This is a genomic window from Marinobacter sp. es.048, assembly GCF_900188435.1.
GTDB lineage: Bacteria > Pseudomonadota > Gammaproteobacteria > Pseudomonadales > Oleiphilaceae > Marinobacter.
Map to the genome: position 1 here is coordinate 1,552,633 of NZ_FYFA01000002.1, position 57,671 is coordinate 1,610,303.

Annotated in this window: 54 protein-coding genes (1 of these 54 running past the window's edge); 34 read left to right on the forward strand and 20 right to left on the reverse strand. The window is 57.2% G+C overall.

What is annotated here, in order from left to right; genetic code table 11:
• From istA to CFT65_RS18330, 10 genes are all read left to right on the forward strand, one after another.
• A protein-coding gene (gene istA / locus CFT65_RS18285) for an IS21 family transposase (RefSeq protein WP_088829440.1) crosses the window boundary here: on the forward strand, positions 1-473 show its end. 1,069 nt of this gene lie to the left of the window's left edge; the window shows 473 of its 1,542 coding nt (coding positions 1,070-1,542); its start codon lies beyond the left edge, outside the window; its stop codon occupies positions 471-473.
• A gap of 9 nt (positions 474-482) precedes the next feature.
• A complete protein-coding gene (gene istB / locus CFT65_RS18290; RefSeq protein WP_088829441.1) occupies positions 483-1,223 on the forward strand; it encodes an IS21-like element helper ATPase IstB in 741 nt (246 codons plus the stop codon).
• 527 nt (positions 1,224-1,750) lie between these two features.
• Complete coding sequence (locus CFT65_RS18295) at positions 1,751-2,041, forward strand: type II toxin-antitoxin system Phd/YefM family antitoxin (protein ID WP_088829442.1); 291 nt, start codon at positions 1,751-1,753, stop codon at positions 2,039-2,041.
• Complete coding sequence (locus tag CFT65_RS18300) at positions 1,986-2,249, forward strand: type II toxin-antitoxin system RelE family toxin (protein WP_088829443.1); 264 nt, start codon at positions 1,986-1,988, stop codon at positions 2,247-2,249. The genes CFT65_RS18295 and CFT65_RS18300 overlap by 56 nt, the downstream gene beginning before the upstream one ends.
• A 24-nt stretch (positions 2,250-2,273) precedes the next feature.
• Entirely contained in the window at positions 2,274-2,546 is a 273-nt protein-coding gene (locus CFT65_RS18305) for a hypothetical protein (protein WP_088829444.1), read from the forward strand.
• 445 nt (positions 2,547-2,991) lie between these two features.
• Positions 2,992-3,549: a PEP-CTERM sorting domain-containing protein gene (locus tag CFT65_RS18310; protein ID WP_088829445.1), complete on the forward strand. Its 558-nt coding sequence runs from the start codon at positions 2,992-2,994 to the stop codon at positions 3,547-3,549.
• A gap of 443 nt (positions 3,550-3,992) precedes the next feature.
• Positions 3,993-5,330 (forward strand): alkane uptake protein AupA, encoded by a 1,338-nt coding sequence (aupA, locus tag CFT65_RS18315; RefSeq protein WP_088829446.1) that lies wholly within the window; start codon positions 3,993-3,995, stop codon positions 5,328-5,330.
• A gap of 12 nt (positions 5,331-5,342) precedes the next feature.
• Positions 5,343-8,615 carry an Ig-like domain-containing protein gene (locus tag CFT65_RS18320; RefSeq protein ID WP_088829447.1) on the forward strand — a complete coding sequence of 1,091 codons (3,273 nt, stop codon included), beginning with the start codon at positions 5,343-5,345 and terminating at the stop codon, positions 8,613-8,615.
• Positions 8,616-8,772: 157 nt separating this feature from the next.
• Positions 8,773-11,067 carry a molybdopterin-dependent oxidoreductase gene (locus CFT65_RS18325; RefSeq protein WP_088829448.1) on the forward strand — a complete coding sequence of 765 codons (2,295 nt, stop codon included), beginning with the start codon at positions 8,773-8,775 and terminating at the stop codon, positions 11,065-11,067.
• Between the two features lie 19 nt (positions 11,068-11,086).
• Positions 11,087-11,542 (forward strand): DUF2489 domain-containing protein, encoded by a 456-nt coding sequence (locus CFT65_RS18330; RefSeq protein ID WP_088829449.1) that lies wholly within the window; start codon positions 11,087-11,089, stop codon positions 11,540-11,542.
• A 348-nt stretch (positions 11,543-11,890) separates the two neighbouring features.
• On the opposite strand, the gene CFT65_RS18335 is transcribed toward CFT65_RS18330, so the two are convergent.
• From CFT65_RS18335 to CFT65_RS18345, 3 genes are all read right to left on the reverse strand, one after another.
• Positions 11,891-13,255: an aminoacyl-tRNA deacylase and HDOD domain-containing protein gene (locus tag CFT65_RS18335; protein WP_088829450.1), complete on the reverse strand. Its 1,365-nt coding sequence runs from the start codon at positions 13,253-13,255 to the stop codon at positions 11,891-11,893.
• A 151-nt stretch (positions 13,256-13,406) separates the two neighbouring features.
• Positions 13,407-15,482 (reverse strand): ATP-dependent DNA helicase RecG, encoded by a 2,076-nt coding sequence (recG, locus tag CFT65_RS18340; protein WP_088829451.1) that lies wholly within the window; start codon positions 15,480-15,482, stop codon positions 13,407-13,409.
• 8 nt (positions 15,483-15,490) lie between these two features.
• Complete coding sequence (locus CFT65_RS18345) at positions 15,491-16,450, reverse strand: hydrogen peroxide-inducible genes activator (protein WP_088829452.1); 960 nt, start codon at positions 16,448-16,450, stop codon at positions 15,491-15,493.
• A gap of 76 nt (positions 16,451-16,526) precedes the next feature.
• Between CFT65_RS18345 and CFT65_RS18350 the strand changes: the two genes are divergently transcribed.
• Positions 16,527-17,387 carry an NAD-dependent epimerase/dehydratase family protein gene (locus tag CFT65_RS18350; RefSeq protein WP_088829453.1) on the forward strand — a complete coding sequence of 287 codons (861 nt, stop codon included), beginning with the start codon at positions 16,527-16,529 and terminating at the stop codon, positions 17,385-17,387.
• Positions 17,388-17,454: 67 nt separating this feature from the next.
• Here CFT65_RS18350 and CFT65_RS18355 read toward each other — a convergent pair whose 3' ends face one another.
• The 4 genes from CFT65_RS18355 to gmk all read right to left on the reverse strand — a co-directional run bounded on the left by CFT65_RS18355 (position 17,455) and on the right by gmk (position 21,174).
• Positions 17,455-17,841 (reverse strand): RidA family protein, encoded by a 387-nt coding sequence (locus CFT65_RS18355; protein WP_064228391.1) that lies wholly within the window; start codon positions 17,839-17,841, stop codon positions 17,455-17,457.
• Between the two features lie 78 nt (positions 17,842-17,919).
• On the reverse strand, positions 17,920-20,061 hold the full coding sequence (locus CFT65_RS18360; RefSeq protein WP_088829454.1) for a RelA/SpoT family protein: 2,142 nt from the start codon (positions 20,059-20,061) through the stop codon (positions 17,920-17,922).
• 181 nt (positions 20,062-20,242) lie between these two features.
• The gene (rpoZ, locus tag CFT65_RS18365) at positions 20,243-20,455 is read right to left on the reverse strand and encodes a DNA-directed RNA polymerase subunit omega (protein ID WP_008169593.1); all 213 of its coding nucleotides are present in this window, start codon (positions 20,453-20,455) and stop codon (positions 20,243-20,245) included.
• 86 nt (positions 20,456-20,541) lie between these two features.
• Positions 20,542-21,174 (reverse strand): guanylate kinase, encoded by a 633-nt coding sequence (gene gmk, locus CFT65_RS18370; protein WP_088829455.1) that lies wholly within the window; start codon positions 21,172-21,174, stop codon positions 20,542-20,544.
• Positions 21,175-21,323: 149 nt separating this feature from the next.
• Between gmk and CFT65_RS18375 the strand changes: the two genes are divergently transcribed.
• Entirely contained in the window at positions 21,324-22,145 is an 822-nt protein-coding gene (locus tag CFT65_RS18375; RefSeq protein WP_088829456.1) for an RluA family pseudouridine synthase, read from the forward strand.
• Positions 22,146-22,166: 21 nt separating this feature from the next.
• Here CFT65_RS18375 and CFT65_RS18380 read toward each other — a convergent pair whose 3' ends face one another.
• Positions 22,167-23,033, reverse strand: a complete 867-nt coding sequence (locus CFT65_RS18380) for a YicC/YloC family endoribonuclease (protein WP_088829457.1) — start codon at positions 23,031-23,033, stop codon at positions 22,167-22,169.
• A 168-nt stretch (positions 23,034-23,201) separates the two neighbouring features.
• Here CFT65_RS18380 and rph point away from each other — a divergent pair, with 168 nt between their 5' ends.
• Positions 23,202-23,918 carry a ribonuclease PH gene (gene rph / locus CFT65_RS18385; protein WP_088829458.1) on the forward strand — a complete coding sequence of 239 codons (717 nt, stop codon included), beginning with the start codon at positions 23,202-23,204 and terminating at the stop codon, positions 23,916-23,918.
• A gap of 150 nt (positions 23,919-24,068) precedes the next feature.
• Here the strand turns inward: rph and CFT65_RS18390 are convergent, their stop codons facing one another.
• Positions 24,069-24,875, reverse strand: a complete 807-nt coding sequence (locus tag CFT65_RS18390; RefSeq protein ID WP_088829459.1) for an exodeoxyribonuclease III — start codon at positions 24,873-24,875, stop codon at positions 24,069-24,071.
• 81 nt (positions 24,876-24,956) lie between these two features.
• Here CFT65_RS18390 and pyrE point away from each other — a divergent pair, with 81 nt between their 5' ends.
• Together pyrE and CFT65_RS18400 are read left to right on the forward strand one after the other, a co-directional pair.
• The gene (pyrE, locus tag CFT65_RS18395; RefSeq protein WP_088829460.1) at positions 24,957-25,595 is read left to right on the forward strand and encodes an orotate phosphoribosyltransferase; all 639 of its coding nucleotides are present in this window, start codon (positions 24,957-24,959) and stop codon (positions 25,593-25,595) included.
• 3 nt (positions 25,596-25,598) lie between these two features.
• Entirely contained in the window at positions 25,599-26,252 is a 654-nt protein-coding gene (locus tag CFT65_RS18400; RefSeq protein ID WP_088829461.1) for a DUF4124 domain-containing protein, read from the forward strand.
• 94 nt (positions 26,253-26,346) lie between these two features.
• Here CFT65_RS18400 and CFT65_RS18405 read toward each other — a convergent pair whose 3' ends face one another.
• Positions 26,347-26,769 (reverse strand): hypothetical protein, encoded by a 423-nt coding sequence (locus CFT65_RS18405; protein WP_088829462.1) that lies wholly within the window; start codon positions 26,767-26,769, stop codon positions 26,347-26,349.
• Positions 26,770-27,048: 279 nt separating this feature from the next.
• On the opposite strand from CFT65_RS18405, the gene CFT65_RS18410 reads away from it, so the two are divergent.
• A complete protein-coding gene (locus tag CFT65_RS18410) occupies positions 27,049-27,432 on the forward strand; it encodes a fibronectin type III domain-containing protein (RefSeq protein ID WP_088829619.1) in 384 nt (127 codons plus the stop codon).
• Between the two features lie 7 nt (positions 27,433-27,439).
• Here the strand turns inward: CFT65_RS18410 and CFT65_RS18415 are convergent, their stop codons facing one another.
• Complete coding sequence (locus CFT65_RS18415; RefSeq protein ID WP_088829620.1) at positions 27,440-27,778, reverse strand: DUF2782 domain-containing protein; 339 nt, start codon at positions 27,776-27,778, stop codon at positions 27,440-27,442.
• An 87-nt stretch (positions 27,779-27,865) separates the two neighbouring features.
• Between CFT65_RS18415 and polA the strand changes: the two genes are divergently transcribed.
• Together polA and CFT65_RS18425 are read left to right on the forward strand one after the other, a co-directional pair.
• Positions 27,866-30,598, forward strand: a complete 2,733-nt coding sequence (polA, locus tag CFT65_RS18420) for a DNA polymerase I (RefSeq protein ID WP_088829463.1) — start codon at positions 27,866-27,868, stop codon at positions 30,596-30,598.
• Between the two features lie 232 nt (positions 30,599-30,830).
• Positions 30,831-31,205 (forward strand): hypothetical protein, encoded by a 375-nt coding sequence (locus CFT65_RS18425; RefSeq protein ID WP_088829464.1) that lies wholly within the window; start codon positions 30,831-30,833, stop codon positions 31,203-31,205.
• A 36-nt stretch (positions 31,206-31,241) separates the two neighbouring features.
• Here the strand turns inward: CFT65_RS18425 and CFT65_RS18430 are convergent, their stop codons facing one another.
• The 3 genes from CFT65_RS18430 to CFT65_RS18440 form a co-directional block, all read right to left on the reverse strand.
• Positions 31,242-32,738, reverse strand: coding sequence for an OmpP1/FadL family transporter (locus CFT65_RS18430; protein ID WP_088829465.1), 1,497 nt, complete (start codon positions 32,736-32,738; stop codon positions 31,242-31,244).
• Between the two features lie 120 nt (positions 32,739-32,858).
• On the reverse strand, positions 32,859-33,980 hold the full coding sequence (locus tag CFT65_RS18435) for a PilT/PilU family type 4a pilus ATPase (protein WP_088829466.1): 1,122 nt from the start codon (positions 33,978-33,980) through the stop codon (positions 32,859-32,861).
• 218 nt (positions 33,981-34,198) lie between these two features.
• Positions 34,199-35,233, reverse strand: a complete 1,035-nt coding sequence (locus CFT65_RS18440; RefSeq protein ID WP_008174189.1) for a type IV pilus twitching motility protein PilT — start codon at positions 35,231-35,233, stop codon at positions 34,199-34,201.
• Between the two features lie 140 nt (positions 35,234-35,373).
• On the opposite strand from CFT65_RS18440, the gene CFT65_RS18445 reads away from it, so the two are divergent.
• The 10 genes from CFT65_RS18445 to CFT65_RS18490 all read left to right on the forward strand — a co-directional run bounded on the left by CFT65_RS18445 (position 35,374) and on the right by CFT65_RS18490 (position 44,429).
• Positions 35,374-36,078, forward strand: a complete 705-nt coding sequence (locus CFT65_RS18445) for a YggS family pyridoxal phosphate-dependent enzyme (RefSeq protein ID WP_088829467.1) — start codon at positions 35,374-35,376, stop codon at positions 36,076-36,078.
• Between the two features lie 61 nt (positions 36,079-36,139).
• Positions 36,140-36,973 (forward strand): pyrroline-5-carboxylate reductase, encoded by an 834-nt coding sequence (gene proC / locus CFT65_RS18450; RefSeq protein WP_014575886.1) that lies wholly within the window; start codon positions 36,140-36,142, stop codon positions 36,971-36,973.
• 22 nt (positions 36,974-36,995) lie between these two features.
• Complete coding sequence (locus CFT65_RS18455; RefSeq protein WP_088829468.1) at positions 36,996-37,580, forward strand: YggT family protein; 585 nt, start codon at positions 36,996-36,998, stop codon at positions 37,578-37,580.
• Between the two features lie 243 nt (positions 37,581-37,823).
• Complete coding sequence (locus CFT65_RS18460; protein WP_088829469.1) at positions 37,824-39,788, forward strand: dynamin family protein; 1,965 nt, start codon at positions 37,824-37,826, stop codon at positions 39,786-39,788.
• 127 nt (positions 39,789-39,915) lie between these two features.
• Entirely contained in the window at positions 39,916-41,064 is a 1,149-nt protein-coding gene (gene metX / locus CFT65_RS18465) for a homoserine O-succinyltransferase MetX (protein ID WP_088829470.1), read from the forward strand.
• Positions 41,061-41,660: a methionine biosynthesis protein MetW gene (gene metW / locus CFT65_RS18470; RefSeq protein ID WP_088829471.1), complete on the forward strand. Its 600-nt coding sequence runs from the start codon at positions 41,061-41,063 to the stop codon at positions 41,658-41,660. The genes metX and metW overlap by 4 nt, the downstream gene beginning before the upstream one ends.
• Before the next feature lie 2 nt (positions 41,661-41,662).
• Positions 41,663-42,118 carry a DUF4426 domain-containing protein gene (locus CFT65_RS18475; RefSeq protein ID WP_088829472.1) on the forward strand — a complete coding sequence of 152 codons (456 nt, stop codon included), beginning with the start codon at positions 41,663-41,665 and terminating at the stop codon, positions 42,116-42,118.
• 6 nt (positions 42,119-42,124) lie between these two features.
• On the forward strand, positions 42,125-42,724 hold the full coding sequence (rdgB, locus tag CFT65_RS18480) for an RdgB/HAM1 family non-canonical purine NTP pyrophosphatase (RefSeq protein ID WP_088829473.1): 600 nt from the start codon (positions 42,125-42,127) through the stop codon (positions 42,722-42,724).
• Between the two features lie 5 nt (positions 42,725-42,729).
• Positions 42,730-43,896, forward strand: a complete 1,167-nt coding sequence (gene hemW, locus CFT65_RS18485) for a radical SAM family heme chaperone HemW (RefSeq protein ID WP_088829474.1) — start codon at positions 42,730-42,732, stop codon at positions 43,894-43,896.
• Between the two features lie 17 nt (positions 43,897-43,913).
• A complete protein-coding gene (locus CFT65_RS18490) occupies positions 43,914-44,429 on the forward strand; it encodes a hypothetical protein (protein WP_228705890.1) in 516 nt (171 codons plus the stop codon).
• Between the two features lie 17 nt (positions 44,430-44,446).
• On the opposite strand, the gene trmB is transcribed toward CFT65_RS18490, so the two are convergent.
• The 3 genes from trmB to CFT65_RS18505 form a co-directional block, all read right to left on the reverse strand.
• Entirely contained in the window at positions 44,447-45,178 is a 732-nt protein-coding gene (gene trmB / locus CFT65_RS18495) for a tRNA (guanosine(46)-N7)-methyltransferase TrmB (RefSeq protein ID WP_088829476.1), read from the reverse strand.
• A gap of 72 nt (positions 45,179-45,250) precedes the next feature.
• Complete coding sequence (locus tag CFT65_RS18500; RefSeq protein ID WP_088829621.1) at positions 45,251-46,783, reverse strand: YifB family Mg chelatase-like AAA ATPase; 1,533 nt, start codon at positions 46,781-46,783, stop codon at positions 45,251-45,253.
• Positions 46,784-46,846: 63 nt separating this feature from the next.
• Entirely contained in the window at positions 46,847-47,101 is a 255-nt protein-coding gene (locus tag CFT65_RS18505) for an accessory factor UbiK family protein (RefSeq protein WP_014575880.1), read from the reverse strand.
• A gap of 381 nt (positions 47,102-47,482) precedes the next feature.
• Between CFT65_RS18505 and glnK the strand changes: the two genes are divergently transcribed.
• Together glnK and CFT65_RS18515 are read left to right on the forward strand one after the other, a co-directional pair.
• Complete coding sequence (glnK, locus tag CFT65_RS18510) at positions 47,483-47,821, forward strand: P-II family nitrogen regulator (protein WP_008173268.1); 339 nt, start codon at positions 47,483-47,485, stop codon at positions 47,819-47,821.
• A gap of 73 nt (positions 47,822-47,894) precedes the next feature.
• Positions 47,895-49,178, forward strand: coding sequence for an ammonium transporter (locus CFT65_RS18515; RefSeq protein WP_088829477.1), 1,284 nt, complete (start codon positions 47,895-47,897; stop codon positions 49,176-49,178).
• Positions 49,179-49,244: 66 nt separating this feature from the next.
• On the opposite strand, the gene speE is transcribed toward CFT65_RS18515, so the two are convergent.
• Positions 49,245-50,126: a polyamine aminopropyltransferase gene (gene speE / locus CFT65_RS18520; protein WP_088829478.1), complete on the reverse strand. Its 882-nt coding sequence runs from the start codon at positions 50,124-50,126 to the stop codon at positions 49,245-49,247.
• A 177-nt stretch (positions 50,127-50,303) separates the two neighbouring features.
• On the opposite strand from speE, the gene speA reads away from it, so the two are divergent.
• On the forward strand, positions 50,304-52,214 hold the full coding sequence (speA, locus tag CFT65_RS18525) for a biosynthetic arginine decarboxylase (protein ID WP_088829479.1): 1,911 nt from the start codon (positions 50,304-50,306) through the stop codon (positions 52,212-52,214).
• A 6-nt stretch (positions 52,215-52,220) separates the two neighbouring features.
• Here speA and CFT65_RS18530 read toward each other — a convergent pair whose 3' ends face one another.
• The gene (locus CFT65_RS18530) at positions 52,221-53,258 is read right to left on the reverse strand and encodes an AraC family transcriptional regulator (RefSeq protein ID WP_088829480.1); all 1,038 of its coding nucleotides are present in this window, start codon (positions 53,256-53,258) and stop codon (positions 52,221-52,223) included.
• Positions 53,259-53,498: 240 nt separating this feature from the next.
• Here CFT65_RS18530 and CFT65_RS18535 point away from each other — a divergent pair, with 240 nt between their 5' ends.
• Positions 53,499-54,098: a sigma-70 family RNA polymerase sigma factor gene (locus CFT65_RS18535; protein WP_088829481.1), complete on the forward strand. Its 600-nt coding sequence runs from the start codon at positions 53,499-53,501 to the stop codon at positions 54,096-54,098.
• Positions 54,095-54,733: a ChrR family anti-sigma-E factor gene (locus CFT65_RS18540; protein WP_088829482.1), complete on the forward strand. Its 639-nt coding sequence runs from the start codon at positions 54,095-54,097 to the stop codon at positions 54,731-54,733. Before CFT65_RS18535 ends, CFT65_RS18540 begins: the two co-directional genes overlap by 4 nt.
• 81 nt (positions 54,734-54,814) lie before the next feature.
• On the opposite strand, the gene CFT65_RS18545 is transcribed toward CFT65_RS18540, so the two are convergent.
• The gene (locus CFT65_RS18545; RefSeq protein WP_088829483.1) at positions 54,815-55,558 is read right to left on the reverse strand and encodes an SDR family oxidoreductase; all 744 of its coding nucleotides are present in this window, start codon (positions 55,556-55,558) and stop codon (positions 54,815-54,817) included.
• A 169-nt stretch (positions 55,559-55,727) separates the two neighbouring features.
• Between CFT65_RS18545 and CFT65_RS18550 the strand changes: the two genes are divergently transcribed.
• Positions 55,728-57,503 (forward strand): acyl-CoA dehydrogenase C-terminal domain-containing protein, encoded by a 1,776-nt coding sequence (locus CFT65_RS18550; protein ID WP_088829484.1) that lies wholly within the window; start codon positions 55,728-55,730, stop codon positions 57,501-57,503.
• Positions 57,504-57,671 lie beyond the last annotated feature (168 nt).

A 57,671-nucleotide genomic window follows, 5' to 3' on the forward strand; every position in this document is an offset into this window, starting at 1 on the left:
ACGTTGGAGAGCAAGTGGACATCCACGCCAGTGAGCGACTGGTACAGATCTACTTCCGGCAGCGACAGATCGCCAGCCACCCACGCAGCCATCAGTACGGCATCACTACCGAATCAGGACACATGCCCACCCGCCATCAAAAACAACAACAGTGGTCGCCCGGACGGCTTAAGAACTGGGCCCGGGACATCGGGCCAGACACCCTCGTCTGGGTCCGTGATCGGCTGGAGGAGCGGGAGCATCCGGAACAGGCTTACCGGGTCTGTCTCGGGTTGCTCAACCTGAGCAAGGAGTACCCCAGTGAGCGCCTGAATGCCAGTTGCCGTATTGCCAACCGCGAAGGCCTGGACCGACTGAAACACATCAAGGCCATTCTCCGGAGCAACCGCGACAAGCTGCCAGAACAACTGCCCTTGCACACAGAACTGCCCCAGCACCACGAGAACATCCGTGGCCCGAAGAGCTTCCACTAGGACACCACTATGAGCACCATCCAGACCCTGACGCGACTGAGAGACCTGAAGCTGGGCGGCATGGCCGCCGCCCTTGAACATCAACAAAACCAGCCGGGCACCTATGACGAGCTGTCGTTCACCGAACGCCTGGAATTATTACTCGAAAGAGAGTTCCAGACCCGGGAACACCGGAAACAGGATCGCCTGGTTCGCCAGGCCCGCTTCAAACTCCGGGCCTCGGTCCAGGACATCGACTACCAGCACCCGCGCAACCTCAAGAAAGCGCAGGTGGCCCAGTTGGTTCAGACAGACTGGCTGGAACGTGGCCAGAACCTGCTGATCACCGGCCCCTGTGGCAGTGGCAAAACTTACCTGGGCTGTGCAGTGGGGCACCAAGCCTGTCTGAACGGCTTCAGTGCCCGGTATTACCGGATCTCCCGATTACTGCTGGAACTGACCCAGGCCAAGGCCGATGGCACCTACCAGAAAAACCTCAGCCAACTAGCCAAAGTAAAGCTGCTGATCCTGGACGACTGGGGGCTGGAAGCTCTGAAACCTGCACACCGGAACGACCTGATGGAGATCATGGATGACCGTCACGGCACTCACTCGACCATGATCATCAGCCAGCTACCCACCGATCAGTGGTACGCCGCCATCGGCGATAACACTCTGGCGGACGCCATTCTGGATCGGCTGATGCACAACGCTCACCGCTGGACTCTGAAAGGGGAATCGATGAGAAAGCGACTTCAGGAAATTGACTGAACGTGAACACCCGGGGTACAAACTCCGGTGGGTGATGCGTTAAGAAAAAAGGTGTTCACGTTCAGCCGGAATGGGCGTTCACGTTCGCCGGAATACGCACAACGATTCTGGCAACAGGAAGAGCCCACGCGTAACGAGGGTTGAGAGCTTTAGGACCAGAGAACAGAGGAAATCTTGAATTCGTGTAACTATTACGAAAAAAAGATGTCACTACGATGCCAACAGAGATAACCCCTATAGAGTTGAGCGCTTTAATAATTATAACTAACTGTTTTTAAAGGACTTTTAAATTAATTGAGGTTATATATTTAACCTCAATGCCCTCAATCAATACTCGCAAAAGCTAGCTTGCAGACACAAAACCCCTTATTAGATCTATTTTTAGGTCTTTATTTAGATCTTATTTCAGGTTATAGTTTGAGAGCTGTTTACCTATGTGTTGAAGAGCCGCCAAGAACGGCCAGAAAGCGCCCCTTTCAAAAGAGGGACCTTCAAACAGCCACCTTAACGCCCTGAAGGACAATATGATGAAAAGCCTTTTCGCGAGGCTTGCGGCCACCATTTCGGAGCTGAAAGCTAATCCGAACGAGGTGCTCAACCAGGCTAACGGCGAACCGATTGTGATACTGAGTCACAACAAGCCCAGAGCCTACATGGTGCCTGTCGAGACATTCGAACAGATGCAAGAGCAACTCGAGGATTACCGGCTTCTGCAGGAGGCTCGCAAGCGTATGGATGACGAATCAGTACCGGTGAGCATCAATGAGCTACGAGCTGCAATTCAAGAAAAAAGCTCTGAAGGAATGGAACAAGCTTAGCCCGTCTATCCGGGCGGAGTTCCTGGCCATCCTGGAGCGACGCCTGGAAAACCCCAGAATCCCGAAGCACAGCCTTCGCGGCGATCCCGACCTATACAAGATAAAGCTTAGATCCGCTGGTTACCGGCTGGTATATCACGTCGATGATGGCGTGGTTGTGGTAACAGTGATTGCTGTTGGTCGTAGAGATACGATATACAAGGCTTAGCTGGGGTAGGAAAGGAGTTAGTCGATGGACGATTTCAAGGAAAGAACGATTATTGAGCAAGGCAGGATGTCATTCCACGAAAACGATGGGAAGCTCATTAATCCATTCGAGCCAAACACCAAAGAATATAACTGGTTTGAGAGAGGATGGACCCAGGCGTTAAAGCGCCACAGAGGGCCGATGCCGGGAGAGCCAGGTAGTCAGCCATTTACCAGTTCCGGCACCTCGTTTCATGGTAGCAGCATGGCGGAAAAGTATAAGAACATGCGTGACTGGTCACGATCTGACGACGACTGATCGGTGTCAACCAACTGACAACAGGGCAGCGGTTTTATGTGGTGCGCTGCGGTTTTGAATTTCTGTAACTCGCTGTTTTTCCGTTTATTGTGGTTTTCTGTGGTGCTACGAAAACCCGCCACAAGGCCCTCATAATCCCTTGGTCGCTGGTTCGAGTCCAGCTGGGCCCACCAATTCATTGCAAAACGCGAAGCACAGCAAACAATCAACGAACTCTGTATCCTTTCGCGCAACCCCTCCCAATACATGTCCAATATTTTTACATTATTTTTTTCAACTAAAAAATATCTGCTATTTTTCAACAATTTGGAGTTGTGGCCCTTTATTTGCCTATATGGTGTAGTAGCCGTAAGAACTAACGACTCGAAGTTGAATGGATCGGTAATGGAGCGCGCATTACTTGGAGTTATCGCCAGCAATACCTGGCTCTAAGGAGCAAGTTGACATGAGAATCAGCCACCTAATACTACCAGCCTTATTTGTTTTCGGAGTCAGCGGGCACGCCAATGCTTACCTCATAGACGATGGTTCAAGTCCCGACCTAATTGATGTCGGCGGTCTTGACACTTTTGTAGGACAAACAACGACGCTGAGCAACTCTGGCCAAGGAACGGAAACCACTTGGGCATCCATGATTACCAATACAACACTAACATTTGCTGATAAGACCGAAGACGCAGCATTTTTCATCGCAGAGGGTGCCGGTAATGAGAGCATCGTTGCATTTAAACTCAATACCTCGCCCTCTTATTTTCTTGTAAAAGATGGAAACGCCGGTGATGGGAAGCATGTGCTATTTAAAAACGAACTCAACATGGACTGGGGTGTTTTCAATTTGTTAGATTACTTCGATGAAAGCAAACTGAACGAATTGACACTTAGCCACTTGACCGAATTCGAAGGTGACTCGGTCAAAGTTCCAGAACCAGGCAGTCTTGGCCTATTTAGCTTGGGAATTCTCGGTCTGATCGCAGCTCGTAAAAAACTGATCCATCGCACCTGACTGTCAGTCTTTTTTACATAGCTCCGAAGCTCCCCACTAGGGGAGCTTCTATTTTATGGCTACAACTCTAAAATCGTTCCATCCAAGAATTAGGTAGGACGTCTAAACTGCCGCCATCCGTTAAAATTACTATGGATAAAAGCGTCCTGAAGCCATCGAGCAGGTCTGAACTCCACTCAGCGCCATCACCTCCGGCTAAGAATTCAAGAATCTTATCAATGCACCTTCCAGTAAAAAAGCGGCCAGACCCTCTCCGAAGAATCTCCTCCTCAGTTTTTTCTTTTATTCACTCCAAATGTGGTTCTCCCGCCCTTAATTTTTGTCAAAAAAGCCAACGCTCCTAAAAGACAAGCCGAATACACTACCTCCTGAACAAAAATACCAGCCGTACTCACCACCCGTGCGGGCCGAGTATAAAAACAACGAAGTAATGGAGTGTATCAATGGCTTTTTCCTCCCGTTCCCGGTCAAGGGCACTGTCTCTTGCCATCGCCACCGCCTCGGTCGGTTTCTCTGTTTCGGTCAGTGCCAGCATGGGCAACCTGGGCACCACCTATGGCGTTATGCCGGTGGACGTGGCGACCGCCCAGTCCCTGTCCATGTTCAATGACCAGGTGTCAGCCACCTATTACAACCCTGCCTATCTCACCAAGGATGAGCGCGGGGAACTTACGGCGGGCATTCTGCACGCCGAGCAGGAGTTGCGTTCTGCCAACCCGAATGCCAACGGCGACATCCTCGCCAACTCGCCGAGCCAGCATGTGCTGATTGGCATGAAAACCAATCTGGGTTCGCTGACTCGCTTCAAGCATCCGATTTATCTGGGCTTTATTGCTGGTGTCGAGAAATACGGCAAGGAAATGCTGGCGTTCGATTCGCAGACCACGGAGAACGGCCAGTTCCTGCAGTACGGGAAGGAGCCCCTGTTCCTGAACATCGGTGGCGCTACTCCGATCTGGCGCGGCATTTCCGCCGGTGCGTCGGTGCGCGTCACCCTGGATGCCCAGGCAAACCTCGATGCGGTCTCTACCCTGGGTGGCGAGACCAGCCGCGAGCGCCTTTCGGTCAATGCTGAGCCCTCCCTTAAAACCATTCTGGGCACCACCATTGATCTGGGCAGTACGTTCTGCCCAGACAGCAGCTGCTTCCTGAACGACTGGGAAACCGCGTTCACCTATCGCACCAAATCAGCAGCCTCCACATCGGTGGACTCGAACATCATTGTCACCCAGACCATTCCGGACCCCGGCCTGAGCCTGGCGGTATCAACCATTGATTCCTTCCAGCCGGAAACCTTCGGCTTTGGTGCTCAATACAAGGGCGAAAACTGGCGGATTGGTGGCAGCGTGGAGCAGCAGAACTGGTCAGAGCTGGAGAACGAATTTTCCTCCGACACCATCAAGGATCAGCAATCCGTGGCGCCCGGCAGCCGGATTCAGTTCGACGACGTGCTGATTCCACGGATCGGCGCCGAGTATGCCCTGAACAAGAACTTTTCTGTGCGTGGCGGCGTTGCCTATGAAGAGTCACCGCTCAAGTCTACCCGCAATCCGGAGATCAATTATCTCGATACTGACAAGTTTGTCGTCGGCCTGGGCCTGAGCGCTACCTACGACCGTACCCGTCTGCTGGCCTATCCCGTCCGTCTGGACATTGGTTATCAATACCAGCAACTGCAGGATCGGGATTTCATACTGGTGGATTTTGACGACAACGAAACGCCCGTTACCGCAGACGGCGACGTTCACGTTGTCAGCGGCTCCATCACCCTGAAGTTTTAAGGAGGGCACGCCATGAAATACAATAAAACACTGGCACTGATACCTGCCCTGTTACTGGCCGCCTGTGGCGGCGACGAACAGACCATGAATGAAAAAGTCTCCCCCGGCTCGGTGGTCTATTCCTACCCGGCCGACGGCCAGGCCGGTGTCAGCCCGAAAGCCGATATCATTCTGCGCTTCAGCCATGCTGTGACCGATGAGGATGCAGATCTGCAAAACAAGATCCAGGTGCAATCACAGGGCCAGCCCCTGCCCTTCTCAATCAGGCGGGTAGACGGAGGCCAGAGCCTGACACTTTCACCCTCCTCGGAACTGAAGAAACTCGGTTCCTACACGCTGAGGTTCAGTGAGCCACTGATTGCCGAAGGCGGTCGGCAGATAAACACGCCCAACGCGGTAGGTGACGCCGGGATTCAGTTCGAGACCCGGGGCAGTATCTCCGGGCCAGCGAGCACAACCAACTCGACCGAGGCTTTTGGTGTTGCGTGGCAGGTGCCGGCAAACAACAGTCCCTTCGAGGCTATGAACTTTTCCACCTTCCGGCTGGCCATGACCCATCCCGTCCACCCCGATTGGAAGGCCCTTGGCGGGTCGATCCAGCTTCTGGATGGCAACGGCGAATCAGTCCCTGCGACGGTTCTGATAAAAGGCAACCGGATAACCGTGGACCCCTGTATGGTCGAGGATACAAGGGAATGTGGCAGCAAGGACGACGTTCTGGACACCAGCCAGACTTACACGCTTCGACTTGAAAACCTGGCCAGTCTGACCTCCCCACAAGCCAGCCGATTCAGCGAGGATATTGCGTTTACGCCCCGCGAAACAGGACCCACGGTTGTCCTTCAGCAGTCCGCTGTTGATTCTGGTCTGGCTGCTGGAACTTCGCAAGAAGAGGTAACCCGATCGGTTCTGAACGGCCAGATCATTAATGGCGTCACGCTCAACTCGGTGCTCCAGGGAGAAGCAGGCCCCTCTCAACAGACTGGCGATCTGTTTGCCGAGTTGGCCTATGCGCCCGCATTCGACGCTGATGAAGCACTTCCGTTGCGCATAGCCCGGGGCAGCGTGCTGAACAGCACCAGCCTGGATGTTCTGGTGGGTGGCGAAGTTCCCGTACTGGATGCCGCCACCGGCCAACTCCAGACCACCGGCAACATCAAGGTCACCATGTTGTCAGACGCCTCCGGCTATCTGAGCCCCAACCCCTACACCGACGACCTCAATGCGCCCAGGCATATCACTCTGTTTATGGATGTCTCCATGAACACCGAAAATGCCCAGCCCAATGCGGCGCTCTCGCAGGATCTGATGGGGGTAGAGTTGCGTGGCATCGCCCTGGTGCAGGATGGCGTACTGACCATCGACGCCATAGGTATGGTGGAGCCGAACCTACTGGGCCAGGAATACACTAGCTCCACGATAGCCTTCCATCTTCAGGCGGCTACCGATGCCGATTCGGCACTGGATGCCGAACTGCTCCGCGAGCTGGACAGCACTGCGCCCAGCCTGGTCAGCTGGATGCCCGGCCCGGACAACGCCATTCCGGATACGCGCCAATCGATGCAGCGGCCCGGGGATCCGGTCATTCTGTTCTTCGATGAGCCTCTGGCCCCGGATTCCGTGAATGGAGGCATCACCCTCTTTGCGGACAATCAGGAGGTGGCCGATATTCGCACGCAGTTAGACGGCACCACTTTGGCGGTTCAACCTGATGGCGGCCTGAAGCACGGTGTTGAATATTTACTTCAGATCGACGGGCTTGCAGACATTTCGGGAAACGAAGCGATGGTTGAGTCGCTGGCCTTCTCCCTCCCAGAAATCGATGACGGTAGTGGTACAGTCCCAGAACAGTCCCCAATTGCCCTGACAACTTACCCGGGTTATCCATGCGTCACTCAGGATCTTGATCTGACCAATGATCTTCACGGCTTCTGCAAAGACGCCGCCGGGGAAAACCTTCCAAAAGACAAAGACGGCAACGCTCAAAGTCGGGACATTTTGCCGGTGACCACGTTACCTGCTGATCGTCCGATTGTGGTGGTTTTTTCGCAGTCCATGGATCTGACGTCCATTCGGCACAACGAAACATTCTTCGTAGAGAGAGTAAGCGAAACCGGCACTGTCGAATCGGTTATCAAGGGACGACTGGAAAAAAACCATCAGCGCATCCGGTTTTATCCTGACTCGCCCTGGGCGCCGGGTGAACTGTATCGCTACCGGATGATTTCCGCGGTAAATGGTAATTGCCAGGAAGTAATCTGCGGCGAAAACGGAATGGCACTTCAGACCGATTTGCTATTCGATCCTGAGGATAACGGCGGCGAGCCACTTGAAATATACTTCCGAGGACAGCAAAGCATTGCTTCTGTTTTCACACCGCTTAGAAATCTCCCGATACGAGACGCCAATTCGAATTATTATATCGATGGCTTCGAAACTTTCGAGTTCACCAATGCCACCGACGACAGTGGTCAGACTCAGGAATATTTCGAGACGCCACCCAACGCAGCACGCCTCGCGATGAATGGAAACGCAATTGTGCTCGGAAACGATGGAAATGACGAGGCGAATGCAAGGGTCGGTTGCTCTTATGAGGAACCGGAGGAATGTTGGGACAAGAAGTACATCTACCAGACCTATGGGCTGAACACCGAAGTCATCGGACCTGAAAAAGATCCGGAAACCGGTGAAGATACTGGCAATATCAGGGTCCTGCTCTATCCAACCATGCTCGTTACTACCCCGGCCAAGGTCTGGTACAACCTGCTAGGCCCTTCTGAATCAGATACCGGTCCTCAGATTCTCAGAATGAGGTACCAGGAGCCAACCGCGGGCAACCCTCAGGGTCTGATCGAAGGACGAATCGTAACGAGTGCGGATGGCGGCCCAAGATTTGAGGTCAACGCCGACCTGCTTCTTGACGCTCCCAATCTGCATCTCCCGATCGAAGGACTGCTTGCGCACAATCTCTTCAGTTACCCGTTCACGCTGGAGCTCGGGGGCGCAATCACTTTCTTCGATGATGGCCGCATGCAAATCGAACAGCGTAACGCTAACACGCCTCTGATTACTGTTGATGTGGCAGGCTCCAGTGATGCGACATCCGGCCTTCTTGGGTTTGTAAGCTGTCTGGGTAGCATTTTTACCGGAGGGGGATTCGGAGCCTGTGAGGAATTGGCCAACGGAACCGGGAAAGCCGTCCAGCTCCCCCTGAAAATTCCGCCTGAGGGCGTCTACCTCAACTTCATCTCCAATCCGGTCAAAGAGATCCCGGCCGAGCAGTAAAAGCTCTGAAGCCTCTGCAAAGGGCCAGCCTTCGGGTTGGCCCTTTTTGCAACGTGGACAACCGCTGGTTATTTCCCCCTCCAGGTCATTTACTGCTAATCTGGTTGCACATTGAAACCGCTATAGTAAAACAACAATCCTTCAGGAGAGCCCCTTCATGGAAAACGGCACCCACTATCGTACCTGTCACCTTTGCGAGGCCATGTGCGGTGTCGCAATCGAAATGAAGGACGGCCGGATTGCATCCATCAAGGGTGATGAGAATGATCCACTGAGTCGGGGACATATCTGCCCAAAGGCAGTTGCGCTGCAGGATCTGCACGAAGATCCGGACCGCCTGAAGAAGCCCGTCCGTAAAACCGAAACCGGCTGGCATGAAATGGAATGGGACGAGGCGTTTGACCTGGTCGCGGAAAAACTCCATCAGACCCGTCAGGACCACGGCCGCAACAGTATCGGCGTGTACCTCGGCAATCCGAACGTCCATAACCATGGATCTCTGGTTGCCACCATGCCACTGCTGCGGGCCATCGGTACCCAGAACCGGTTTTCAGCAACGTCCAACGATCAGTTGCCTCACATGCTCGCCAGTTTTGAGATGTTCGGGCACCAGGTTCTGTTTCCCATTCCCGATATCGATCACACGGATCTGTTTCTCTGCATCGGTGCCAATCCCATGGCTTCCAATGGCAGCCTGATGACGGTTCCGGACTTCCGCGGACGACTCAAGGCCCTGAAACAACGCGGCGGCAAGATGGTCGTGGTGGACCCGCGCCGCACCGAGACCGCGAAGCTGGCCGACGAATTCCACTTCATCCGGCCAGGCAGCGATGCCCTGCTCATGATGGCCATGCTGCATACGTTATTTGAAGAGGGTCTGGTGGATCTTGGCCCCGCCGAAAGGCTGGTGAAAGACGTAGACCTTCTGCGTCTGGCCGCCCTCAGTTTCGCCCCCGAAGCGGTCAGCGTGCACACCGGTATTTCTGCAGAGGACATTCGGGCCCTCACTCGACAGCTCGCCACCACTAGAAAGGCGGCACTCTATACCCGCATGGGCACCAGCACCCAGACGTTTGGCGGTGTTGCAACATGGCTGGCCTACTGCCTCAACATCCTGACCGGCAAACTGGACCTGCCGGGCGGCGTGCTGTTTTCGCAGCCGGCGATTGATCTGGTGGAACTGGGCGCCATGGCCGGGCAAAAAGGCCACTTCGGCAAGCGCCACAGCCGCGTGAAGGGATTACCCGAATTCGGCGGAGAATACCCGGCCAGCACCATGGCCGATGAGATGTTAACGCCTGGCGAAGGGCAGATCCGGGCGTTTGTTACCGTTGCCGGCAACCCGGTGCTCTCCAGCCCCAACGGGCGGCGCCTGGAAGAGGCTCTGGGCGGCCTCGACTTCATGGTTTCGGTGGACTACTACCTGAACGAAACCACCCGTCACGCGGATATCATTCTGCCGCCGACAGCGGCTCTGGAACGCAGCCATTACGATCTGATTTTCAGCATGTTTGCGGTGCGTAACTTTGCCAAGTACAGCGAAGCACTGTTCGATGCCGGCCCGGATACCCGCCATGACTGGCAGATCTTACTGGAACTGGCCCACCGGCTGGAAAAGATTCAGAAAGGCGGGCGACTGCCCCTGCGCGCAGAGCTCGGCTGGCGCGCCTTCAAGCAGATTGGCCCGGACCCGATCCTCGACCTGCTGTTGCGCTCCGGCCCCTATGGCGCCGATGCCGGCCGTGCGCGGGGTTTGCTGCAGCCTGCGGTCGATCTGGTGATCGACATCCTGCCGAAACGACATCCGCTTCGTGGACTGGCCAAGCTCAGCCCTTTGAATCGCCACTGGCAGGAGCTTCCGAAAGGGCTGTCACTGAGCGCTCTCCAGGATAACCCCAATGGCGTCGATCTCGGGCCGCTGCAGCCCTCATTGCCAGAGCGCCTGTTTACACGCGATGGCAAGATTAACCTTGCCCCGAGGCGCTATCTGGACGATCTTGGCAGGCTGCATGAAGCCCTGGCTGCGCCGGCCGGCGACTCCTTGCAACTGATTGGCCGGCGCCATGTCCGGAGCAATAACTCCTGGATGCACAACAGTCAGCGGCTGGTTAAGGGAAAGGATCGTTGCACACTGATGATTCATCCGAAAGATGCCAGCCGGCTGGGTTTGCAGGCCGCCGACTCCGCAGAGATAACGTCGGAATCGAGACAGATCGTTTTACCGGTAGAGATTACCGAAGATGTCATGCCTGGCGTGGTATCCATTCCCCACGGCTGGGGCCACGACCGGGACGGCACCAGCCAATCAGTCGCAGCTGCCCATGCCGGTGCCAGCATCAACGACGTGCTCAGCGACTGTCGCATTGATCCGCTCTCCGGCACTTCCGTATTGAATGGACAGCCTGTTGCTGTCAAAGTCTGGCGCCCGGAGCACCAACGCAAACGGGCCTGATTCAGAGAAGGAGCCGAAAATGCCCCAGTGGCTGCAGTGGAGTCTGATTATTGCCGGTCTTATGGCCATCATTCTGCTGGTGATGTTCATCCGGCGGCAGATGGGATTGCTTTCGGAAAATCGCAAGCGGCAGGCCAAAACCGAGGAGTTCCAGACCAACCGCAGAAAAGACATGATCCGCAGTGTTCATGTCATTGCCATGGCGGTTGAAGAGGATCAGATCGAATACTCGGAAGCCTGCCTGAGACTCAAGGGCCTGCTGGACCACATTGCTCCCGAGCTGCTTGAGCAGTCACCTTTCAGGGTATTCCAGGAGGTGCATGACCAGTTGCAGCACATGCCAACCCATCGGGCCCGGCAGGCAACGGAAACGAAGTTCGTGGATAAAATGGATAAGGAACGGTTTGAGGTGGAACAGAAGCATGCCGACGAGATTCGCCGAGCGGCAACGGCCGTCCGACACCATTCCTTTTAGACTTGGTACCGACGATTCGGTGCACAACGCAGCTGGTCAGACCTCATTTTTGTAACATTTTGTAACGGGTGTAGCAGTAAAACAGATATTTTATCTCGTCTAATCAAAAGGTTCTGTCGACGTAAAAAAACTGACACGCTGCTCATTGCTTCCCGGCTACACCTGTTGACTTTTCTTTTTCCTATCACGGTCTAAATTGAAAACAGGGGCGCACCTATCATCTGCGGAAGGTGCCACCTAACGTTGTTTTCTCCTGATAAGTTTGGACGACACTGCAATAAAGCGGGTAAGCTTGCCGGCCTCGGGGCCGGCTTTTTTTGAGGGGGATTTCCCAGGAAAGGCCGTCTGCTACTGGCTCATCATACCGGCCATGGCCATGATGCTGTCCTTGCTGTTAACCAGTTCGTCAAACTGTTCCTCAACCTGCTCCCGATTCAGCCCCAGTTCGTCGTATATAGCCTGGCTGATTTCCTCGCCGGCTCCCAGAGCCACGCCCCGGGCGGTTAACAGCTGGCGGCCCAGCCATAGCAATCGGGCATAGACGCTGTGGGCGCCATCGTATGATGGATTTTTCTGATAGCGGATGGCCAGAGTCACCTCGTCCGGCATGCCCCAATTCTCCATCAACTGGGCAGCAATCTGTTCCCGGGTAATGCCAAGCAGATAGTGCTCGGTGACCGAAGAATCGATATCCGGATTCACTTCCAGGGACCGACAAACCAGCTTGAAATGGGGTGGGAAAACCTGCGCCAGAACCAGATGACCAAAGTTGTGGAGCAGGCCGCCAAGATAAGCCAGACCGAACACCGGCCGCTCGCCCCGGGGCATCATGCTGGCAAGAATGCCCGCTGACTGGGCCTGCCAGATGGCCTGTTGCCAGTAATCGACGTAGCCGTCCGGGTGATCCTGGGGCTGCTTGAGCGCCCGCCCGAGTGAAAGCCCCATGGCCAGGTTCATGACCAGATCGAATCCGAGCACCCGGGAAACCGCGTCGTGCACAGACTTTATCTGACCGGCTGCCGCATAGAACGAGGACGAAGCCCAGCTTACAACCTGCGCTGCGAGGCTCGGGTCGCTCTCGACAATATCCACGAGGTCACCCATGACCGCGTTGGGGTTGACCCGAAGATGAATAATCCGCTGGGCGGTTTCCGGCAGCGGCGGCAACTCCAGAGTGTCTTCCAGTCGTTGCTGTATTCTCAGGCCAGTGAACTTCTTGATGGCGGTATGGAACTGGTCCCGATCCCTGCCGTGGTCGTCAAGGTTCACGTTGATAGATTCCGGAGCAACGGCAAAGGAGCGTCGATCAGCCTTGGCGGTCAGGGACCGGAAATCCTCTGCTGGCATGACCATCGCAAGGTTCTGCTCGCCCAATTCAAGTGCCACGGCGGGCAGGTCATCCACGCGCTCATCTACCACGGTTGGCCAGCCTGTCAGTGATGGCAATGCAGGGAGTGACTTGAGGCCAGCTCTTTCCCGAACGCGCAACTGTTCGCGGCGCTTCATCAGGCGCAAGTCACGGCCCAGCTGCTTGTTCAGCTGTTCCAGGTCAATCAGATCGTCGCGGCGGCAGATTACCTGAAGATTCCCTTGCTCATCACTGAGTAGAACCATTCGTAACAGTTCTTTCTGGCTCGCCTGGCCCGCATCCCTCAGGGATACGCCCGCTGCGGTCTCGCCCAGAGCCTGCTGAACTGCGACAGGTAATTCCATAAATTTCTCCCGAATATTGCTGTTTTCCGTCGGATAACCCGAATCTGAAAATCACACTGAGTTCAGTATAGGGCAAAGAAATAACCCTGACGTTGACCGAACTCTATTTCCAAAGCGCTTTCTTACGCGCTCAGAGACCGAATGGACGTCTTTACACGTCGCCATAGCGGGTTTTCTCACCAAGCCATCGTCGAACCAGCGCCCGAACAATCTCCGGATGAGCCATCAGGCCCGGCGCCATTTTTCGAAGTGGCTCAATCCAACCCTTGTCGCGCTCAAAGTCCGCCAACCGAAACTGCATCATACCGGTTTGCCGGGTGCCCAACACCTCGCCCGGGCCGCGAATCTCCAGGTCTTTCTCGGCAATAAAGAAGCCATCCTGGCTGTCCCTGAGGGCCTGCAGCCGGGCCTTGCCATTGGCAGACAGCGGCGGGTGATACATCAACACGCAAAAACTGGCCTGCTCGCCCCGCCCGACACGGCCGCGAAGCTGGTGCAACTGGGCCAGCCCCAGGCGTTCCGGGTTTTCAATAATGATCAGCGACGCGTTGGGCACATCCACCCCAACCTCAATGACCGTGGTCGCCACCAGCAGATCCAATTCGCCGACTTTGAACTGCTCCATCACCGCCGCCTTTTCCTGGGCCTTCAGCCGGCCGTGCACAAGGCCCACTTTGAGATCCGGTAATCGCTCGGCCAACTCCTCGGCGGTAACCTCTGCTGCCTGGCACTGCAGGGCCTCGGATTCCTCGATCAGGGTACAGACCCAGTAGGCCTGACGCCCCTCGCGGCAGGCGCTCCGAACCCGCTCGATCACATCTTCCCTCCGGCTGTCGGGAATTACGATGGTTTCAATCGGCTTTCTTCCCGGCGGGAGCTCATCAATAACCGAGGTGTCCAGGTCGGCATAGGCACTCATGGCCAGCGTACGGGGAATCGGCGTTGCCGTCATGATCAATTGGTGAGGTGCCAACGAGCCACCCACACCCTTTTCCCGCAAGGCGAGCCTCTGGTGAACGCCGAAACGATGCTGTTCGTCCACAATCACCAGGGCCAGGCGGTGAAACTCCACATCATCCTGGAACAACGCATGAGTGCCTATCACCACTCCGGCATCACCGGAATGGACCGCTTCCAGCGCCTCAGCCCGGGCTTTGCCTTTTACCTTCCCGGATAGCCACGCAAGGCGAATGCCCAGAGGCTCGAGCCATGTCCGGAAATTCTGAAAGTGCTGTTCGGCAAGGATTTCAGTGGGCGCCATCAGGGCTACCTGGGCGCCGGCACCAATGGCCTGCAAAGCCGCTAACGCCGCCACCACCGTCTTGCCGGAGCCGACATCGCCCTGGACAAGCCGGAGCATCGGCAACGGCTGGCTCAGATCCTGACGGATGTCGGCAAGTACATGACGCTGGGCACCCGTGAGCGCAAACGGCAGTGAATCCAGGAAACGCTCGGACAAATCCCCCGTGGGCAGGAGCGGGAGCGCTTTACGGGCCTGAATCTGCTCACGTACCTGAAGCAAACTCAGCTGGTGCGCCAACAGCTCTTCCATCACCAGGCGCTGTTGCGCGGGGTGACGCCCTTCCATCAGCAGGTTTACCGGCGCGTTGGCAGGAGGAGAATGCACCAGCTGGACAGCTTCTGTGATTCCGGGCAACTGGTATTCGGCCAACAGATTTTCGGGCAGCCAGTCACGGATCGGGAACCGCTGGAGATAGCCCAGGGCCTGCTGGCAAAGCGAGCGCACGCGAGGCTGCTGGATGCCCTCTGTCAGTGGGTAAACCGGCGTCAGGGTTGCCTCACCCTCTGCTGGCATTGGCGGCGGATTGACCTGGTACTCCGGATGATAAAACTCGTACCCGGCGCGACCGGGGCGCACCTCGCCGAAGCAGCGAACCCGGGCACCTTCGCTCAGCTGGTTTTTCTGGGCCGCGTTGAAATGAAAAAATCGCATCACCAGAAAGCCGCTGCTATCCCGGAGTGTCACCTGCAGGCTGCGTCTGCGGCCCATGATCAGATCCGCTTTCATAACGTCCCCTTCCACCACCGCCACGTCACCAATGCGAAGACTTCCCATGGGTATAACCCGGGTTCTGTCTTCGTATCGGTGAGGCAGGTGAAAGAGCAGGTCCTGCAGGGAGGTGATACCCAGCTTGGCGAGCTTTTCCGCCAGGGCGTTTCCTACGCCCTTGAGCTGGGTGACCGGTATGTCATCCAGTGACGTCATAGTCAGACTCAGGCGCTTTCGGCCACAACCGGTGTATCCGTTTTCGCCTTCTCGATTACCCGGCACTGGCTTGCTGCCAGGGAGAGCACATCAATAGCCTTGGGCCGCGGGAAAGTGACCCGCCAGGCCAGAGCCACCGTGCGGAACGGCACCGGGGCCGCAAACGGCCGAACGGCCAGGATGTCCTCATGGTACTGCATCGCCGTGGCCGCCGAGAGCGGCAATACCGTGATGCCCAGGCCCGAAGCCACCATATGTCGAATGGTTTCAAGGGAGCTGCCTTCGGTGACCAGAGCCGGTGAACCGTTATTGGCCGTGTGTGTCACCGCCTCCACCAGAGGCGGACAGGACTCCAGTACCTGATCCCGGAAACAGTGACCCGGCCCGAGCAACAGCAATTGCTCCCTGGCCAGTTCGTCAGCGGTCAACTGTTCCTTTTGGGCGAGAGGGTGTCCGGCCGGCAGCAGGACGACAAACGGCTCATCGTACAGCGGCAGGGTAACGACTTCCGGCTCCTCGAACGGCAGGGCAATAATAATGGCGTCCAGCTCGGACTGGCGGAGTTTCTGCCGCAGATTGGCGGTGTAGTTCTCTTCGATGTAAAGAGGCATCTCGGGGGCGCCACGTCTGAGTTCCGGAAGCAAATGTGGGAACAGGTAGGGGCCAATGGTGTAGATGGCACCGACCTTAAGAGGCGAGTTGAGCTGGTTCTTGCCATCCTGGGCCATATCCTTGATCAGGCCGACCTGGTCAAGCACACGCTGGGCCTGTTCGATAATGCGCAGCCCGGTTTCGGTTACGCGGATGCTGCTTTTGCTTCGCTCGAACAAAGGGATACCGAGCTCGTCTTCCAGCTTTTTAACGGCAACACTGAGCGTTGGCTGACTGACATGGCAACGCTCTGCGGCCCGGCCAAAATGCCTTTCGCGGGCCAGCGTAACGACGTATCGTAACTCGGTGAGAGTCATGGTGAGCTCCGGTCAGAAAGATGCGGGTCGAAGTTTCACGAATTTATGAGGTAAAGCATAAGGATTGAAATTGTCTATGGCAATCACTGAAAGTAGTAAGGCACCTCGAATTCTGGTGGCCGGTTGCGGAAAACTCGGTGGCGCCATTGCCAGCCGGCTGAAAGCCTCGGCCAACGTGTTCGGCCTGCGCCGGAACCCGGACCGTGTTCCCGAGGGCATTCACGGCATCGGCGCCGACCTTACTCGGCCGGAAACCCTAACCAGTGAGTTGCCGGACGGACTCGACATCGTGATCTATTGCCTCACGCCCACCAGCTACGATCATCAGGGATATCGGGATGCCTACGTGACGGGCCTGAGAAACTTGTTGGAGGCCCTCGGTGGTCAATCCCTGAAACACTTGTTCTTTATAAGCAGCAGCAGTGTCTATTCACAGGATGACGACAGCTGGGTGGATGAATCCAGCCCCACCAGGCCGGGCCGATTCAGCGGCGAACAGGTTCTGGCCGGTGAACAGACCGCACTGGACAGCGGCCATCCGGCCACGATTATTCGATACAGCGGCATTTATGGGCCTTCGCGGCGGCGCTTTCTTGAGGAGGTTCAAGAGGGGCGCATGAATCCGGCGAAGCCAGCACCATTCAGCAACCGGATTCATGAAGAGGATGCAGCAGACGCGGCAGCCCATCTGGTTAAGCTGGCACTTTCGGGAGCGACACTGGAAACCTGCTACCTTGCCAGCGACTGCGAACCGGTCAGGCTTGATGAGGTGGTGGACTGGGTGCGGCAGCAAACACCTTGTGCCGAGCCGCTGCCAGATGCCCGGAAAGGCGGTCGGGGCGGCAGTAAACGCTGCAGTAACAAGCGTCTGTTGGGCACCGGCTTCCAGTTCCGCTATCCGGATTTCCGGGCTGGCTACCGCGCCATGATTGACTAGGGCTGAGCCTTCGGCATTAAAAAAGGCGGCCAAGGCCGCCTTTTCTGAATCCTGGTGTCATCAGCTCTTAGCTGAGCACCATAACCGCTTCCATTTCAATGGGCACACCCTTGGGCAGCGCCGCGACACCTACCGCCGCTCGGGCCGGATACGGCTCCTGGAAATAGGTGGCCATGATCTCGTTGACCGTGGCGAAATTCGCCAGATCGGTCATGTAGATATTCAGCTTCACAATATCCTTCAGCTCGCCACCCGCCGCCTCGCACACCGCCTTGAGATTATCGAATACCTGCCGGGTCTTGGCAGCAAAATCGCCGGCGACCACTTCCATGGTTTCCGGTACCAGCGGAATCTGGCCAGACAGGTACACGGTATCCCCCGCCTTTACCGCCTGGGAGTATGTGCCGATCGCTTGGGGCGCATTCTCGGTCTGAATTACGGATTTGTTGGTCATGACCCTTGGTTTCCTCTCTTCCAAAACGCCAATCGTCGCTTTTGCGTAGCTCGCCTGTCAACCGGGCTTTGGTCGGGTTCAGTGCCGGACGCGGCTGATGTGGGTAATCGCACGGATATTGCGGATCCGGCGCATTACTCGGGCCAGATGCCGGCGACCATTAACGTGCACCACAAGACTGACAACACCAAAGCGAGCATTCTGCTCCTCTACGTTGATCCGCTCGATGTTGCCGTCAGCCATGGCCACGGCGTTAGCCATCTCGGCAATCACACCGCGCTGTCGCTCCAGCTCTACCCGCAACTCCACGGAAAACTCATCGGTAATGTCCTTGGCCCACTTCAGGTGAGTCAGACGCGCTCGGTCCTCGTCATCTTCGGGTAGACGGGAGCAGGTATCGGAGTGAATCACCATACCTTTGCCGGAATCCATCACCCCGACGACCGGGTCCCCCGGAATTGGCTTGCAACAGCTGGCGAACCTTACCAGAAGCCCTTCGGTGCCACGGATGGTCACCGGGCTATGATTGCCACCCTCAATATCTCTTGGTGCCTTAATGGCCTCGGTAACCTCTGAGCCGCTCGCGAGCTGTCGGGCGACCAGATAGGCCATCCTATTGCCCAGGCCGATGTCGCTGATCAGGTCATCAAAACTGTTGACCTGATTGTGGTTCACCACCGCCTGCTTCTGGGCGTCGCTGATCTCGGACAGTTTCGCACCAAAGCCCTTCAGGGATTTCTTCAACAGTGTCCGACCCAGCTCCAGCGATTCCGCACGCTTCTGGCTCTTGAGCACGTGACGGATACTGCTCCGGGCTTTTCCGGTAACCACGAAACTGAGCCAGACCGGATTGGGCCGGGCGCCTGGCGCAGTAATGATTTCCACTGTCTGGCCACTCTGCAGCGGCTGACTGAGGGACCCCAGGTTGCGGTTGATGCGGCAGGCAACGGTGGCATTGCCGATGTCCGTATGGATCGCATAAGCAAAATCTACCGGCGTTGCACCGCTGGGCAACTCCATAATGCGGCCCTTCGGCGTGAATACATATATCTCGTCCGGGAACAGGTCTACCTTCACATGCTCGATAAACTCCATGGAGTCATCTGCCCGTTCCCGCATTTCCATCAGCCCTTTCACCCAGCGGTCGACCCGGGCCTGATTGGCGCTGGTCACGCTGCTCGGTTCATTCTTGTACATCCAGTGCGCCGCAATACCGTTATTGGCGATATGCTCCATCTCCTCGGTACGGATCTGGATCTCGATGTTCACGTGCATCCCGAACAGAGTGGTGTGAATGGACTGGTAGCCATTAGCCTTGGGCATGGCAATGTAGTCCTTGAATCGGCCCGGGAGGGGTTTGTAGAGGCTGTGTACGGCGCCCAGGATACGGTAGCAGTCGTCTTCGGTGTCGGTGATGATCCGGAAGGCATACACATCCATGATTTCATGGAAGGATTTCTGCTTGAACTTCATCTTGTTGTAGATGCTGTTCAAGTGTTTCTCCCGGCCCAGGATCCGGCCCGGCAAGCCTCGCTCTTCCAGTTTCTCCTGCAATTTGCCGCGAATGTCCTCGATGATTTCCCGATGGCTGCCACGAAGCTTGTCCACCGCCTTGGAAATGTACTTGGAGCGCATCGGATACAGGGAGGTAAAGCCCAGATCTTCGAGTTCGGTACAGATGGAATGCATGCCCAGGCGGTTTGCGATGGGGGCGTAGATATCGAGAGTTTCGGTAGCAATGCGCTGGCGTTTTTCATAAGGCATGGGGCCGAGGGTGCGCATGTTATGCAGGCGGTCCGCCAGCTTCACAAGAATCACCCGGATGTCCCGCGCCATGGCCAGGGTCATTTTCTGGAAGTTTTCAGCCTGGGCTTCCGCCCTGGAGCGAAATTCAATCTGGGTCAGTTTGCTGACCCCGTCTACCAGCTCCGCGACGTCCTCACCAAACTGTTCGGCCAGCGCATCCTTGGGAATTCCGGTATCTTCGATCACATCATGGAGCATGGCCGCCATCAGGCTCTGATGGTCCAGCCGGAGGTCGGCGAGAATATGGGCAACGGCAAGGGGGTGGGTGATATACCGGTCGCCGCTTTTGCGCATCTGGCCCTCATGGGCCTGCTCGGCATAATAATAGGCCCGTCGCACCTGATTGATGCGATTGGTATCAAGATAGGAACTGAGCTCTTGAGCCAGTCCTTCAACCGTAGCCTCTGCCGACACCGCGCCTCCACAGCTTAATGAAATTCAGGGACAAAAAAACCCGAATGCACGCATCCGGGTCCTTCCAGAGTCCTTCCAGCAACGCTCTACAGCTACACTATAAAACCGCGGGGACAGATTTCAATGCTTCTCACTTGCGAACAGGTACTTATATCGTCTAGCACCCATATCCGCAGATGCTTTACTCGTCGTCTTCTTCCTTGAGCAGATCCCGAGTAATCTTGCCTTCGGCAATTTCGCGCAGGGCAATTACCGTGGGCTTATCATTTTCTTCAGCCACCATCGGCTCGGCACCCTTGGTAGCCAGCTGACGGGCACGCTTGGTAGCCAGCATTACCAGCTGGAAGCGGTTATCAACGTTTTCCAGACAATCTTCAACGGTAACTCGTGCCATAACTTCCCCGACTCGTAAAATGACTGTTTTAGCAGACCGCACAGTTTACTGTGGCCGGTTCAATTTGTATACAGGAAAACCCCGTATCAGCCCGGGCCGGACAATCCTGTCAGCAACACCCGGTGCCTTGCTTGCTGTACTTCCATACGAAGGCGCTGGGCGCGGACAATGGCAAGCAGATCAGCGAGCGCAGCACTGAAGTCATCGTTAACCACCAGGTAATCGAACTCCACCGCGTGACGGCACTCCTCCTCGGCCTCTGCCAGGCGGCGCTCCACCACCTCCGGCGCATCGGTGCCACGCCCCACCAGCCGCTCGCGCAACACTTCAGGCGAAGGCGGCACGATGAAAATGCTGACACATTCGGGAATCAGTCGGCGCACCTGCGCGGCACCCTGCCAGTCGATTTCCAGGATCACATCCTGGCCCTTTGCCTGGGTTTCCCGAACCCAGACCTGGGAAGTGCCGTAGTAATTGCCGAAGACATCGGCGTGCTCCAGGAAATCACCCCGGGCGATCATCGCCTCAAACTCGGACCGGACGACGAAATGGTAGTTAACCCCGTCCTGTTCACCCTCTCGTATGGCGCGGGTGGTATGGGAGACGGAAACACCGAGCTTCTCGTCATTACGGAGCATTTCCGCCACAAGGCTGGTCTTGCCGGCACCGGATGGGGCGGAGATAACGTACAGAGTACCCTGCTCAACTGCCTGACTCATAACTCGAGAACTCCAAACCTGAACGCGACGGCCGCATGTTCCGACCGGTAAAGCCCGGAATTATACGGACTTTGGCAAAACACCGCACCCTGGAAGGGCGCCAGCTGATACCATTTGGCTATCCATCTGTTCAGTGACTGCAAGATTCCATGCGAACCACCATCGATATCACCCTGAAGCAAGCCAGCAAAGCCATAGATGCCCTGAGCGAGGCGTCGCCGGGGCTCTCCCGCCAGAAAATCAAGGACGCCATGGCGAAGGGTGCCTGCTGGTGGACTCACAAGGGCAAGCGCCTTCGACTGCGCCGCGCAACCAAGCAACTCAAGCCGGGCGTCCGGCTGCAGCTTTTCTACGATGAGAAGGTGTTGGCGAGAAAACCGGAGAATCCGGTTCTGCTGGCGGATCTTGAACGCTATACGGTCTGGTTCAAGCCTCATGGCATGCTGGCCCAGGGCTCACAGTGGGGTGACCATTGCAGCCTGCTCCGCCTGGCGGAAGTCCGGGTCGGACGGCCGTGCCATCTGGTCCACCGGCTCGACGCCGATGCCGCCGGTCTGATGCTGATTGCCCACGACCCGAAAGCAGCCGGCGCCCTCTCCCAGCTCTTCTCGGGCCGGACGATGACCAAACACTATAAGGCTCGAGTGACCGGCTTGATGGACGCGCAGAACCAGCTTGTTGATGCGCCTGTTGAGGGTAAACCGGCTGTCAGCCGTGTCTCGACACTTGAGAAGAACGCACTGGAGCAGACCTCCCTGGTTCAGGTCAGCATCGAAACCGGCCGAAAACACCAGATCCGTCGCCACCTGGCTGCTCTGGGGCATCCGATCATCGGTGATCGTCTGTATGGCCGGGCCGCCGGAGTACCCCTGAAGCTTTTAGCCTTTCATCTCGAATTCGATTGCCCTATGAACAATCGCAAGATGGTGTTCGAGCTGCCAACGGAACTGAACACCCTGAGGCAGAACTGACCACGGTGGCAGGAGTCCGGCTTATTCCAGGTTCTGCACCTGCTCCCGCATCTGCTCAATCAGAACTTTCAGGTCCACAGCAATGCGTGTGACGCCGGCATCGATGCTCTTGTTGCTCAGGGTGTTGGCCTCTCGATTCAGCTCCTGCATGAGAAAATCCAGCCGCCGACCAATGGCATCTTCGCTTTTCAGGGTATCGGACACCTCACCGATATGGGCATCCAGCCGGTCCAGCTCCTCGGCCACATCGCTCTTCTGGGCCAGCATGACCATCTCCTGGGCCACCCGATCGGCATCCAGCTCAACTTTCGCGTTTTCGAACCGTTCCCGAAGTGTTTTTTCCTGGGCCTCGAGCAATTCCGGCATACGTTTACGAACCTCGGCGACGAGATTGCCCATGGTGCTAAGGCGATCCTCGAACAGTGGCCGCAGGCGCTCACCCTCACGCTCACGTACCGATGCGAGTTCGGCCACGGTCTGCTCGAACAGGCCGACAGCGGCGTCCTTGGCAGGACCGTAGTCCTGCTCAGGCACTGACAGCACCCCCGGCCATCGGAGGATGTCCAAAGCGTTGATGTGGGCCGGGTTGTCCAGCATCCGATTGACGTGGTTGGCCGCCTCGTTCACCGCCTGGGCCATGTCTTCGCTGATCTCGAAGCTTTGAGATCCCTTCTCGGCTGACTGCAGGCGCATGGACACATCCACCTTGCCCCGTTTCAGCTGCCTTCTCAACTCTTCCCGAAACCGGTTCTCCAGCTCCCGGAACGCGTCCGGCAGCCGGAATGAAGGCTCGAGGTACCGGTGATTCACGGTCCGGATTTCACAGGTCAGCGTTCCCCAGTCTCCCTGGACGTCCTTGCGGGCAAATGCGGTCATACTTCGGATCATGTCAGCTCCGCTTCGATAGATATGGATCACTCAAGTTTAACAGGCTCTTAACAGCGACGGCGAACCGGACAAAAGGCCAACCCCAACGTGTTATACTGACCGACCTTTTCGACAAACGTTCGACCGGGACACGCGCCCGGACATTCAATACTGACTTCAGGAAACACTATGCGTCCAAGCGGCAGAACGCCCGAGCAACCCAGAGATGTTCGAATTACCCGCAACTACACCCGTCACGCCGAAGGTTCGGTGCTGGTGGAATTCGGTGACACCAAAGTCATTTGTACTGCCTCCGTCGAAAACAAGGTCCCCCCGTTTCTGAGGGGTGAAGGCAAGGGCTGGATTACCGCCGAGTACGGCATGCTGCCCCGCTCAACCGGCAGCCGCATGGGCCGGGAAGCCGCCCGCGGCAAACAGGGTGGCCGCACCGTCGAAATCCAGCGCCTGATCGGTCGTTCCCTGCGCGCCGCCGTCGATCTGTCAGCCCTCGGGGAACACTCCATCACCATCGATTGCGACGTCATCCAGGCCGATGGCGGCACGCGAACCGCAGCCATCACCGGCGGCTGCGTGGCACTGGTTGATGCCCTGAACCACCTGGTCGCCGACAAGCGCCTGAAGAAATCACCGCTCAAGCAGATGGTCGCTGCACTGTCCGTTGGTGTTTACAAAGGCACCCCGGTAGTGGATCTGGATTACCCGGAAGATTCCGAGGCCGAGACAGACATGAACGTGATCATGACCGACCAGGGCGGCTTCATCGAAATTCAGGGAACGGCGGAAGGTGCGCCGTTTGTTCAGGGAGAACTGGACAGCATGCTGACTCTCGCCAAACAGGGTATTGAGCAGTTGTTTGAGATTCAGAAAGCGGCGCTGGCGGATTAAGACCGTCGCCCGCGGTCCCGGAGAGGTAAGCCTTTCCGGGACCCGCTTCGAGCACATCCATGTGCGCTCGGCTCCGGCCTTCCCTGGCCGGAGACGGTCCCGGAAAGGCTTACCCCTCCGCGCCCGCTACTTTTCTATTACTCCTCAGCCTTAGAAGCCGATTTCGATATCGTAATCCATGATCACCGGGGCGTGATCGGAGAACCGGGTTGCGTCGTCAATCCAGCCATCTTCGATGGTCTTGCGAATTCCCGGTGTCAGCAGCTGGTAATCCACCCGGATGCCGGCATTCTTTCGGGACCCTTCGGCCTGCTCGGGCCACCAGGTGAACTGGTTGCTTTGCTTGTTGATCTCGCGGAAACCGTCAACGCAGCCCATTTCATCGAACAGCCGATCCAGCCAGGCACGCTCGTGGGGCAGGAAACCGGAGAAGTCCAGCTTGTGATATAGAGGGCTGGCGTCGGTTACGTGATGGGCGGTCTGCAGGTTGGCGCAGAAAATGAACTGACGGCGCTTGCGCAGGGTTTTTTGCATGTGCAGACCGAAGGACTCCATGAATTCGTCCTTGTGGTCCAGAACTGTCAGGTCGTCCTCGCCAATCAGTTCTTCTTCACGACCAAGAGCACAGGGCGCCAGCACACAGGCAACGGAGACCTTGTCAAAATCGGCCTGAATGAACCGGCCTTCCCGATCCGCCTGCTCGTTGGCAAATCCGTACATGATGGCTTTCGGGAAATGGCGCGTGTAAATACCAACACCGCCGTCCTCGTTTTTCTCGCCATCAATGAAATAGGCTTCGTACCCCTCCGGAATCAGGTTGTAGTCCTCAATCTCGTAGGCCCGCATGCGGTGATCCTGGACACAGACCACGTCAGCGTCCTGCTCCGCCAGCCAGTCGAAAAAGCCTTTTTCAACGGCCTGGGCGAGGCCATTGACGCTGATTGATACTACCCGCATACGTGTTCCCTGATTCGGTTTGTGTGTATGATACCGGTTTTACGAGCTAATTAAAGATCAACACCCGCCAGAAGCCTTGTCATGCACGACTATCAGCAGAAATTTATCGAATTTGCCATCCGCCGAAATGTACTACGCTTTGGTGAGTTCACGCTCAAGTCGGGCCGAACCAGCCCCTACTTCTTTAACGCTGGCCTGTTCAATACCGGGGACGACCTGCTTCAGTTAAGCAAGGCCTATGCCGCCGCGATCGCACGCAGCGGGCTGGATTATGACATTATTTTTGGCCCTGCCTATAAGGGCATTCCGTTGGCCACCGTCACTGCAATGGCGCTGGCTACAGACGGTAACAGCAAACCCTTTGCGTTTAACCGCAAGGAAAAGAAAGATCATGGTGAGGGCGGCAACATTGTTGGCGCACCGTTGCAGGGCAAAGTACTGATTGTCGATGATGTGATTACCGCCGGTACCGCGATCCGGGAATCCATCGATATCATCCGGGCAGCCGGAGCGGAGCCGGCAGGCGTGCTTATTGCGCTGGATCGTCAGGAAAAGGGCAATGGCGAACTGTCCGCCATCCAGGAAGTGGAGAAGGAATTCGCCATCCCTGTGGTGAGTATCATTCGTCTTGAGCAGGTGCTGGACTACCTTAAAGCCAACCCGGACTTTGCCGGGCATGCTGAAAAGGTAGCCAGTTATCGGGATCGTTACGGAGTCTGATTGATGACCAATCGTCTGACCGCACTCTCTGTCAAAGCAACGGCATTTGCGCTGGCTCTGGGTTTTTCTGCCCAGGCCGCAGCGAATATGTACCGTTACACGGATGAAAACGGCCAGATCGTCATCAGCAGCACCATTCCCCAGGAGGCCACCAAACGGGGCTATGACATTCTGAACGACAACGGCCGCGTGATTGACACCATTCCACCAGCACCAACCGAAGAAGAGATTGCCGCCCGGGAAGCGGAAAAACAGCGCCAGAAGGAACTCGCTGAACAGCGCGAGAAAGACCGGGCGCTGCTTAAGCGCTTCAGCCACCCGGATCAGGCCGTGAAAGCCATGCACCGGAAAATCCGCGAGCTTGAGGGTCTTATTCAGCTTAAACGGGGCAACATATCGGTTATATCCAGCCAACTGGATAACGAACAGAGCCGTGCCGCCAACATGGAGCGAGCCGGTCGCGAAATTCCCGAGGCCACGCTGGAAAAAATCCGGCGGCTGGAATCCCAGATACGCGACATTGAGCGGGAAATCACCTCACAAACCCAGGAAATCGAAGAACTGCGCAAAGCCTTCGAGGCCGACGTAGAACGCCTGGAAGAGGTCACCGGCGAGTCGCGGACCTTACCGCTTGATCACACCGAAATGGAAAACTGATTTTTCGCCGGGTCACTGCACAATAAAAAGGCCGTCGGTTTTACCCGGCGGCCTTTTCATGTCACTCACCTATCGGTGAGGCGCTAACCGCGATTCAGGCGGAAGCGGTGCTCTTCTTGGCAGTAGAAGTGGTCTTGCGCGCAGTGGTCTTGCGTGCGGCCGGCTTCTTCGGCTCAACCGACTTCTTGGCATCCTGCGCAGCGTCAGACACGTCTTCCGCGGCTTCAGCTACTGCATCAGCACCTTCTGCTGCTTCTTTTTCCAGCTTGGCGACCAGATCACCAGCGAAGCTGCCGAAACGGCTGTTCAGGCTGCGCAGCTGCTCGAACAGGCTGTCGCTGTAACCGTTATAACGCTTACGCAGAGTCTTCACGCTGTATTCGCGTGCTTCAGACTCAAGCTTCTCGGCATAATCGAACGGCTTGGAAGCCAGCTTCTTCTGCTGCTCTTCAGCGGCGTTGATGCCCTTGTCCACAATTTCCTGGAGCTGTTCCTGATAAGATTTGAGTTTACCCATGATAAATCTCCTTGGTTTCCTGAAAGTTCCAAGACCCTGTCGGAACCAGTGCAACAAGGGCCTTTCTTTAATCTCACGGTCCAAGTTACGCCCTAAAATTAGAATGTTCATACTAAAAGCAGAAAGTGCGAACATAAGGGGTTTTACGGATTATTCACTTGAACCTGAAAACCCGACTGGCATAATGCCGGGCTTTCAAAGAAGCCCGTCTCCCCGTTTTATTCAGGCTCCATACGCTTAACCAATAAAGGCCTCGATCAGGCCCGTATGCGAGCAACCATGAGCACCAGTAAAGCCGGACATCCCTATTTATTTCTGTTTCTTCTGCCTTTGATCGCCTCTTCATTCCTCCTTGCGGCTTGTCAGGAGGATTCCCGCGAATACGGATATACAGCGACTCAGTCCAGGGAACTGAATTGGACCGCCCCGCTGACGCGTGAAGATGGCTCCTCACTGAAACCAGGAGAGATTGCGGAATTCAGGGTTTACTACCGTCTCAGACACCAGGAAAGCTTCAAGGTTATCCGCATTGAGAGCTCCTCGACCACAAGGCTATCTCTGGAAGGGATGGCACCGGGCGCTTACGAGTTCGCCATCACCACCGTAGATATCGAGGGGCTGGAGAGCCGGCGTTCAACGCCGGCCACCGTCGATCTGATCTGATTGAGGTTCACCAGCGGAAAATCACCCAGCTGGGCACCAGCATGTCGGACTCGGTTTCCCGGATCCAGCCGCCGCCATCTGCCGGCACCAGGTAATACTCCGGTCCGACCTCCGGCACTACCTTGATTTCCATGAGCTGGCCATTGACCCGGTATTCGTAGAACACTTCCTGCTCGCCAGGGCGGATAACAATCTCCGGCCCCTGACTGGCAGGCTGGTAATCCGAGATCACCACAGGCTCTTCGGGGGTTGCCACCGGCGTCTCATCCAGCGCGCCCTCTTCCTGGGCCAGAGCGGCCAGCGGCAAACAGGCGAGCAACAAAGCCGGGCAGGCGATTCGTTTCATTTTCGTGATACCCTTTCGTCCATCGATTTCAGTACAGAGTTGCATAAGCCAACCCACGCTTCAATCAGATTCCGGACCTGTTTTGACATGACCAGCAAAAACACACCACCCGTGGTTCTTGTGGACGGATCGTCCTATCTTTTCCGCGCTTATCATGCACTTCCTCCACTGACCACCAGCAAGAACCATCCTACCGGAGCCATCAAGGGCGTCATCAGTATGATCCGGCGCCTGGAGCAGGATTTTCCTGGATCAAAAATGGTGGTGATCTTCGACGCCAAGGGCAAAACCTTCCGACATGACCTGTATGAAGAGTACAAGGCTAACCGGCCGCCGATGCCTGACGACCTGGCCTGCCAGATCGAGCCGATTCACGAGATCGTGAAGGCCATGGGGCTGCCGCTGCTGACGGTGACAGGCGTTGAGGCTGACGATGTCATCGGCACCCTCGCCAACGAAGCGACCAGCAAGGGCATCGATGTGGTGGTTTCCACCGGTGACAAGGACATGACGCAGCTGGTCAGCGATCACGTCACCCTGATCAACACCATGACCGAGACCCGGATGGATCGGGACGGTGTGGTGGAAAAATTCGGTGTCACTCCGGAGCAGATCGTGGATTACCTCGCCCTGGTGGGCGACAAGGTCGACAACATCCCCGGCGTGAACAAGTGCGGCCCGAAAACCGCGGTAAAATGGCTGCAAAGCTACGAGAACCTGGACAACGTCATCGAACACGCCGATGAAATCAAAGGCAAGATCGGTGAATACCTGCGCGAGGCCACCGAGACCCTGCCCCTGAGTCGCGAACTGGCCACCATCCGCACCGACGTGGAACTGGATTTTGGCCTGGAGGACCTGAAGCTCAGGGAACAGGATGATCAGCAGCTGATTGAGCTGTTCAAGGAATATGAATTCCGCAGCTGGATTGCCGAACTGGAGGAGGGAGAAACCTCATCCTCCGGCAATGCTCAAGCCAGCGATGATAAACCCGCCCCGGAAACTGGCAAAAAAGACTACAGGGTCATCACCGACCAGAAAGAACTGGATCAGTGGCTGGAACGCCTGAAAGCTGCCGAGCTGCTTGCCTTCGATACCGAAACCACCAGCCTACGGTACATGGATGCCGAGATCGTCGGTGTTTCCTTCGCGATCAAACCGGGCGAAGCCGCCTATGTCCCCCTGGGGCACGACTATATGGGAGCACCCGAGCAGCTGGATCGTGACGAAGTCCTGGATCAGCTCAAGCCGCTGCTGGAGGATCCCGACCTGGCCAAAGTCGGACAGAACCTGAAATACGACAAGAACGTATTGGCCAATCACGGCATTAGCCTTGAGGGCATTGCCGAGGACACCATGCTGGAATCCTACGTTCTGAATTCTGTCGCTACCCGCCACGATATGGACAGCCTCGCCATGCACTACCTGGGCGAGAAGACCATCAGCTTCGAGTCCATTGCCGGTAAAGGCGCAAAACAGCTCACCTTCAACCAGATAGAACTGGAAAAAGCCGCGCCCTACGCCGCCGAGGATGCGGACATTACCCTGCGCCTGCACCAGACCCTCAGGCCAAAACTGAAAGAAACCGGGAAACTGGCGTCGGTCTATGAAGACATCGATCTGCCGCTGGTGCCGGTGCTTTCACGTATGGAGCAGCGCGGCACGCTGATCAGCGCCAGCATCCTGCGCCAGCACAGCCAGGAGCTGGCAGAACGCATGGCCGAGCTTGAGAAGGAAGCACACGAGGTCGCCGGCGAGACCTTCAACCTGGGTTCCACCAAGCAGCTACAGGCGATCTTCTACGACAAGATGGGCCTGCCGGTCATCAAGAAAACCCCCAAGGGCGCGCCATCAACGGCGGAACCGGTGCTGCAGGAGCTGGCCCACGAACACGAACTGCCGCGCCTGATTCTGGAGCACCGCAGCCTGAGCAAGCTGAAGTCAACCTACACCGACACGCTGCCGGAGCTGATTAACCACCGCACCGGCCGCGTTCACACCTCCTACCATCAGGCAGTCACCGCCACCGGCCGATTGTCGTCTTCCGAGCCAAACCTGCAGAATATCCCCATTCGCAGCGAGCAGGGGCGGCGTATACGGCAGGCCTTTATCGCGCCAGAGGGCTACAAGCTGGTGGCTGCCGACTACTCCCAGATTGAGCTGCGGATCATGGCTCACCTCTCCGGGGACAAGGGGCTGCTGAAAGCCTTTGAACAGGGCGAAGACATCCACAAGGCAACGGCATCGGAAGTCTTCGGCGTCAGCCTGGAGGAGGTGTCGTCAGACCAGAGGCGCAGTGCAAAGGCCATCAACTTCGGCCTGATCTACGGTATGTCTGCCTTTGGGCTGTCTCGGCAACTGGACGTTGAGCGCAAACTCGCCCAGGAATACATTGATCGTTATTTCGAACGCTATCCCGGTGTCCTGAAATACATGGACAACATCCGCAAACAGGCCCATGACGACGGTTTCGTAGAGACACTCTTTGGCCGGCGCCTGTACCTGCCGGAAATAAACGCCCGCAACAAGCAGCTGCAGCAGGCTGCCGAGCGAACCGCTATCAACGCCCCCATGCAGGGTACTGCCGCGGACATCATCAAGCTGGCCATGGTGGATGTGGAGAACTGGCTGCTGAAAGAACACGCCGATGAAGCCCGCATGACCATGCAGGTGCACGATGAACTGATCCTGGAAGTGAAGGAGTCAGCCCTCGACAAGATCCGGTCAGGACTGGAGAAGCGCATGTCGGCAGCAGCCGAACTGAATGTTCCCCTGCTGGTGGAAGCCGGTGCCGGTGACAACTGGGACGAAGCGCACTGATTCGACCCAGAAAAAGGCATGGAAGCTCGAAAACGCACCGAAATCGACCGCAATATCTGCCGCCGAGCCTGCTTTCAAATCCCGTGATTCAACGGCAGGCGGCAAGCCCCCTCTCTCAGAGAAACAGCACCGTCACGGCACGATATTCGCTACACAATCAGAGTCGGCGTCCTGTCCCACCACGCATTTCAGGCAGCGCCACGTTGTGACATCCATCTCTGAGGCTCATACCATGACTTCTCTGGCATCTGAACGTAGCTGGCTGCTGGACCCCAGCGTGCTGAAACTGGTTCACCAGTGCCGCCGCCTGATCCACACCGAATTCGGCGTCAAACTGCACCTCACGGAAGAGCATCTGGAACAACAACTGGCTGATTACGTGCGAAAAACCCGCTCCAGCCAGCTGACTCGTGTCTGGGAGACCCTGAAGGAACGGGTTCCACAACTCAATATCGAGCCCGAGGAAGAAGATGACGGTTTGAAGCGCAACTATCGGGGTCAGGTCATTGCGGATGCACCCACGGCATCAGCAGAGGGCCACAAGGCAGGAGAGATAGACTCGCCACGGAAGAAGAAGGTCATCTACCGTGGCCAGGTGGTTGGCTGACCAGCCTGATGGCTGGGCAATCCGACTCACAATGGGTTAGAAGGACTTGCTTACCTCAATGGACGCACTCCAGGCGCTAAGCTCGTATTGACCTTTGTAGTTTGATGCTCCAGAGGAAGGATCCTCTTCGGCAGGTGCGTCATGCAAATAGACTACCTCATCCACTCTCGGATCTTCTGTGAATAAAAGCGTTCCGATGGCGGCGTCAACTGCCCAACCACTGTCAGCGCTTTTCCACTGAGAGCCCAGTGTCAACCAATGACGGTCGCTTGATGGAATTCGTGCAGTGAGGTAGTTATCCACAGGCGACTCATCCCAGGCGTAGCCAGCCTTGAAAGCCCACTCAGGAGTAGCTTGCCAGATGCTACCGATATTGAGCTGCCAGGTATTTTTCCATTTTTCAGTGATGTGACTAATCACCTCGTCACCACTCACGCTAGATACCGGACCTGAGCCGCCCTCTCGGCTAACAATATCGAGTTCTTCAAATCGGCTCCACCTTGCGTAAGTGGCGCCGGCCAGAAGAGTGACGCTTGATGTCAGCTTGTGCCTTGCACCAACTGTGACGCTCTCAGGAATTGCAAGCGGTACCCGGACGGCTTCGCTAACACCGCTCTGGCCACCTGTCGGAAAAGCCTGCACTCCCTGACCGATCGCCGAAAGATCTATAGCTGTCGTTTCGGGGAATCTTGAAATCTCCGCATCTCCATCTAGCTGAAACTCCGTGCCGGTCTGGGCAGTAAGACCAAATTGGGTTCTATCAGATAGCTGGTAAAGAAAACCAATACGGAAATTCACCGCGATGTCATCACCTTCGATGTCTGCGTAGCCTTGTTCAAATTCCGCTGAAGGTGTTGGGACTTCCAAAGTATCGAGAGTCGAAGATCCAGCTGTCGATTCCAGATTTGCATACCCTTGCTGCCATCTACCATAGATTCCCGAATAATCCTGGAACTTAGTCAGACGTCCTTCCGCATACATGATGTTGATGCCAGCGCCCATGGACAGCCCTTGACCATTACTGACCGAGACAGCCGGAGAGAAAGAAATGACCGTCAGCTCAGTCTCATCCGCAAAATAACGACCCACGAAATCATCGCCGTAGTCAGCCGCCAGACCGTAGGGCGCATGAATCCCGAACCCCACGTCTATCGAGTCATTGATTTCGTGGGTGAGATAGATATTAGGAAGAATAGCTGGATCGGCAATATCACCGCCCGCGCTACCACTGACCGGGCGTCCCAGGGTATCTGTCGCGCTGACCGTGTCTGACTTGGCTTCGGCATCAATATCCAGAACCGCCGCACCAAAGGAAATATTCGTGCCGGACAGCTGGCTCATCCCGGCGGGATTGAACAGAACCGTGGTAGCGTTCTCGGGGTTGGCGGCAGCACCGGCGTTGGCGGTGCCCATCGCACTGGCGCTCTGCTCATTGAGGGAAAAACCGCCTGCCAGTGTACTGGCAGGTGCGGTGAGCGCCGCGAGGGTGGTAAAACGTACAGCTGGTGCAAGCAGTGAAGATCGGTGGTGCATGGTATCTCCTTATTGAATCGCGCGGAGTATACGCACCACCCCTTACTGGCCTCAAATGCCATTACTAACGGTTCAGGGGTCTACCTTTATACAACTAAAGTCTAATGCTTGCAGCTCGTATCAGTCGTCCTGGATTGAAAGCTTGTCCACAGAGGAAGACAGCTTATCCGCCCCCTGGGCGTCGGCACCAAGCTTGATCATCAGGCGCAAGTCGTTGGCAGAGTCGGCATGGGCAAGAGCATCCTCGTACGTAATGGACCCTTCTGAATACAATTGATAGAGCGCCTGGTCAAAGGTCTGCATGCCGGACTCATTGGATTTGGACATCAGTTCCTTCAGACGATGCACTTCGCCCTTCCGGATCAGGTCTGCCACCAGCGGAGTGTTGATCAGGACCTCGATAACCGCCTTGCGTCCCTTGCCATCTGGCGTTGGAATCAGCTGCTGAGCCACGATGGCCTTCAAGTTCAGGGACAGATCCATCCAGATCTGGTTGTGCTGTTCCGGCGGGAAGAACTGGATGATCCGGTCCAGCGCCTGGTTGGCGTTGTTGGCGTGCAACGTGGCCAGACACAGGTGACCGGTCTCGGCGAACTGGACCGAATATTCCATGGTCTGGCGGGTTCGCACCTCACCAATCAGTATAACGTCGGGCGCCTGACGCAGAGTGTTCTTCAGCGCCACTTCGAAACTCTCGGTGTCGATGCCCACTTCACGCTGGGTGACGATACAGCCCTGATGCTGGTGCACGAATTCGATCGGGTCTTCAATGGAAATGATATGGCCACGGCTGTTGCGGTTCCGGTGCCCCAGCATGGCCGCCAGCGATGTGGACTTACCGGTACCGGTGGCGCCCACGAACATGATCAGGCCACGCTTGGTCATGGCCAGTTCCTTGATCACCTCCGGCAACGACAGATCATCGATTTGCGGGATCTTCACTTCGATCCGACGCAGCACCATGCCGCACAGATTGCGCTGAAAGAACGCGGACACCCGGAACCGGCCAATGCCCCGGGCACTGATCGCAAAGTTACACTCGTGGGTTTCCTCAAACTCGGCGCGCTGCTTGTCGTTCATGGAGCCGTAGACAAACTCCCTCGTCTGCTCCGGCGTCAACGCGTTCTTGGTGACCGGGAGAACTTTCCCGTTCACCTTCATGCTCGGTGGTACACCCGCTGTTATGAACAGGTCCGAACCGCCTTTCTCCACCATCAGCCGTAACAGTTTTTCGAATTCCATTTTTTGTACCCAATCTTCATCGTTTGGTGCCTGGATGGGGCGGGTGCAGCTTCCCGGGACACGCTGTGAATACGTCCATGTACGCTTGACTGCAGCATCCATGCTGCAGACAGTCCCGGGTAGCTGCACCCGCCCCACCCGTCAAACCACATTCGGGGAGTCTGACTGATTCCCCTTTGCTCCCGTCGTCGATGATCGAGTTTCAGGAGCAAACTAGATTAAAAGTTATCAGGCATCTTGGCCTTCGCACGCGCAGCTTCGCGGGAAATGAGCCCTTTCTGCAGCAGCCGTTCCAGGCACTGGTCCAGGGTCTGCATGCCCAGGGAGCCACCGGTCTGGATCGACGAATACATCTGCGCGATCTTGTCTTCACGAATAAGGTTCCGGATCGCAGACGTACCGATCATGATCTCGTGTGCCGCGATTCGGCCGCCGCCCATCTTCTTCATCAGGGTCTGGGAAATAACCGCCTGCAGGGATTCCGACAGCATCGACCGAACCATGGACTTTTCTTCCGCCGGGAACACGTCGACAACCCGGTCAATGGTCTTGGCGGCGGAGGTGGTGTGCAGGGTGCCAAATACAAGGTGGCCGGTCTCAGCCGCTGTCAGTGCCAGGCGGATGGTTTCCAGGTCCCGGAGCTCACCTACCAGGATGATGTCGGGGTCTTCCCGAAGGGCTGAACGCAACGCTTCGTTAAAGCCCAGGGTGTCCCGGTGCACTTCCCGCTGGTTCACCAGACATTTCTTGGAGTCGTGTACGAATTCGATCGGATCTTCAATGGTAAGCACATGCTCGTAGCGGGTGTCGTTGATGTAATCGATCATCGCCGCCAGGGTGGTGGACTTACCGGAGCCGGTCGGGCCGGTCACCAGCACCAGTCCACGGGGCACCGAGGATACGTCCTTGAACACCTGCCCCATGCCCAGGTCTTCCATGGTCAGAACCTTGGAGGGGATTGTCCGGAACACGGCGCCTGCGCCACGGTTCTGGTTGAAGGCGTTTACACGGAAACGGGCGACACCCGGAACTTCGAAGGAGAAGTCGGTTTCCAGGAATTCCTCGTAGTCCTTACGCTGCTTGTCGTTCATGATGTCGTAGATCAGCCCGTGGACCTCTTTATGCTCCATGGGCGGCAGGTTGATGCGGCGTACATCACCATCAACACGAATCATCGGGGGCAGACCGGCAGAGAGGTGCAAGTCAGACGCACCCTGTTTCGCCGAAAAGGCAAGCAGTTCAGTAATATCCATAGGAATCCTCGGAAGGCTTTTTCTTTTATCCCGGTAGCTTCCGCCCGGCAGGGCCCCGGCGCGGTTCACTTGGCATTTCAGTGACCTGCGGGTAACGTGTCACCGTACAAGTGACAGACCGAGCGTGGCAATTTCACACTATGAGCAGCATAGCAGACAACATCGGGAGCGTAACCCGAAGCATACAAAAAGCAACATTGCAGGCGGGGCGCGAGCCAGCGGCTGTGCATCTGCTCGCCGTCAGCAAAACCCGACCGCCGGAAGATCTGCGGGAAGCCTTCGCGGCCGGTCAGCGGGCCTTCGGTGAGAACTACCTTCAGGAAGCACTCGAAAAGATCGAAGTGCTTAAAGATCTCGAGGGCGTCGAGTGGCACTTCATCGGGCCAATCCAGTCCAACAAGACCCGACAGATGGCTTCCGCCTTCATCTGGGTGCATAGCGTCGACCGCCTCAAGATTGCCCGTCGCCTCAGCGAACAGCGGGATCCTGCGCTGCCGCCATTGAATATCTGCCTCCAGGTCAATATTAATGAGGAAGAGAGCAAATCCGGCTGCACTCTCGGAGAATTGCCGGATCTGGTGGCCGAAATCGGCGAACTGCCAAACCTCAAGCTGAGAGGCTTGATGGCCATTCCGGATCCAGATCAGCCCGAAGCAGGGTTAAGAGCCAGTTTTCGAAAGCTGGCCAATACCCTTAAGCAACTGAAGGCAGATCACCCCGACGCCGGCCCGCTCGATACGCTGTCCATGGGCATGTCCGGCGACCTGGAAATAGCAATAGCGGAAGGTGCCACCTGGGTAAGGGTGGGCACCGCAATTTTTGGCGAACGCCCAGTAAAGAGCTGAACCGGCCGGTTCCTGCTATGATCAGGGCCGGACGTTTAAACGATCAACCGGGGAGTTAACCTTGAGCACATCACCAACCATTTCTTTTATTGGCGCCGGCAACATGGCCAGCGCCATCATTGGCGGTATGCTGGATAACGGCTATAAGGCCGGCAATATCTGGGTCAGCGCGCCGGATGACGCGCACCTGCAAACGATCCGCAAGCGTTTCGGCGTGAGCGTCACTACAGATAACCGCTACTGCGCCCAGCAAGCAGACATGGTGGTTCTCGCAGTGAAACCCCAGGTGATGGCAGATGTCTGTCGCGACATCGCACCGGTGGTTCAGAATACCCGCCCTCTGATGGTATCCATTGCAGCCGGCCTGACAGCCGATACCCTCGATGGCTGGCTCGGCGGCGGCTTGCCGATGGTCCGGGTGATGCCCAACACACCGTCCTTGGTCGGCAAAGGGGCTGCAGGCCTTTTCGCCAACAAAGAGGTGAAAGACAAACAAAAGAAGATGGTGGAATCGGTGTTCGAAAGCATCGGCTCAGCGCTCTGGGTTGAGGACGAAAACCTGCTGCACGCGGTTACCGCCCTCTCCGGCAGCGGGCCCGCCTATTTCTTCCTGATGCTTGAGGCGCTCGAGGAAGCGGCTACCGAGGCCGGCATTGCCGCCGGAACCGCCAGGGAACTGGCTATCCAGACCATGGCGGGAGCGGCGGAAATGGCCGGTCGAAGCGAGCACGATCCTGGCCAGCTCAAGCGCAACGTGATGTCTCCTGGCGGAACCACCGAACAGGCCATCAACACCTTCGAGGAAGGTGGTATGCGCGACCTGGTGGCCAAAGCCTACAAGGCCGCCTTCAAGCGTTCGGAAGAAATGGCCAAAGAACTGGCAGGCAAACAGTAACCGATAACGGAGACACGGCTTCATGCTGGCAGACATTCTGATTACCATCCTGCTCATCGCATCCACCTTTTACCTGACCATTGTGCTGCTTCGGTTCCTGCTTCAACTGGCCAGGGCAGACTTCTACAATCCCATCACTCAGTTCGTGGTCAAGGCCACCAATCCACCGCTACGCCCGCTACAGCGTGTTATTCCTGGCCTGGGCGGTTTCGATGGAGCTTCTCTGGTTCTTGCAGTCATCATTCAGGGCATCACCTTCTTTTTGATCCTGGTGGCGCTGAGCGGCGGCATTCCCGCGGTAAATCCGATCACACTGCTGGTCTGGGCCGTGCTAAACGTGCTGGATCTGATTGTGAAGATCTATTTTTGGTCGGTTATTGCGGTCGTGGTCGTCAGCTGGATCGCCCCGGGCAGCGGTCATCCCGCAATCCAGTTGGTCGCCCAGATCACCGAGCCGGTAATGCGCCCGGTGCGCAATATCATGCCCTCCATGGGCGGCCTGGACCTGTCACCCATCATTGTTTTCCTGCTTCTGAACGTGATCTCGGTGGTGATTGAGCACATGAAAATGGCCGCTGGCCTCGGCTCCATCGGTCTGGGTATGTAGACCCTGTCGCAAATATACACTTTGTAACACTTAGCCACGAAATCCATAATTCCCGGGCTGCAAAGTCATACTACTGATTTTGCAGCTTTTTTATTGAATTACCGGCAAGCTTGGTCAATTCTTCCGCTCCGGCCCCGCCACAAACCTGGAAATAACAGGATAGTATTAACGGTAATTAATCCGTCACCCGTGAGCACCCCGTTCTGACCGGGATACCAGGAAGTCGCGCAGAAGGAAAATCCGATGAACCAACAGGGAACTCTGTCGCAGCAGGTAGAGGCTTATCACAACTGGAAAAAAGAGCTGATCCGCCAGATCGGCCGGTACCGGCTGTGGTTGCAGGATAACAATCTGTTCTCCGACGATGTCAGCACCCGCATCCGCCACGGGCTGGAGCTGCTGATTGAGGATGAGCTGACCATTGCGTTTGTCGGCGAATACTCCCGCGGTAAAACCGAACTGATCAACGCCCTGTTCTTCTCCGAGTACGGCCAGCGCATGCTGCCTTCCCAGGCCGGTCGCACCACCATGTGCCCCACCGAGCTGTTCTTTGATCGCAACGCCAACGAAAATTATCTGCTTCTTTTGCCCATTGAAACCCGAAACGGCGAACTGTCCCTGCAGCAGTTGCGCAAACAGCCGGAACGGTGGGTCAAACATGAGCTGGACGAACGCGATCCTGAAATCATGCGGGAAGTCCTTGCCGAAGTTGCCCGGGTCAAAAGTGTGCCGCCGGAAGAGGCCCGGGGACTTGGTTTCGACGAAGGCATGCTGGAGCACGACCGCAACAACCCGGGCAACGTGCTCGTGCCCGCCTGGCGTAACGCCCAGATCAGCATCCGCCACCCGTTGTTCGAGCGCGGCCTGCGAATCCTTGACACTCCGGGGCTGAATGCTCTGGGCTCCGAGCCGGAGCTGACTATCAGCATGCTGCCCCGAGCCCATGCGGTGATCTTTGTGCTGAGCGCCGACACCGGCGTTACCGCCAGTGACATGACCATCTGGAAGGAACATATTGACACACAGCACGCGGACCACCGCGCCGGGCGCTTTGCCGTGCTGAACAAGATCGACGTGCTCTGGGATGACCTCCAGAGCGAGCGCCATACCAACGAGGCGATTGAGCGGGTGCGCGGCTACACGGCCGACCACCTGGGCATGCGCCAGCACGATGTTATCCCGGTTTCTGCCAAGCAGGGATTGGTTGCAAGAGTGAAGAAAGACAACGACCTGTTTGACCGTTCCAATATCAATCAGCTTGAGCAGCTGATTATCCAGCGCATCCTCATGCACAAGGAACAGCTGATCACCCAGAGCCTGATCAACGACCTTCTTGGCATGCTCCAGAACAGCCAGGCGGCAATGCAGTATCGACTCGAGTCGCTCGAAGAAGAGCTCCAAGCCTGCGCCGGCGTCACCATGGACAAGGCCGCACTGGGCCGACTGGCCGAGCGCGCCCAGAAAGACTACGACTTCTACTACAAGAAGCTGATCACCCTGCGCTCGAGCCGGCGTCTGATGGACTCCCAGGGCGAACTGCTGAAAAAACTGGTGAGCGAAGACCGGTTCGAAGCCCACGCAGAGCGGGTGCGCACCAGCATGTCGAAGAGCTGGACCACCGCCGGCATGAACCGCGCCATGGATCAGTTCTTCGAACTGCTGGAGAGCGACCTGACCAACCTGCTGAGCGAAGGACACCTGGCCGAAAAAATGGTCGGGGCCATTTACCGGCGCTATAATGAAGACAATCGGGCCCGTCACCTTGAACCCATCCCGCTTCGGGCAGGGCGCCATGTAATCGCCATCCGGGAGTTGCGCAAAAAAGCCAGACGCTTCCGCATCAGTCCAAAGAACCTGCTCACCGAGCAGTCGGTTCTGGTTCGCCGTTTTTTCAATGTCATGGTCGGCGAAGCCCGCACACTCCATGCCCGAGTGCGCCACGATGTTGAACGCTGGCCATCCGAAGCCCTGCTGCCGATCATGCAGTACTCCATGGAACAGAAGCAGCTGCTTGAGCACCAGATCCGGCGCCTTCGCGACATGGTCCGCAACGACAAGGACAGCCGCACCGAGCGCCTGCGCCTGACCAACACCATTGCCGACCTGCGCAGGCAACTGGAACTGGCGGACGCGATGCAGCGCCAGATCCGCAAACCGGCCCCTACCCTGATCCAGCAAAAAGTGGTGAACATCTCCGGCGCAGTGTAAGCGCCGCGAGAGCGACCATTCAGGCGGTTGCAGCCATCACGCCCCGGCTTTAAACTGCTGGGCTGGCGATGCCTTTGTCATTGCTTTTCCAGACACTTACGGATCAAACCAGGAACCATTCGCGCCGATGTCTGATACCCTGCCTGCGGATTCTGTCGGGATTGTTACCCCGCAGACCTATCATTTCGACGCTCCCATCGACCTGGCCTGCGGCCAGTCCCTGGAAAACTATGACCTGGTGGTGGAAACCTACGGCACCCTGAATGCCGACGCCAGCAACGCCGTTCTTATCTGCCACGCCTTGAGCGGTCACCACCACGCGGCCGGTTACCATTCTGCCGAAGACCGCAAGCCCGGCTGGTGGGATAGCTGTATCGGCCCAGGAAAGCCCATTGATACCAACCGGTTCTTCGTTGTCAGCCTGAACAATCTAGGCGGCTGCCACGGCAGTACCGGCCCCAACAGCGTCAACCCCGAAACCGGAAAACCCTTCGGCCCGGAGTTCCCGGTCATCACCGTCGGCGACTGGGTCAAGAGTCAGGCGCTGCTGGCAGACCGGCTCGGCATTCAATGCTGGGCAGCCGTTGTTGGCGGCTCCCTGGGCGGCATGCAGGCCCTGCAGTGGAGCCTCGACTACCCCGATCGCCTGCGACATGCGGTGGTGATTGCGTCCACTCCCCGATTGACCGCCCAGAACATTGCCTTCAATGAAGTAGCACGCCAGGCCATCACCTCCGATCGGGAGTTTTACGACGGTCGCTATTACGACTTTGAAACCGTTCCCAGGCGTGGCCTTATGCTGGCACGGATGGTCGGCCACATCACGTATCTGTCGGATGCCTCCATGGGTGAGAAGTTTGGCCGCGAACTCCGTGACCAGGCCTACAAGTTTGGTTATGACGCGGAATTCCAGGTTGAGAGCTACCTTCGTTACCAGGGCGAGCGCTTTTCAGAGTCTTTCGACGCCAATACCTATCTGCTGATGACCCGCGCCCTGGACTACTTTGATCCGGCCTACGAGTTTGGCGGTGACCTTTCCAAAGCACTGGCGGCAGCCAGTTGCGAATACCTCGTGCTGTCGTTCAGCACCGACTGGCGCTTCACGCCAGCCCGTTCCGAAGAAATGGTCAACGCCATGATTGGCGCGCGGAGGAAGGTCAGCTACGCAGAGGTGGACGCGCCCTGGGGACACGACGCATTTCTGATTCCGACCCCGCGATACACTGACATCTTTAACGCCTACATGGACCGGGTAGCACGGGAGGTCGGCGCATGAGACCGGATCTCGAAATCATCCAGCAGTGGGTTCAGCCCGGCCACCATGTTCTGGACCTGGGCTGTGGCGATGGCACTCTTCTTGATTTCCTCCATCGGGAACGGGGTGCCAGTGGCTTCGGCCTGGAGATTAACCCGGACCACATCACCACCTGCATGGGCCGTGGGGTGGCGGTTATCGAACAGAACCTGGACACTCAGGGGCTGGGGAACTTTGAGGACGGCAGTTTCGATATTGTTCTGATGACCCAGGCGCTTCAAGCGGTCCGGCGCCCCGACAAGGTACTCGATGAAATGCTGCGGGTTGGCAACGAAGGCATCGTGACTTTCCCGAACTTTGCCCACTGGCGGTTGCGCTGGGGACTGACTTTGAGCGGTCGTATGCCCGAATCCGAGGCACTGCCGTATAAATGGTATAACACGCCTAACATAAGGTTGTGCACCTTCAAGGATTTTGAGGCACTGTGCCGCCAGAAAGGCATCAGAATCAAAAGCCGTCGGGTGGTGGACGGCCAGCACCAGAACAGTTGGCTGGCCCGTCTGTGGCCGAATTTGTTGGGTGAAATTGCCATTTACCGAATCACACGGGAGACCTAGCAATGATCACGAAAACCTTTTCCACATTCCGCAACCTGCTGGTCATCGCGCTGATCGGTCTGTTCAGCCTACAGGCACAGGCCGGCTCGCAGGACTTCGGCGATTACAAGGTACTCTGGAGCGTTCTGCCCAGCACCTTCCTGGCACCGGAAGTAGCCAAAGCCAATAATCTTCAGCGGAGCAAGGGCATCGGCATCGTCAATATTTCCATCATGGAGGAAAACGAAGACGGCTCCATGTCTCCGGTGAGTGGCCAGGTGGAAGGCAAGGTCTCCAACGATGTCCAACAGGTGCGCTTTCTGGCGTTTCGCCGGATTCAGGAAGGTGACTCCGTGTACTTTATTGCCGAGTATCAGTATTCCTCTGGAGAGCTGATGACCTTCAATATTACCGCACGCCCTACCGGACACCAGCAGGACCTGGCGGTACGGTTTGCTCATACACTGTTCAGCGATTAAGCCTATATGACCAACCGACTTGTCATCGCCAGCAATAACAAAGGGAAAATCGGGGAGTTGACCGAACTGCTCTCGCCTCTGGGGATGACCCCGGTTGCCCAAGGAGATCTGGGCGTCGGTGAAGCCGAGGAGCCGGCGGTTACCTTTGTCGAGAACGCGATTCTCAAGGCTCGCCATGCCGCTCGGGAAACCGGGCTTTCAGCCCTGGCCGACGACAGCGGTCTGGCCGTGGATGCCTTGGGCGGGCGCCCCGGCGTCCGCTCCGCCCGCTTTGCCGGCGCGGATGCAACCGACCAGGACAACGTGAACGCACTGCTCGACGCCATGGCCGATGTTCCGGACGGGCAACGGGGAGCCCAGTTTCACTGTGTACTGGTATACCTGCGCCATGCCGACGACCCGACCCCGATCATCTGCCATGGCCGCTGGCCCGGCTCGATCCTCAGATCACCCAAGGGCGATGGTGGATTCGGCTATGACCCGGTATTCCTCGTACCCGAGCATGGCTGCAGCGCGGCTGAACTGTCCCGCTCCGAGAAGGGAGACATCAGCCACCGCGGAAGGGCCCTGAAAATTCTGCTGGATCAACTGAAGGCCGAGGCCTGAGACAGTTGAGTGATACCAGGCCCGGGGAACGTCAGCGGCCAACGACGGTTCGACCGCCGCTAAGCCTATACATCCACGTGCCATGGTGCGTGCGAAAGTGCCCCTACTGTGATTTCAACTCTCACGCTTTCACCGGTACTATCCCCGAATCCGCCTATCTGCGGGCTCTACTCGAAGATCTCGACCAGGATCTGACCTTTGCCGCCGACCGACCGATAGAAACCGTGTTCATCGGAGGTGGCACCCCTTCCCTGATGAGCGGCGAATTCTACCATCGGCTATTCCGGGAATTACGGGCAAGGCTCACCTTTGCGCCGGATGCCGAGATCACCCTGGAAGCCAACCCGGGCACGCTTGAGGCCGGCCGTTTCGAGGCCTTCCGGAAGGCAGGCATCAACCGCCTGTCCATCGGTGTGCAGAGCTTCAATCCCGACCACCTGAAAGCACTGGGCCGAATTCATGACTCGGATGCCGCCCACAGGGCCATCCAGGCCGCTCGCCATGCCGGCTTCGACAACCTCAATATCGACCTGATGCACGGCCTGCCAGGCCAGACTCCGCAGCAGGCTTGCGAGGACATCCAGACTGCCCTGGACTATGAACCGCCCCATCTGTCCTGGTATCAATTGACCCTGGAACCCAATACCGAGTTTTACAGCCGACCTCCAGACCTGCCAGACGACGATCATCTCTGGGACATCTATCGCCGGGGGTCTGAATTACTGCATCATCGGGACTACCAGGATTACGAAGTCTCGGCCTGGAGCCTTGACGGAAAGGCCTCCCGCCATAATCTGAACTACTGGACTTTCGGGGACTATCTGGCACTGGGGGCTGGCGCGCATGGCAAGATCAGTCTGGCCGACGGCAGCATCAGACGATACTGGAAGACCCGGCAGCCCGAAGCTTACCTGAACCGTATCGGGAGCCGGACGGCCGGCTCTGATGTGATCGCGGCGGAAGACCTGCCTCTGGAGTTCCTGATGAACGCCCTCAGACTTAAGGAAGGAGTGGATGAAAGCCTTTTTTCTGAACGAACGGGTTTACCCCTGACAACAGTTGGGGTAAAACTTGAACAACTGCGGAATGAAAAGCTGCTGGTAAGTGATCGACTCCAGGCAACCGACCTGGGCCAGAGATACCTTAACAGCCTGTTGGAGCGTTTTCTGTAATGGACCCTGCACACGGAATGGCAGCATTTCCAAAAAGCCTGAAAGCCAGCCTGGTGGTAGCTGCCGTGCTGCTGTTCGCGCTGCTAATGGTCAACCAGCCGCTGCAGACGGCGTCAGCGCCCCAGGGTATCGTGAGCTATCAGTTGGCCGGTACCGCCGAACAGGCCCACGCCATTTTTCGCAGTTGGGGACGCGAAGGAGTTGCCTGGGCGAAGGTTTCACTTTGGCTGGACTTCCTGTTCATTCCCGCCTACATGCTTGCCCTGATTCACCTTACCCGACATTTCACTCGCGATCGCCCCGGTATTCGGGAGCGGGTTGGAGCCCGCTGGGTGCGGGCCCTGTTTGCAACTGCCGGCCTGAGCGATGGTGCTGAGAACATTCTGTTGCTGAACAATTTCAACCCACCCACCGATGAAGTGAGCCTGTCTGCAACCCTGTGCGCGCTGATCAAGTTCACGGCGCTCACGCTCGGCATCGCCGGACTGGTCATCATCCGGGCCTCACGGCGCCACCCGCTGGCTCATCACTGACGCCGAATCAACAGCTGTCAGTTGGTGCGGTAAAACAACAGGTCCCAGACACCGTGACCAAGGGTTTCACCGCGCTTTTCGAACTTGGTAATGGGACGGTCCTCAGGGCGCGGTGAATAGCCTCCGGATTCCTGGGTGTTGGCAAAACCCTCTGACTCGCTCATAACCTCAAGCATGTGCTCGGCGTAGTTCTCCCAGTCCGTCGCCAGGTGCAGGATTCCACCCACTCTGAGCTTGTGACGAACCCGCTGGACAAACTCATGCTGGATCAACCGGCGCTTGTGATGCTTTTTCTTGTGCCAGGGATCCGGGAAAAACACCATCATGCGATCCAGACAGGCGTCCGGCAGGCAGAGATCAATCACATCGTTGGCATCGATACTGTAAATCCGGACGTTTTCCAGACCACGATCCTCGATTTCCTTGAGCAGTGCACCAACACCGGGCTGATGAACTTCAACCCCGATAAAATCCTGCTCGGGAGCCGCCTCGGCCATTTCGGCCAGGGACCGGCCCATGCCGAAACCGATTTCCAGGTTAAGCATGTTGTCGCGGCCAAAGACCTCCCGTGGATCAATCATTCCGTCCTCACGGGTCAGGCCGTACTTCGGCCAGCTCCGCTCGAACGCCTTTTTCTGGCCCTCCGTCATCCGGCCCTGGCGTAGAACGAAGCTACGCACACCACGACGGGTGGTGACCGGCGAATCAGCGGCGTCTTTGGGATCTTGCGGTTCTTTCTGGTCTGTCATCTGCAATCCTTAACCGCAGGCAGCGGGTTATGTTTAACGGGATTTGCCACTAGTTTACCAGAGTGTTCCGGCTCAGGCGGAGACCACCGAGTTGCGACCCTGTTGTCGGTCCAGTTGCCGATAGCCCAGCGCTTCAACCAGATGGCTTTGCCGCAGCTTCTCGCAGCCTTCCAGATCCGCCAGCGTTCTGGCCACCCGAAGAATACGATGCAACGCCCTGGCCGAAAGCCCCAGCTTCTCCATGGCACCGGTAAGCAGTCGCTCACCCTGTTGGTCCAGTCGGCATGCAGCCTGCAATTCACACCCGGACAGCGCGGCATTCAGGTAACCCCGCTCTGATTGACGGGATCTGGCAGCCCGAACACGCTCCCGGACCGTGGCGCTGGTCTCGCCATCCCCACCCTGGCGCATCAGTATGTCGCCGCCCTGCACCGGCACCTCAACGTGCAGATCAAACCTGTCGAGCAACGGCCCGGAGATCTTCGACCGGTAGCGGGTAACCTGTTGCGGCGTGCACTGGCACTCGATGGTGGGATGACCACTGTAGCCACAGGGGCACGGGTTCATTGCGCCAACGACCTGAAAACGCGCCGGAAAATTCACCTGCCGCGCCGCCCGGCTGATCGAGATTTCCCCGGTTTCCATCGGTTCCCGGAGCACTTCCAGCACCCGCCGCTCAAACTCCGGCAACTCGTCGAGGAAAAGTACGCCCCGGTGCGCCAGGGAGATCTCCCCCGGCCTCGGGCTGCTGCCACCGCCGACCAGCGCAACTGCTGACGCGGTATGATGAGGCGCTCGAAAAGGCGGCTGGCGCCAGCCCCCGGCCCGAACCGGCAGCCCGGCCACTGAATGCACGCTCGCCACTTCCATGGCTGCAGCATCATCAAGCCCGGGCAGGATTCCGGGCAGGCGACTGGCGAGCATGCTCTTCCCGGTTCCCGGGGGACCGAAGAACAAAAGATTGTGACCGCCCGCTGCAGCCACCTCCAGCGTTCGGCGCGGCACCTGCTGGCCGCGGACATCCGACAGATCGGGCACGTCACGGTTGCCGTCCGGCGCTTCCTCCAGGGGAGACCCTGGCACCGGCACAAGACGGGCACGGTCACTCAGATGTTCGCACACGGTCAGCAGGTGACCGGCGGCCAGAAGATCACCCTGGCTTGCCAGTGCCGCTTCCTCGGAGTTGGCGTGGGGAGCCAGCAAGGCCCGACCATCCTCCCGTGCGGCCAACACGGCCGGCAGAACACCTTTCAGAGGGCGCAGTGCACCATCAAGGGACAATTCGCCGACGAATTCGCAATCGGAAAGGCTGTCGACCGGGATCTGCCCAGACGCTGCCAGAATGCCCAGAGCGATGGGCAGATCGAACCGACCACCCTCTTTTGGCAGATCAGCGGGGGCGAGATTGATGGTAATTCTTCGGGCGGGAAATTCGAAACCGGCATTAAGAAGCGCGCTTCGGACGCGCTCTTTGCTCTCCCTTACACCGGTTTCCGGCAAGCCCACGATCGAGAGCGCGGGCAAGCCGCCCGAGAGATGGACTTCAACGGTAACGGCAGGCGCTGACACGCCAATGGCGGCGCGAGAATGAACAATAGCAAGCATGACAACCATCCATGGTAATAACCGAATATGTTTGCCCGGCATCCTGCCAGGCGTGTCCGGGATTTATTGTTTCTGCAGGGAATTTTCCAGTTCGGCCACCCGCTTCTCGAGGGCATCCACCTTTTCACGGGTCTTTAGCAGGACGGCCTGCTGGGCGTCAAACTCCTCCCGGGTTACCAACTCCAGGCGAGACAAAACGGCCATCACGGTGGCCCGGGCCTGGGTTTCAAAATCTTCCCGTGCAGCGCGGGCCATGTCTGGAACAAACTGGCCGAACTGGCCCTGCAGCTGAGAAAAAATATCCTGTGGACCTTTCACACGTCACCTCACAAATTCCTGAAATATCCGGCTTCGACTAAAAGACAGGGCCGGTTGCCGGTTAGCGGGAGTGTATCACACCGCAGCCCCTGCCATACTGTAGGTGGTCGACCCTATAATAAGTGGCGAAGGGTCAGGGAGCCCGCTCCAAATTGGCTCACTGGCCGGCTACCCGCTCTATTTTGGTGCACAAGTTTGCGCCATTCTGGTACGCGGATATCGTAGCCTACTGTTTTTTAACTATTTTTTTGCGTTGGCATACACGATGCTAAAGCTCTCGTACGCAATCCGCACAATTGGTGTGCGAGGTGGCAGCATCCCGAGCTCAACAACCGGCCGACGGGCTCTCACTGTTGAGACGGCTTTACCAAGGAGAAAGCAATGAAACTTGTGACAGCGATCATCAAGCCTTTCAAATTGGATGATGTCCGTGAGGCACTATCCGAGATTGGCGTACAAGGCGTAACCGTCACTGAAGTCAAAGGCTTCGGTCGGCAAAAAGGCCACACAGAACTCTATCGTGGCGCGGAATACGTGGTGGATTTCCTGCCCAAGGTGAAGGTGGAAGTTGCTATCGGCGACAACCTTCTGGACCAGGTTATCGAGTCCATCACCAAGGCGGCTAACACCGGCAAGATCGGTGACGGCAAGATCTTCGTGACTGAACTGGCTCAAGCCATCCGGATCCGGACTGGCGAAACCGGCGAAGAAGCGGTCTGAACCAGCTCTGATTTTTCGAACAGCCAACGCAAAAAAATTTATAACCTGAAAAGCCTCGTGCGGAGGGCTTCATATGGAAAGCAATCTTAATCACATTTTTGAACTCCAGTATGCGCTGGATACCTTTTACTTCCTGATTTGCGGTGCCCTGGTCATGTGGATGGCCGCTGGCTTTGCCATGCTGGAAGCCGGCCTGGTGCGTGCCAAGAACACCACCGAGATCCTGACCAAGAACGTGGCCCTGTTTGCGGTCGCCTGTACCATGTACCTGATTGTCGGCTACGACATCATGTACGACGGCGGTATCTTCCTGAGCGGTGTAACGACTGTTGCCGAGATGGACGACGCAGCGATTGCGGGCGTTATTGCAGCCTCCACTGAAGCCGGCTTCGGCGACATGGGCGAATACAGCGGCGCTTCTGACTTCTTCTTCCAGGTTGTCTTCGTTGCAACTGCCATGTCCATCGTCTCCGGTGCTGTGGCTGAGCGTATGAAGCTCTGGGCCTTCCTGGGCTTCGCCGTTGTTATGTGTGGTTTCATCTACCCGATGCAGGGTTCCTGGACCTGGAACGGCGACGCGGTATTCGGCATGTACGAGCTGAGCTACAGCGACTACGCCGGTTCCGGTATTGTTCACATGGCCGGTGCAGCAGCAGCCCTGGCAGGTGTGATCCTGCTCGGTGCCCGTAAAGGTAAATACGGCGCCAAAGGTGAAATCCGCGCGTTCCCGGGCGCCAACCTGCCCCTGGCAACTCTTGGTACCTTCATCCTGTGGATGGGCTGGTTCGGCTTCAACGGTGGCTCTACCCTGAAGCTGGGTGGTATCGGTGTCGCCAACGAAGTTGCCAACGTGTTCCTGAACACCAACGCAGCCGCAGCTGGTGGCCTGATTGCTGCCCTGATCGTGGCGCGCCTGATGTTCGGCAAGGCCGACCTGACCATGGCCCTGAACGGTGCCCTGGCCGGCCTGGTTGCGATCACGGCTGAGCCGGCGGATCCTTCACCTCTGCTGGCCGTCATCATTGGCGCTATCGGTGGCACCCTGGTGGTCTTCTCCATCGTTACCATGGACAAGCTGCGCATTGACGATCCGGTCGGTGCCATCTCTGTACACGGTGTTGTGGGCATCTGGGGTATCTTCGCGGTCCTCCTGTCCGACGCAGACGCCACCTTTATGGGTCAGCTGGTCGGCATGCTCACCATCTTCATCTGGGTGTTCGTAACCAGCCTCATCGTCTGGGGTATTCTGAAAGCCGTCATGGGTATCAGGGTCTCGGAAGAAGACGAGTACGAAGGTGTGGATCTGTCCGAGTGTGGTATGGAAGCCTATCCGGAGTTCGTCAGCGGCAAGCAGTAAACGCTGAAACTGCAAATGAAAAAGGGGCGCCAATTGGCGCCCCTTTTTTGTCTCTCAGAGTTTCCCCTAACCTTCTTCCGGACGAACCTCGTCCTCAAGGGCATCAACCATGAACTGCGGCATCGCCAGCGCACCACGATGCACACCGGCATTGTAGTAGCGGGTTACGAACGGGCGATTGTTGGCATCTTCCTCTCGGAAGTACTTGATCGGATTCTCCTTGCTCGCCATGGTGCAACTCCACCAGCCCGTCGGATAAACCGGCTGCGGGAATGGCAGGGTTTGCACATGCTCGAACCCGGCCTTGCGCATGTCCTCGTGAATACCCTTGATGATGCTCTCGGTGTGCAGCAGCGGCGATTCACTCTGCTGGACAATAATGCCACCCTCGCGCAACGCCAGCATGGCATCCCGGTAAAAATCCAGGGCAAACAGGCCTTCGGCCGGGCCAACCGGGTCTGTGCTGTCGATGATGATGAGGTCGACACTGTTTGGCTCAATGTCCCGCATCCACTGAATGCCGTCCCCGAAGAAGAAGTTGGCGCGTGGGTCACTGTTGGCCTCGCACAGCTCCGGGAAATACTTTTCTGACATTCGGGTTACCCGCTCGTCGATTTCCACCTGCCAGGCTTCCTCAACGCCAGGGTGTTTAAGTACCTCTTTCAAGGTGCCACAGTCACCGCCGCCAATAATCACCACCTTTTTGGGGTCCCGGTGAGTAAACAGAGCCGGATGAGTCATCATCTCGTGGTACAGGAAGTTGTCGCGGGTGGTCAGCATCACGCAGCCATCCAGAACCATCAGGTTGCCAAAGGTCTCGGTCTGGTAAATTTCCAGTTTCTGGAACGGTGTCTGCTCCTCGTGGAGCTTCTTTTTCACCTGCAGGGAGAACGCGGTCCCCTGATCCTGGAATACCTCGGTAAACCAGCCGTCATTGAGTGCTGTCATGTCTTGCCTCCCGCTGTGGGCCATGGGCTGAATCAAAGAGGCGTATTGTAGGGACGCCCCATCGTGAGCTAAAGCGATAATCGCGGTAATGGCCACGTATTTTCCGCACCCGGTGCTTTTAGCCCGGGGTGGGAATCCATACAATGGCGGCCAGTGTTTCCTGACAGGATAGCAAGCATGAGCGAAGCCAGCGCCACCCCGGCCCACAAGGTATACAACATTGCCCACTGGAGCGATGGCTACATCGGTGTCAATGACCAGGGCCAGGTACTGATCCGTCCGGATCGCGGCCACAGCCCGGCACGAATCAACCTGCCGGAACTGAGCCGAACGCTAACCGAATCTGGAGTTCAGCTACCGGTACTGGTGCGCTTCGTTGACATCCTGCACGACCGCGTCAACAAACTCTGCAATGCCTTCAACAAGGTTGCAGAGGAGCACGCCTACCAGGGCCGTTACACGGCGGTCTACCCGATCAAGGTCAACCAGCAGCGCCGCGTGGTCGAGGAGCTGTTGGCCGCCGAGCCGGCCGCCTCGAAAGGGCAGATCGGCCTTGAGGCGGGGAGCAAGCCGGAACTGATGGCGGTGCTGGCAATGTCGCAGCAGCCGGGATCGGTGATCGTCTGCAACGGCTATAAAGATCGGGAATACATCCGCCTGGCCCTGATTGGCCAGACCCTGGGCCACCAGGTGTTCATCGTGGTCGAGAAAAAGTCGGAACTGCCACTTATCCTCGAGGAGGCCAAAAGCCTGGGCGTATCACCGCTGATCGGGGTGCGTGCGCGGCTGGCCACCATCGGCAAAGGCAACTGGCAGAACACGGGCGGTGAAAAATCCAAATTCGGCCTGTCCGCCAGCCAGGTTCTGGATGTCGTCGATACTCTGCGCGAGGCAGGCGCTCTGGATACCCTACAGCTTCTGCATTTCCACCTGGGCTCCCAGATCGCCAATATCCGTGACATCCAGACCGGACTCAGGGAATGCGCCCGTTTTTACAGCGAATTACGCCAGATGGGCGCCCCGGTCGGCACGGTGGATATCGGTGGTGGGCTGGGCGTGGACTACGAGGGCACTCGCTCACGCAGTAGCTGCTCAATGAACTACAGCGTTTACGAATATGCCTATAATGTCGTGCATGTTTTGCAGGCCGAGTGTGATCGCCACGGTATTCCTCACCCGGACCTGATCAGCGAATCCGGCCGGGCCCTGACTGCGCACCATTCGGTGCTGGTGACCAATGTGATCGACCGCGAAGCGCCGGAAAACCGGTCGCCGGAGCAGCCGGAAGATACGGCATCGGCCCCGTTGCACGATCTCTGGCGCGACCTTGAAAGCCTGCAGGACACAAACACACCCCGCTCACTGGCTGAGATCTACCATGACGTACTCCACGCCATGGCCGATGTTCACGCCCAGTTTGCCCACGGTGTACTGTCTCTGCAGGAACGGGCAGACGCCGAAACGCTGTACACCCGCTGCTGCCGACTGCTTCGGGATCAGCTGGACAGCAGCAACCGGGCGCACCGGGAAATCATCGACGAGCTCAACGAGAAACTGGCCGAGAAGCTGTTCGTGAATTTCTCCCTGTTCCAGTCACTGCCCGATGTCTGGGGCATTGATCAGATCTTCCCGGTTATGCCGATCAATGGCCTGGATCGCCCCCTGAACCGGCGCGCAGTCATCCAGGACATCACCTGCGATTCGGACGGGCGCATCGACCGATATGTGGATGGCCAGGGCACCGAGACCACCCTGCCCCTGCCTGAAGAAAAGACCGGCGAACCACTGCTCATGGGCTTTTTCATGACTGGCGCTTATCAGGAGATTCTGGGCGACATGCACAACCTGTTCGGCGACACCCATTCGGTCGACGTCCGCCTGACGCCGGAAGGCGGCTACGACATAAGCGCCCCCACAACCGGAGACACCGTCGCCAAGGTCTTGCGCTATGTGAATTTTGAACCCGAGGCCTTGATGGAGGCCTATCGACGCAAGTTCACCGCCTCTGCCCTGGCACCAGAGGCCCAGTCAGCGCTGCTGGCGGAGCTGGCCGCCGGCCTGGATGGTTATACCTACCTCGAGGAATAGGCCGAATCAGTACTTCTGGTGCTCCCGACGCCAAGCGCTGGGAGCCACCCCTTCCCATTTTCGGAAAGCCCGGCCAAAGTTGGAGGGGTCGCTATAGCCCAGAGCGTCGGCAATCTCATCAATGGTCAGCTCATTGCGGCGCAGCAATTCAAGGGCTCGGCGGTGGCGAATGGAATCTTGCAGTTGCTGGAATCGCACCCCTTCGGATGCCAATTGCCTGCGTAACGTCCTGGCGGACATTTTCAGGCGTTCCGCCATATCCTCCAGCGACGGTAACCGCTGACTTCGCCTGGTCTCCAGCAGGCGCACCACCCGATCTGAAACCGACGCAGAACCCTCGATGAATCGCATTTCCTCCTGGCACTGGGCCTCCGCAATGCGGCGGGTCACCGGATTCGACAATGACATGGGGGAGTCGAGAAAAACCCGCTTGAACCGCAGCTGGTTCACACCGCTGTCAAACGAAATCTGGCTTCCAAACAGCTGTCGATAGGCCAAGACATCGTCAGGCTCCGGAAAATCCAGCAGGCATCGCCCGCCATCCAGCAGCCGATGGCCCAAAAGCAGGAGATTCACATCCATCAGTGAAGCCATCACCACATCAACATTGAACCGGTACAGGTCCTCAATGCTGTGCGCCAGATCCAGCTGGATCACGGCCTCATGATCCTCCACGAAAAACGACAGGCTCATGTAGGCAAAACGGATCTGGAAATATTTGATCAACACCGTGAGCGCCTGCTCAAGTGTGTCGCAGCTGATGGCAGCCTGGGCCAGAGAACCATGGGTGGTGAATTTCAGCCGCTTTCCGAATTCGAGCCCAAGGGCAGGATCACCACTCTGGACAAGAGTTTCGCGGCACAGCGCACTGAACTGTTCGACGGTAATGAAATTGTCCGGATGACCAAGCATGGATGGACGGATACCGGAAGCCGACAATAGCCGGAACCGCTGCAGGCCACGATCCTCCGCCAACTGGCAGAGGATATCCGCATAGTGCGCCCGGATAACGGGCAGGTTTCCGGTAAAGCCGGGAGCATTCATGAAGGTGGTTGTCGTCCGGAGTCGATTTATTGCTCAGACTAGACCGCTCTGCCGATTCCGGCAATCACCTGCGAGACGATCAAAAACCGTCGCTGATGCCAGCTTTCTGCGTTTTCTTTCCACACAGGCTGATCCACCTGATTCAACGATCCGTAAAACTAGGCACTGACAAACCCGGGACGAGTGCATAGAATGATGACCAGAACAAGCTCAAATCATGCGACTGTCAAGGAGCGTCCGGTGACCACACTGGATCAAAAGCCAGCAAGTTCCGAGGGCCGGAAAGACCCCTGGAGCCAGATGCTGCAGAAGGTGGGCAAGCACCAGGATCGTGAAGCGTATCACGCGCTGTTCGAGCATTTTGGCCCGCAAATCAAGTACTACGCCATGGCCAACGGCCTGGCAAGCCACGCGGAAGAGCTCGTGCAGGAAGTTTTCGTGTCGATCTGGAGGCGTTCCTGTCTCTATGACTGGCGCAAGGCAGCCGCATCCACCTGGATTTTTACGATCGCCCGGAACCAGCGCATCGATATGCTGAGAAAGATGCAGCGTACCAGTGCTGAAATGCCGATTGAGACAGAAGATCTTTGGCAGATCCCGGGTGAAAATGAAAACGAACCGGTCACCTCGCTGCACCGTCTGATGTCCGAGAGGCGGATCAGGGAATCCCTGAGTCATCTTCCGGAAGAACAGATCACGGTTATTGCCAAGGTCTACATGGAGAACAAGTCCCACCAGATGGTTGCGGACGAGTTAGACATCCCGCTTGGCACCGTGAAAAGCCGGGTTCGCCTGGCATTGAATAAACTGAAAGTGATTTTGCAGGACCAGAACGTATGACACGGCATCATCCCGACAGTTTGAGCCTGATGGAGTACAGCGCAGGTAACCTGAGCGAGCCCCATGCTCTGTGCATCAAGCTCCACCTGGACAAATGTTCCCACTGCCGTAGCCGTGTGGACACGCTTGATAGTCTTGGTGCTGTGATGATGGAGCAGCAGCCAAAGGTAACTGTTTCTGAAAGCATGTTTGACAGCATCCTTTCAAGAATCGATAGCGAACCATCAGCTGAATCGGCGGCCCCGGCGGTTCCCAGGGTTAGCGCCCTTCAAAGACTGCTGGGCGAGGATTTGAACAGCCTGCCCTGGAAGCGCCAACTGGGTGACGTGAGCGTCCTGGACATTACTGACCGGTTCCCCGGACAGAAAGAGCAGGTTGTGCTGCAGAAGCTGGCCGCAGGCGGTAAGGCACCTGCCCACACTCACCGTGGTGAAGAAACAACGATAGTCCTTCAGGGCGCCTTTGCCGACCAGAAAGGGGTGTTCAATCAATGGGATTTTGTAGTCCTGAACGACGAGGATGAGCACAAGCCTGTGGCGGTTGGTTGTGAAGACTGCATCACGCTATCCGTGCTGAGTGCCCCAGTGAAGCTCACCGGCACCTTTACCCGGATGCTCAACCCGTTTCTTCGATAACAAGTTCAGCTGAATAACGGCTATAGAAAGGGGGCGATCACGATCGCCCCCTTTCTATAGCAGAGTTGAAAAGCGTTCACACTACCAGGGCAATTCAGAACCATCCCAGCTGAGGAATCGTCCGTTGTCGCCCTGCCCCAGTCCATCGACCACTTTCAGAAGATTGGCGGCGGTTTCCGCCGGAGTATGCACTTTCAGCTTGGCAAGGGATTGACTGAATGGTTCGCTCAACGCCGATTCGGTCGTGCCCGGATGCAGGGACACGCAGGCAATCGGTTTGCAGCGGCGCGGCAACTCAATGGACATATTGCGCACCAGCATATTCAGAGCCGCCTTCGAGCTGCGATAGGCGTACCAGCCACCAAATCCGTTATCGGTGATCGATCCGACCTTGGCGGAGATGGCCACTACCCGCTTGAACTCCCGATGCCGCAGCCATGGTAATAACGCCTGAGCCAGCAATCCGAAACCGGTTGCATTGACAGCAAACGCACGCGCCATACTCTGCGGATCGAGGTCTTCAAGCCGCTTCTCCGGGAACATATCCGGCCCATGAAGCAGCCCGGCGGCATAGATAAAGCTATCAATGCCCTCCTCCCTGTTTAGCAGCGATTCCAGTGCCTCGGCAATCGCACCGGGCGCGGCACTGCTTTCCGCATCCCAGGGCAGCATGGTGCTGCGCTGATGGCTGCGCAAGGCGTCCGGCGCATTCTCCGGGTCGCGGCACAACCCGATCACCCTGGTTTGCGAATCACGCTCAAGCAACCGACTCGCCAAAGCGCCACCGATCGCGCCGGAAACTCCGGCTATCACCACTTGTTTCATTTAAGACCTCCTTAATTCAGAGGACATACGAAAATTCTATCGTCCAGACTGCTGAAACGGTGAACCAGCCTATTAAAACGGGCGTATGAATCCAGTATTCAAACCATCTTCGGAGCTCTGCCGAGTTTCGCAGAGCTCCAGTTAAAACGGCGCACCTAGGAGAGTATCGATGCAATACCAGGCTCCGGCGAATGACCTTCGCTTTCTGTTGTTTGATGTATTGGGCGCAGATCGGCTGCATGAGCTGGAAAAATACGCCGATGCCACCCCGGACCTCATTTCTGCGGTTATCGACGAGGCTGGAAAGCTCGCTGCGGAAGTCATCCAGCCCACCAATCAGGCCGGCGATCGTGAGGGCTGTACCTACGACCCTGAAACCCGCTCGGTGAAAACCCCCGACTGTTTCAAGGACGCCTACAAGAAATTCGTTGAGGGCGGCTGGACCGCGCTGGACGCGCCACTTGAATACGGCGGTCAGGGTCTGCCCCACACACTGAAGTTTGTGGTGGATGAAATGGTGTGCTCCACCAACTTGTCCCTGGGCATGTACCCGGGCCTGACCCACGGCGCCATCAGCGCCCTGCACGCCCACGGTTCTGACGAACTGAAAAAGACCTATCTGGAGAAGCTGATTTCCGGCGAGTGGACGGGCACCATGTGCCTCACAGAGCCACAGTGCGGCACTGACCTGGGCCTGATTCGCACCCGCGCGACGCCGAACGATGACGGCAGCTACGCCCTCGAAGGCACCAAGATCTGGATAACCGGCGGCGAACACGACCTGGTGGACAACATCCTGCACCTGGTTCTGGCCAAACTGCCCGGGGCACCGGACACCACCAAGGGCATTTCGCTGTTTGTGGTTCCCAAGTTCCTGCCGGATTCCGGGGAGCGCAACCCGGCCTTCTGTGGCGGTCTCGAGCACAAGATGGGCATCAAGGGCTCTGCCACCTGTGTCATGAACTTCGAAGGTGCCAAGGGCTGGCTTGTCGGCGACCCGAATGATGGCATGCGTGCCATGTTCACCATGATGAACGAGGCACGCCTGATGGTTGGCATGCAGGGCCTGGGCCTGGCAGAAATGGCCTACCAGGAAAGCCTCGGCTTTGCCCGTGAGCGCCTGCAGAGCCGTTCACTGAGCGGCCCGAAAAACCCTGATGGCCCTGCTGATCCGATCATCGTGCACCCGGATGTGCGCCGGATGCTGATGCGCCAGAAAGTCCTGAACGAAGGCATGCGTGCCCTGGCCCTGTTTGCCGGCCACCAGCTGGATCTTTCGGTCGCCCATCCGGATGAAACCGTACAGGAATCCGCGGACGATCTGGTTCAACTGCTCACCCCGGTGGTGAAGTCGTTCCTGACGGACGAAGGCTTCAACAACGCCAACACCGGGCTGCAGGTACTGGGTGGTTCCGGCTTCACTACCGACTGGCCGCTGGAGCAACTGGTGCGGGACGGCCGGATTGCCCGGATCTACGAGGGCACCAACGGTATTCAGGCCATGGATCTTGTGGGCCGTAAGCTGAGCCTGAAAGGCGGTCAGCTGGTACGCACTCTGTTTGGCACCCTGAGCGGATACCTGAAAGACAACCCGGAAGCGCCGCACCGCGAAGAGCTGAAGAACGCGATGAAGGCACTTGAGAGCGCCACCATGTGGCTGGCCAGCAATGCACCGAAAGATCCGGAGCAGGCGGGCGCTGCCGCAACTCCGTATCTGCGCTTGATGGCGCTGACGGTCATCGGTTACCTCTGGTCCCGGATGGCCAACGTGGCCAATGAGCAACTTGCCGCCGGCGAAGGCAACAAGCCACTACTGGAAAGCAAAGTTGTATCTGCGCGCTTCTTTTTCGAAAAACTGCTGCCCGAAACAGACTGGCTGCTCAGTGACATTCAGAGCGGCAAGGACAGCCTGATGGCGTTCTCGGACGACCACTGGGCATCATGATCCGGGCTCCGGCCAGGGTCCAGACGACCTGGCCGGAAATGACCGATCAATGACAGCTTGGGACCTTCAGGATGACACCATGAAAATCGATAATGCTTACGTTGACTAGTGTCTCTGAACCAGTCCTGCCCAGATCCCCGTCGGACTGGGTACTTTTGAACGCCACGC

Coding starts and splice junctions, on each gene's coding strand:
- CFT65_RS18410 (WP_088829619.1), top strand. CDS start 27,049: ATGAGCACCAGTAAAGCCGGACATCCCTATTTATTTCTGTTTCTTCTG.
- CFT65_RS18380 (WP_088829457.1), bottom strand. CDS start 23,033: ATGATCCGAAGTATGACCGCATTTGCCCGCAAGGACGTCCAGGGAGAC.
- CFT65_RS18540 (WP_088829482.1), top strand. CDS start 54,095: ATGACACGGCATCATCCCGACAGTTTGAGCCTGATGGAGTACAGCGCA.
- metX (WP_088829470.1), top strand. CDS start 39,916: ATGTCTGATACCCTGCCTGCGGATTCTGTCGGGATTGTTACCCCGCAG.
- CFT65_RS18335 (WP_088829450.1), bottom strand. CDS start 13,255: ATGGAATTACCTGTCGCAGTTCAGCAGGCTCTGGGCGAGACCGCAGCG.
- speE (WP_088829478.1), bottom strand. CDS start 50,126: ATGACAGCACTCAATGACGGCTGGTTTACCGAGGTATTCCAGGATCAG.
- pyrE (WP_088829460.1), top strand. CDS start 24,957: ATGCACGACTATCAGCAGAAATTTATCGAATTTGCCATCCGCCGAAAT.
- CFT65_RS18415 (WP_088829620.1), bottom strand. CDS start 27,778: ATGAAACGAATCGCCTGCCCGGCTTTGTTGCTCGCCTGTTTGCCGCTG.
- CFT65_RS18405 (WP_088829462.1), bottom strand. CDS start 26,769: ATGGGTAAACTCAAATCTTATCAGGAACAGCTCCAGGAAATTGTGGAC.
- CFT65_RS18320 (WP_088829447.1), top strand. CDS start 5,343: ATGAAATACAATAAAACACTGGCACTGATACCTGCCCTGTTACTGGCC.
- CFT65_RS18490 (WP_228705890.1), top strand. CDS start 43,914: ATGGCAGCATTTCCAAAAAGCCTGAAAGCCAGCCTGGTGGTAGCTGCC.
- CFT65_RS18325 (WP_088829448.1), top strand. CDS start 8,773: ATGGAAAACGGCACCCACTATCGTACCTGTCACCTTTGCGAGGCCATG.
- CFT65_RS18310 (WP_088829445.1), top strand. CDS start 2,992: ATGAGAATCAGCCACCTAATACTACCAGCCTTATTTGTTTTCGGAGTC.
- CFT65_RS18515 (WP_088829477.1), top strand. CDS start 47,895: ATGGAAAGCAATCTTAATCACATTTTTGAACTCCAGTATGCGCTGGAT.
- CFT65_RS18400 (WP_088829461.1), top strand. CDS start 25,599: ATGACCAATCGTCTGACCGCACTCTCTGTCAAAGCAACGGCATTTGCG.
- polA (WP_088829463.1), top strand. CDS start 27,866: ATGACCAGCAAAAACACACCACCCGTGGTTCTTGTGGACGGATCGTCC.
- CFT65_RS18455 (WP_088829468.1), top strand. CDS start 36,996: ATGCTGGCAGACATTCTGATTACCATCCTGCTCATCGCATCCACCTTT.
- rdgB (WP_088829473.1), top strand. CDS start 42,125: ATGACCAACCGACTTGTCATCGCCAGCAATAACAAAGGGAAAATCGGG.
- CFT65_RS18475 (WP_088829472.1), top strand. CDS start 41,663: ATGATCACGAAAACCTTTTCCACATTCCGCAACCTGCTGGTCATCGCG.
- CFT65_RS18390 (WP_088829459.1), bottom strand. CDS start 24,875: ATGCGGGTAGTATCAATCAGCGTCAATGGCCTCGCCCAGGCCGTTGAA.
- istB (WP_088829441.1), top strand. CDS start 483: ATGAGCACCATCCAGACCCTGACGCGACTGAGAGACCTGAAGCTGGGC.
- CFT65_RS18430 (WP_088829465.1), bottom strand. CDS start 32,738: ATGCACCACCGATCTTCACTGCTTGCACCAGCTGTACGTTTTACCACC.
- recG (WP_088829451.1), bottom strand. CDS start 15,482: ATGACGTCACTGGATGACATACCGGTCACCCAGCTCAAGGGCGTAGGA.
- CFT65_RS18330 (WP_088829449.1), top strand. CDS start 11,087: ATGCCCCAGTGGCTGCAGTGGAGTCTGATTATTGCCGGTCTTATGGCC.
- CFT65_RS18435 (WP_088829466.1), bottom strand. CDS start 33,980: ATGGAATTCGAAAAACTGTTACGGCTGATGGTGGAGAAAGGCGGTTCG.
- CFT65_RS18300 (WP_088829443.1), top strand. CDS start 1,986: ATGAGCTACGAGCTGCAATTCAAGAAAAAAGCTCTGAAGGAATGGAAC.
- CFT65_RS18445 (WP_088829467.1), top strand. CDS start 35,374: ATGAGCAGCATAGCAGACAACATCGGGAGCGTAACCCGAAGCATACAA.
- gmk (WP_088829455.1), bottom strand. CDS start 21,174: ATGAGTCAGGCAGTTGAGCAGGGTACTCTGTACGTTATCTCCGCCCCA.
- CFT65_RS18345 (WP_088829452.1), bottom strand. CDS start 16,450: ATGACTCTCACCGAGTTACGATACGTCGTTACGCTGGCCCGCGAAAGG.
- speA (WP_088829479.1), top strand. CDS start 50,304: ATGAGCGAAGCCAGCGCCACCCCGGCCCACAAGGTATACAACATTGCC.
- CFT65_RS18550 (WP_088829484.1), top strand. CDS start 55,728: ATGCAATACCAGGCTCCGGCGAATGACCTTCGCTTTCTGTTGTTTGAT.
- CFT65_RS18305 (WP_088829444.1), top strand. CDS start 2,274: ATGGACGATTTCAAGGAAAGAACGATTATTGAGCAAGGCAGGATGTCA.
- rpoZ (WP_008169593.1), bottom strand. CDS start 20,455: ATGGCACGAGTTACCGTTGAAGATTGTCTGGAAAACGTTGATAACCGC.
- glnK (WP_008173268.1), top strand. CDS start 47,483: ATGAAACTTGTGACAGCGATCATCAAGCCTTTCAAATTGGATGATGTC.
- trmB (WP_088829476.1), bottom strand. CDS start 45,178: ATGACAGACCAGAAAGAACCGCAAGATCCCAAAGACGCCGCTGATTCG.
- CFT65_RS18375 (WP_088829456.1), top strand. CDS start 21,324: ATGCGAACCACCATCGATATCACCCTGAAGCAAGCCAGCAAAGCCATA.
- CFT65_RS18530 (WP_088829480.1), bottom strand. CDS start 53,258: ATGAATGCTCCCGGCTTTACCGGAAACCTGCCCGTTATCCGGGCGCAC.
- aupA (WP_088829446.1), top strand. CDS start 3,993: ATGGCTTTTTCCTCCCGTTCCCGGTCAAGGGCACTGTCTCTTGCCATC.
- CFT65_RS18355 (WP_064228391.1), bottom strand. CDS start 17,841: ATGACCAACAAATCCGTAATTCAGACCGAGAATGCGCCCCAAGCGATC.
- CFT65_RS18545 (WP_088829483.1), bottom strand. CDS start 55,558: ATGAAACAAGTGGTGATAGCCGGAGTTTCCGGCGCGATCGGTGGCGCT.
- CFT65_RS18295 (WP_088829442.1), top strand. CDS start 1,751: ATGAAAAGCCTTTTCGCGAGGCTTGCGGCCACCATTTCGGAGCTGAAA.
- CFT65_RS18350 (WP_088829453.1), top strand. CDS start 16,527: ATGGCAATCACTGAAAGTAGTAAGGCACCTCGAATTCTGGTGGCCGGT.
- metW (WP_088829471.1), top strand. CDS start 41,061: ATGAGACCGGATCTCGAAATCATCCAGCAGTGGGTTCAGCCCGGCCAC.
- CFT65_RS18440 (WP_008174189.1), bottom strand. CDS start 35,233: ATGGATATTACTGAACTGCTTGCCTTTTCGGCGAAACAGGGTGCGTCT.
- rph (WP_088829458.1), top strand. CDS start 23,202: ATGCGTCCAAGCGGCAGAACGCCCGAGCAACCCAGAGATGTTCGAATT.
- CFT65_RS18500 (WP_088829621.1), bottom strand. CDS start 46,783: ATGCTTGCTATTGTTCATTCTCGCGCCGCCATTGGCGTGTCAGCGCCT.
- CFT65_RS18460 (WP_088829469.1), top strand. CDS start 37,824: ATGAACCAACAGGGAACTCTGTCGCAGCAGGTAGAGGCTTATCACAAC.
- CFT65_RS18425 (WP_088829464.1), top strand. CDS start 30,831: ATGACTTCTCTGGCATCTGAACGTAGCTGGCTGCTGGACCCCAGCGTG.